This is a genomic window from Photobacterium makurazakiensis, from assembly GCF_050336715.1.
Lineage (GTDB): Bacteria > Pseudomonadota > Gammaproteobacteria > Enterobacterales > Vibrionaceae > Photobacterium > Photobacterium makurazakiensis.
In genome coordinates this window covers 1-57,671 of the sequence record NZ_JAKJSJ010000016.1, presented here as the reverse complement: position 1 = coordinate 57,671, position 57,671 = coordinate 1, and the positions used below count along the sequence as shown (strand labels likewise).

The window sequence follows — 57,671 nt, the reverse complement described above, 5'->3', positions numbered from 1 at the left end:
TACCGGTAGAAGTTGAAGAGGCATCGAAGCTGATCTCTAATGAAATCATTGTCTTCAGCATGGCTTCTGTAAGGCAGACATTCTCGATGACGAAGCAAGTGTTCTGCTCGCAGCGCTTATCAAATGAAATATGTTCATCACCGTGTGCGCCGATACCATAACTATCAATGACGATAAATGCCGGGGATTTTGCTAGAACGGCATCAAGTACGTCGCTATCGAGTACGGTCGATTGAGCCCCATAATTTTGATTACCGTAGCCGTTTTGTTCTAGGTTGCTGGTATACAGCACCAATGATTTACCGGCTAAATCGAGACCTTCGATTTGCTCTAACGTTGGCATGGCCTGTGAGCAGTCGATGATATGAACTGATGTACGGTACTTTGTTTCTGCTGGCACCCTAGTGTAGCAATCAATGTGGGTGCCAATATGCCCCATAGCATTCACTGAGTCTGATTGGCGTTTTGCCCATTGGTAAGCGGGGTGCGATTCGTTAATGTCGACGCTGATGTTTTGTCGGTTCATGTTGATTCTCCTCTGCATTTGATGGGGAGAATTTTATGCATTTTTGTTGTGGCTTATTACAAATATAAAGACATATAACATCAAAATAAGGACACAGTGCTCGCCTAACATTGGTTAGGCGAGCTGGTGAGGATTAGAGGTTACTAGTCACGCATGGTCAGGATGATCACGGCTGCAACAGCAAGAAACCCTGTCATCATAAGGAATACATCGTTATACGCCATGATTGCTGCATCGCGCTGCATGGTTGCCACTAAGCTAGCTTGAGCCTGCATCATGGCAGTATTGGCATCACTACCGGATTGGACAAAAAACTGGCTTTGTTGCAGTAGCTGTTGCCAAGCATTGGTACTAACACTTGGCAGTGACTCTTTAATGTGCGCTAAATGTTCACGGGTTTTGTTATCAAGCAACGTTGCAATTATCGCGATGCTAAAAGCACCACCGAGATTGCGCATCACGTTGGTGAGCGTCGAGGCATCAGGCGTGTCATGTTTACTGATGTTCTTCATCGCGACCAATGACAATGGCACCATAATGAACGGACTGCCGATAGCTCTTAACAGCATAGATAAGATCAGCTGTTGCCCACCAAAGTCAACTGACATATGGGTATTCACAAAGCAGCTTAGGCCAAACATAGCAAAGCCGAATGTCACAAGGTATTTGGGCTTGATGATGTTGGTGAGCTTGGGAACTAATGGGAAAATTAGCAACTGCGGGAAGCCCATCCACATTAAGACCTCACCAATTTCCATCGCGTTATATTGCTGGATTTGGGTCAAATATAGTGGCAAAACATAGATGGAACCCAGCAGTGCCATACCTAAGATCAAGTACGCTAAGCAGGACATCGCAAACTGAGTATTCTTCAATAGCCTTAAGTTAACCAGTGGTTTTTTGTGCTGAAGTTCGTTAATCACAAAATACACCAAGCTTACCCCAGAGATGATCGCAAGGATGACGATGAAGGATGAACTAAACCATTCTTCGCGGTTACCTTCTTCTAATACCACTTCCAAGCAGCCTAATCCGAGTGCCATGGTGATGATGCCAAACCAGTCAGCTTTAAGCAGGGCAGCCAAGTTGAGTGGTTCATCGTCGAGACCATAGCGGACCATCGCAATCAGCAAGATAGCAGGCGGGATATTGATATAAAAAATGTAGTGCCAAGATAAGTTTTCCGTCAACCAGCCGCCGAAGGTTGGGCCGATAGAAGGGGCAAAGGTCGCAGTAATCCCAAACAAGGCCATCCCTACGGCGCGCTTTTGTATTGGTAAGAGCTGGACAACCAAAGAGAAGGCTAGTGGGATCAGTGCCCCGCCACTAAATCCTTGCAAAGCCCGGAATACAATCATGGACGTCATGTTCCATGAAAAAGAGCACAGCAATGAGGAGAGGGTGAAGATTACCGTGGTCCAAGTTAGGTAGCGACGTTTACCTAAAGCTTTAGATAGCCAGCCACTGAGTGGGATCGCTATCATTTCAGCAACGAGGTATGAGGTTGATATCCACGAGCTCTCATCCAGAGTTGCTGAAAGTGCCCCTTGTATATCTTTGAGTGAGGAGTTGGTGATCTGAATATCTAAGATCGCCATAAATGCGCCAATTAGGCCGCCAAACAACGCAATCCAATGACGGCGAGGCACTACGGTCTCTTCCACTGGTGCAGATGCAGGTTGAGTTGCTGCTGTACTCATGGGCTCAGCCTCGGGTATCGACAGTAGCGACCACTGATAGCCCTGGGATCAGGCGGCCCTCAATTGCTTCTGGCACTGTGAGGGTGATTTTTACCGGTACTCGCTGGACAATTTTGGTGAAGTTGCCGGTCGCATTTTCAGGCGGTAGTAGGGCAAATTTTGCGCCTGTCGCTGGTGAGAAACTGTCTACAACCCCTTCAAGCGTTTGGCCTGGGAATGCATCCAGCTCGACATCGACTTTTTGCCCTTGGTGAATACCACCGAGTTGGGTTTCCTTGAAGTTGGCTTCTATCCATACATCCGACGTTGGCACCAAGCTCATTAATGGCATACCCGGTTGAATATATAAGCCAACGCGTAGGCTGCGTTTGCCGACGATACCATCGACGGGGGCGTATATGTTGGTGTAACTCACATTGAGATCAGCTTGTTCCAGTTGTGCTTCGGCTTCGGTCACTGACGCTTTAGCCTGAGTAATTTGGCTGGCGATAACAGCCAGTTGATCGGTCTCAGCTTGTTGGCTTGCAATGGCTTCATCGAGTTGGGCTTGGGTCACTTTCATATGAGAAATCATGCTATCCAGCTCATCTTGTGATGAATAGTTACGCTTGAGTAGGCTGCGAGTACGGGTAACTTGCTGTTGGGCACGCTCAAACTCTGCTTGTGCTGAGGCGATTTGGCTTTTGGATTGGCGAATTTTGGTTTGCTGTAATTGCTGTTGGGCTTTGAGATTATCAATAGCAGCTTGGCTGACGGCCAGCTTAGCTTTAGCCTGATCATCTGCAGCGATAAAATCACGGTCATCAATTTTCGCGAGTAGATCACCGGCTTTAACTTGCTGGTTATCCTCGACATATGACTCGATGATATAGCCTGCTACCTTAGGGCTGATATTGGTGATGTCGCCCTGTAAATAGGCATTATCGGTTGATTCAAAATATTGTCCGTAGCCGAACCAATAACCACCGCCCGCTAGGCCTAGCGAAAGCATGATTAAGGTAGCGATTAATGGCGCTTTCTTTTTATTACGGCGTGGTGCTGCTTCTGGGGAGGTGTGATTTGCTGTCATGACACTCTTCTACACTTGTAATGGACTTCATTCTATTTGTGTAACAAAGTGTAAATGAATTAGATTGGTTGATAAGATAGGAATAAATGAAAACACTGTTGCAGAAATCTTACTAATAGAGGGGTGTTAACAAGAGATGGATTTGAATGCGGTTACTGTATTTTCACAAGTTGTTGATTGTGGAAGCTTTACTCAGGCGGCTGAAATCCTTGGTATGACTAAATCGACTGTGAGCCGAAAAGTTGCTGAGCTTGAGCAGCATTTAGGTGTGCGCTTGATCACGCGTTCGACACGCAGTTTAGTGTTAACGCCTGAAGGCGAGTCTTTTTATCAATCATGCTGCCAAGTGCTAGAAATTATGGGGCAAGCTGAACTTGAGGTAACAGCGAATCAAGATTTGGTACGTGGACGACTGAGTGTTGTTATGCCTGTTGAGTTAGGGCAGCAAGTGCTGGGACAGTATCTTAATGACTTTCTGAAGTTATACCCTGATGTCACGATTCATTTAGAACTTACCAACCGAGAAGTCGATATTATTGGCGAAGGAATTGATTTGTATGCTCAGGTGGGGGAAATGGGTGACTCGACGTTAGTGTCGCGACATTTAGCGGCATCAAGCCGAGTGTTGGCGGCAAGCCCTGCTTACCTTGAACAATATGGTATGGTTACCAGCCCCGCCGATCTCAAGCCACCTCATCATCAAGTGAAGATCCATAACCAAGCCGTAAAACTACCCAACTGGCATCTGATGCAATCTGGTGACACGGTGAGCATTGATTTACCTTATCGACTTAGGGTTAATACCATCACGTCGTCAGTCGATGCCTGTCTCGACGGGTTGGGTATTGCGATTTTACCTGAATTTATTTGTCGCGAGCATTTTGCTAGTGGGCGTTTGACCAAGTTATTGCCTGACTGGGAGATGCCGTTGGTACCTGTTAATTTGGTATACCCGCAGCGGAAGCTCATTCCTAAGAGGCTAAGGTTATTGGTGGATTTTCTAGTTGAGAAGTTTGAAGGAAGGATGAAAAGAACACCCCAATAGCATGGTGAATGGATGCTAATGGGGATAAATACGATCTTTTTACATTACAGAGATGATTGAGATACGGAGTTGTTAGCCGCTAATTGCTGTTTGCTGCCGTCGTTAGCCTCTAACTCTGGTGCCATGTCGATATTGGCTAGATCCTCAGCTTCTGCATCAAGGATCTCATAACCTTTAAGCTCCATACAGCGACGCAATACTAAAGACTGGGTCTGGGTTGCTTTAACCGAGCCTACGGCAGCCCCTGTACCTGCGCCGAGTGCTAACCCAAAAATCATACTTTCGCCCACACCGACGCCATCACTGAATAATCCGCCAACGGCACCAGCAGCGGTACCGATAAGGGCCATATTCGTCGCGCTTGTCCGCACTGCCTCCCCCTTATCCACCTCTTTGGTTTTTTGCTGACATTCAGCGAGATCTTGCTCGTATTCGAGTTGTGTTTTGCCGTGGTTGCCAACAACAGGTGCTGTATTATAAGAGCAGGCGGTTAACAAAGAGGTACAAATGAGCAGGGCGATTTTATTCACAGGGCTAATAACCGTTTGCTGAGTTAAATATGGGCACTATAGTATTGTCAAAGTAGCTCTACTTAAATACAGTGTTTTCTATATTATGTATCGAAATATTCGATAACTATGATGAAAGGGTAACCATGCAGACATCATTACTCTCTAAGCTTGTCAAAAAAGATCTCAATCTGCTGGTGTATCTGACGGTATTGCTTGAGCAGCGCCATGTTAGCCGAGCAGCAGAAATCTTAGGGGTTAGTCAGGCTACCATGAGCTACTACCTACAGAAGTTACGGCTTGAGTTTAATGATCCGCTGTTAATTAAAAGCAAACAAGGGATGGTACTTTCCCCTTTAGGTGAGCAGCTGGTAGTGCCTCTTATCGAGCTTCTGCGTCAACTCGACAGTGATATTTATCAGCGTAATTTTAATCCGGCATTGGCGGAGGGGGTCATTCGATTTTGCACCCAAGATGCAACACTAAGCCATCTGTTACCGACGTTGATTAATGATGTTGTTAAAAGAGCACCGCATTTATGTTTGGATTTTTTAGATTGGCCGAAAGATATTTTTTCTGCATTGGAATCTGGAGAAATTGATTTAGCACTTGGAGGGCTAGGTGAAGTACCGCCAGGTGTGCACGGTAAATGCTATTTTAAATCACAGTTTTCAGCGATAGTTGCCAAGCAGCATCCGTTGGCGAAACGTGATCAGGTGTCCTTGAAAGATGTCATTGCTTATCCACATATTCGGATTTCACCAGGGGCGGTGGGAGAGAATATGCTCGATGAAATCATACGAAAAAAGGGACTCCAGCGGGAGGTTACTATGTGTACAAGTTCATTCAATATTGCGTTGGAATCGATTCGGCAGGGTCATCATGTCGCGTTTTTTAATCGGCTGGTGGTTGATACATGTGCTACGTCTCCTCAAGATTTTCATATTATTGAGCTCCAGGAATTGCCTGCGCCAGATATTTATCTGTATTGGAATGCACGGGTTCACCGCGAACCTGCACAGATATGGTTCCGCGAACAGTTAACCCGTTTAATTGAAGATGGCTTTAGGCGCTTGGGCGTAAAAATAAGCCCATAAGGTGAGGCGTATTTACAATGTAAATAGCTTTAGCTATTTGCGTGACTTTCAATAACCCTCTTACTCAATTTTAAGCAGAATCAAATTCTGCCATTTATTGCTAGCAGCATTCTTTGGCCCTCTCATTACATGGCTGTGTTGCCTACCTCTTGTATAAAACATTAAATTTTATTTGATGATAATCGTTAGTGATCTATGCAGTTTGTACGATAAGGTTTTGATGGTTTACCTTTAACTATCAATGTTATACGTTAAGGGTGGCTTGTAGTGAGTGTAGAATGCTTCGAGGTCTAATCGTGCATTGCATCGTGCTGAAAATATGGCTATTGCTAAGGCGAGGTTTTGATGATTTACTGCACAAATCTAAGTTATAGAGGTATAAAAATTAATGGACGACCCCTTTAGTCGACTGTGTATTTCCCCGCGCTTCCAATCAATGGAAGCTTCATCATGATAGAGCTTTTCCTACAACCAGAAACTTGGGCAATATTCGCAACCTTATTTGCGCTTGAGGTAATACTTGGTGTTGATAACGTCGTGTTTATTTCTGTTCTCTGTGAACGACTGCCTGTAGAGCAACGTAAACTCGCGCGAAATTTGGGTATTGGTTTAGCTGTGATAGCTCGAATCGCTTTGGTCTTTTCGATTTCATGGCTCATGTCTTTAACTCAACCGCTACTGACTATTGCTGGAGTGTCATTAACGGGACAGGAACTGATTATGATCGCGGGTGGTGCATTCTTATTGGCTAAAAGTTTTAAAGAGTTATGGGGCTGGTTGATGCATGCTGAAACCGGACACTCGACTCACGTAAGAACGGGCCTTGCCGTTGTGCTATTGCAGATAGTGGCCGTCGATGCGGTATTCTCGATGGACTCAGTGATCACTGCTGTGGGGTTAACGAGTGAGATCCCGATTATGATTGCCGCAATTATCTCATCGGCAATCGTCATGGTTTTCACGGCAGAGAAGATTAACAATCTGGTGATGAAGTACCCTGGCTTTAAAATACTGGCATTATTATTTTTGATGCTGTTAGGTGGACTGTTAATGGCAGAAGGCTTTGCTATCCACATAAATAAAGGTTACGTGTATTTTGCCATGGTGTTTGGCTTAATCTTAGAGCTTTGTCATATACAGTTGAAGAAGAAGCACCGAATAAAAATTGTTAGGATTCGTCCATTAGAATGCCGTTTAGCATAGCGCGGAATGAATTATAAAATAGGAGGCTTGTCCTCCTATTTTTGTATATGCAGTGTGTGTCTTTATTCTCGACAGTGAATGGAAAGACTAGAGAATGATGTGTGGCAGATAGCGTGACATATCTTGAGTGATCCGCGAGCTGTCTTCACGAATAGAGATCCCACCGGCTTTGTCATTGACCAACCAGCTGCCAATTAACGTGTAGTAGTCGTTGAATTTTGGCAATGGATGATAGGCTTGATAAATGACACCTTCATCGCCGTATGGACCGTCAACGCGTAACGTCTGTCGTCCTTTTTCGACAATCGTAATATTGGCACCTTCACGGGCAAAAATAGGTTTAATCACATAATCTTTCAGCTGGCTGAGCGCTCGGTCATCAGGGAAATAGCTTGGTAATAGGTTTGGGTGACCTTGGTGTTTTTTCCATAGCAGGGGAAGTAAAGCTTTGTTGCTCAGCACTGATTTCCACATGGGCTCAAGCCAGTTAACATTGGCAACATCAAGATGCTGGGCATACTCTTCCCTGAACATAAACTCCCATGGATAGAGCTTGAACATCCAGCGAATAGGGCGACTTTGTAAATCAGTAAACTCATTTTTGCTGTTTAAGCCGATATCCTCTACAAAAACAAAATTGGTTGAAAGCCCTGCCTCCTTGGCACAGTCTTCCATGTATTGCACGGTACCGCGATCCTCTTCAGTATCTTTGCAACAAGAAAAATGCAGGGTTTGCCCCGGCTGCTTTAATGAGAGTTCATGGAAGCGAGCCATTAATAGCTCTTGTAGTAAATTGAATTGGTCGGCATCTCGTCGAATTGAACCATTCTTAACGTTATCTTCTAACCATAGCCATTGCCAAAAGCCTGTTTCATAAAGCGAGGTTGGCGTGTCGGCATTGTTTTCAAAGAGCTTGGCATGGCCTGTACCGTCATAGGCAAAATCAAGACGAGAATAAAGCGAAGGTTCGCGGCTGCGCCATGAATCAAGCACACCTTGCCACATCGTCTCGGGGATCTGGAAACGCCGCAGCCAATATTCATCTGCCACAACGGTATCAACTACATCGAGACACATTTGGTGAATTTCTTCTGTTGGGTCTTCTAAATCACGCTCAATTTGTTCCAGTGTAAATTGGTAATAAGCGGTTTCATCCCAATAAGGCGCATCGTACATAGAGTGAAAACCGAAACCGAAGTCTTTGGCTTGCTCGCGCCAATGTGGCCTTTCTTGGCAGTCAATCCTTAACATGCCGAGTCCATTAGTAGGTGGTTAGTGCTGTTATTTTAGCGCGTTGTAAATAGAAGGGGATACTAGGATATGGAATAAATTGGAGGTAGCGCAGGGTCAAAATGATAGAAGAGTGCTTTTTCGCGGAGGTATTTTGGATGGTAAATATGAAGGAAAATATAACGAAGTATAGAGAGGGAAATGGAGTGTATTATTTGCTTACAGTTTGAGCTTTTTGGTAGCAAATAACCCCATTCTGAATTGATATAGATCACACATTCGTCATCAGGAAAATGTATATTTACCCCCGTTAAATTTCAGTTGCATGCTGTAATTCCCTGAAAGTTTAACCATCACTACAAATAATCGTTCGGCAAGTTACTTTGAACAGTTGATGTTCACCATTTTTGAGTAGCTACTTGGCTTACCAACCTTGCTTTGACTGGGTAACTTGCTGTTTTTTTCTATAACGCTACAGAAGTATAACTTCGCGATGTAGACTAAAGTGAGTGATTAAAAATAATATTCCACAGCCATTTCAACATAACTTTCCTGCTGTAAATATGCCATAGGCTCTGTGGTGGCCATTTCTGCTAACCAAAACCCTTCAACAGTAAATTTAAGATAGTTACTTAATCGACGTGATGCCGATAGCTTATAAAGCTGAGAGTTTTTCTCAAGATCGACTAAGCCTGACAATAGCATTTCGGTGTCATTGACAGAGTTGCTTTGCCAACGGACCCCTACAAATACATCATTGTTATAAATCGTTGGTGGTACCCAGTTGCCAGTTTTGGTCTGTCGGTTGTCAAAGGTATATTCAGTGATCAGTCCTATTTGTCCATTAGAATGTGCAAAACCATAAAATGCGTACTCAAACCCTGTGACTAACGTGGTGTAGGGACGCCCTTCCCCCCATTTATGAGTAGCTTCCAACTTTAATAACAAATCGTCTTTGCTGTGTTGGGCTTCAACACCCAGCTGGGTGATATTGGCATAGTGCTGAAGATACTGGGCTGGGGTCTCTTGCAAGAAAGGTTCACGGCTATTACCTTGAAAGATGCTAAAAGCAATGTCCAGCGTATCGTGCCAATAAGTAAGGCGAGCCGCGACATCGAGGGCTTGTTTTCCTGCTGCATATACTGCGTTGTTGCTTACGGGTTTACCCAGTGATAAGCGTTGTTCGGGTTCACGAAAGGCCCGTACTTGATGAAAGGGTAATAAGAAAAGGTGGACTTCACCCCAAGTTGGCCAATATTGATAGTGCACCATGGGTTGGCCCATTTTGTCTTCATAGCCCAGTGCTAAACGTCCATCATATTGATTTACGATATTAACGGGCTGGTAAACTTCGGTGACCCCCCAATACACTTCACCTATACCAAAGGTAACCGCTTGTTGTCCTCCTTGGTAACCAATGTTGGCTTCACGTATATTCGCAAACATTGTTTCAGCTTGAGTGTCCCAACGTAGATAAGGCGATATAGCCACGCTAACGCCATTGTTATGCCAATACTGGTAACGAGGGTACATAACGATGTCGGCATTGAAATGCTGGCAGCATTGAGCGGAGTAGGTGGGATCATCGGCAAACATGCTGAGATTAAGTGAGGTATAGCCGTCTATTGCTGAGTTCGCATGGCAAGCAAATGCGGTGGTTAAACTCAGCATTATTCCACTGTACTTTGTTATGTGAAATATTTTCTGGAGTATGCGGTGCCATTTCATGGTCTGACTGGATCCATAGATAGTGCTAGAACTTGCTCGTTTGAACGGTGTGAGATCTGTTTATTGGCGCTGATAAGCAAAACGAAGTTGGTTTGGCTCGAACTGTCGGGAGTTTAGTGGTAAGCCAAGCTCAAAGTTATGCCATGTTAAACGGGTTGTACGCTGATTTTGCAAGTTGACCATGGTTGCTACATGGGCTCGCCAATACTGTTGTTGGTATTGCTGGAAGTCTGTCAGTGTCAGCACTTTTAGAGGGCTATTCTTACGGTCGAAATATTCAATTTTTCGAGGTTGAAAGATCGTCTGATCAATCCATGCAATAATTTTTGTATAACCTGAATTGGCATATTGTGGATAGCAGGCAATGACCCAATATTGCTTCCCTCCTTCACTGCGCGTATCGATAAATACGTAGCGATATTTATCGAGCTCCCACGAACTCATATCTTCATAGGCAAATTCACTGCCCATAAACGGTCCTGAACGGTTATTTGAGGAAATACGCTTAACCCGTTTAATCGACGGCAAGTAGAGCCATTGGTCATCGGCTTCGATGGCATGGCTGTAGGTGAGTAGTGTGGTACCTGCTATATCACGCGGAGCCTGAAATGCCGTAATGATCCTATCACCATCCTCGCTTTGCTCTTGCCCTTTGATGGTTAATTCACGGTGTGCGCTGTCCCCATTTGCCGCAATGATATCCATAGTGACTTGTGATGCGTAGCTTTGGTAGCCGGTATCACGATTGACCATTTCTGTCGCAATAACCAAGCCTTTTTGTTCAGCCGATAAGCCTTCTTGGGTTATCACCGTACTTGAGAAAACAGGAAGAAGAGTGTTGGTTTTATTTGACGTAGCCGAGGAGGCATTAACATTGATCACCATGCTCGCTGTGATGACGATACTGGCTGTCAAAATTAGGCGGCAATAATGATCGACAGGAGATCGAACAATGGTAAGGGGACTACGTGTCATGAGGCATTCCTTGGCTTCGTGGGGCTAACCGCGTATTGGCACAGTGTATGAGGTTAGAAAAGCTGTTACACCTGTCCAATTGGTCAGGTGAAACAGATAAACGGGCAGGTTAAAACTAATAGGCAATTTCTTAGCATAGACAGACAACAAATATATAACGTTAGTGCTAGGAGATAATTATGGATATGGAGAGCACGATAGATGCCCCCACACGTAGGTTATTACACATTGATGATGCCTTAAACATCGCCAAACTGTACTGGCGATGCAACAGTAATATCCAAGGATGGACGGAATGAAAACAGAAACCAAACAACCTCATCGCGGCTGGAAGCCGCTGCTGATCATCGGCATGTGGCTGGTGATATTAGCAGTGGCGTTTGTCGGCATGGGTAAACTCACTTTTGTGAATGACTACAAAGTGTTTTTCAGTGATAGCAACCCTGATTTAATCGCCTTTGAGCGTATAGAAGACAAATACAGTAGTAACGACAGTGTGTTGGTTGTGATCACACCTCGGCAAGGTGATGTATTTCAGGCTGACGTATTGAAGGCAGTCGCGGCCTTAACTGATAAAGCTTGGCAAACACCGCATTCATACCGGGTGGATTCGTTAGTTAATTATCAGTATACCCGTGCAGATGGGGACGAATTGCTGGTGGAGGATTTCTTTCCTGCATCTGTAGTAACTTCAGAGCATGCACTTACCCAATCCCTTGAGGAAAAGAAAGCTTATGCCATGCAACAGCCTGAGCTTGTAAACCGTATCCTCGCGGTAGATGGTCAGGCAACGGCAATTAATGTATTAGTGAATTTGCCAGGCAATAGTCAAGCCGAAGAAGTCAGAGAAGTGGCGCAGTTTTGGCAAGATATAATTGCAGAAGCACAGCAAAGTTACCCTGAGATGACGTTTTACTTGACGGGCCAAGTCATGCAAAACGACGCATTTGGTGAGGCTTCGCAGCGTGATATGGGCAGTTTGGTACCTTTGGCCTTGCTACTCATTATTCTCGGTACTGGAATATTCTTGCGAAGTGTGTGGAGTACCTTGCTCGTTACCCTGACCATTATCGCATCGATTATTTTGGCTTTAGGTGGAGCGGGTTGGTTAGGTATCGCGATTACATCCCCATCAGCATCAGCCCCTTTAATAATTCTAACGATGGCGGTGGCTGACTGTATTCACTTTTTACAAGGTGTCAGAAAAGCGCAGTCAGAGGGTAAACTGAAACATGAAGCCATTGCGTATTCTCTTCGTGTACATCGGCTCCCCATTATTTTAACCAGCGTTACGACGGCAGTTGGTTTTCTTTCGATGAATTTCAGCGACTCTCCTCCGTTTAATGACTTAGGTAATATTACCGCGATGGGGGTGCTGTGGGCGATGTTGTTGACATTGAGCTTCTCACCAGCCGTATTGTCAATTTTGCCGCAACGTAAAACGGTAAAGGCTAGGCCGAGTCGCTTGCAGCGTCCGTTAGCAACCATTGCAAAGTTTTCAATGCATCATGCAAAACTCATGGCGGTAGGCGTAATTACCATCAGCGGTGCCGTTGCTGTTAATTTGGTCAATAATAATATTGATGACACCTTATTTGAGTATTTTGATGATTCTTATGCGGTGCGTCAGGCCAATGACTTTACTTACGCCAATCTAACAGGGGTTGCGAGCATCCAATATGCCATTCGTCCGCCTGTTGGTGAAACCGTCACATCACCAGCTTTCTTGCAGCATTTAGATACGTTTGTGCAAGCGGCTCGGCAGGTTGATGGGGTATATCACGTGCAAGCGCTCACTGACATCATGAAGCGCTTGAACAGTAGCCTGCATCAAGATGATCCCAATTATTATCAATTGCCGAGTGATCCTGAATTATCGGCGCAAACTTTGCTGCTATACGATATGTCGTTGCCCTATGGCCTGACGTTGAGCAACCAGGTGGCCCTAGACAAACAAGAGCTGCGCGTTGTTGTGACTGCACGAAAAATGTCATCTAATCAGTTAGTGGCATTAGAAAGTACATTACGCCAGCAGTTGTTGAATCAATTTGGTGCTGATCAGGTTAGCCCTGGGGTGAGCCCTGACATCATGTTTGCCCATATTGGTTATCGTAATAATGTCAGTATGCTCACAGCTTCAGTGGTGGCATTGGTTATTATCTCGCTGTTAATTGGTGTGGTGCTGCGTTCTGTGCGTTTAGGCTTGATTAGTATCTTGCCCAACATTTTACCGGCAGCCATTGCGTTTGGTGCCTGGGGTTTGATGGTCGGTGAAGTCGGTTTAAGTCTCTCGGTGGTTGCGAGCATGACGTTGGGGATTGTGGTAGATGACACTATTCATTTGTTGTATCGCTACTATGCAGAGAAGAAAGCGGGTCAAAATGAGCAAGAAGCCATTGTTGCAGCGGTGAAAGAAACAGGTGTGGCGATCATTGGTACAACCCTGGTATTAAGTGTTGGCTTTTTCGTGTTAGCAACCAGCAGTTTCAAAATGAATGCAGATATGGGACTGATGACGGCTATTACGATCGTAATAGCCTTGATAATTGATCTGTTGCTGTTACCTGCGTTATTGGCACTGACAATGCGTAATGCAAAAGGGGTGGAACAAGCCCACGCGGTAACAGCAAGTTAATCTATTTCATTAATAGGGAAAATGCGCACCTTGAAGGATGAAATGAGGTGCGCTTTTCTATGTTCGAAAACGCCTGAAGTGTCAATGCCATTCTAACTCTAATGCTCTAGCGACAGCATGTGTGCGATTACTGACGCCAAATTTGGTGTAGATATTGTGTAAATGATACTTCACTGTGCGTTCGCTGATCCCCATTACTTGACCCATCTCCCAATTACTTTTACCGATTTTTAGCCAATGAAGTAATTCTTTTTCTCGAGCTGTAATCGTAGCGTTAAGTCGGCTATTTGCTTCTACTGGAGGCTTGGAAATATTGTTGAGCGTTAGGTAGAGGTGAGGCGCGAGTAAAAAAAGGGCATTGACTTCATCATCAGAGGGTTGTCGGTCGCCGAAAGACAGCATCAACATAGAGAGCTCTGATTGGCGCTGCCTTCCTGCAATCACGAGGCGTTTACCATAAGAAGGGTGAGTGATCGGATCCAGCAGTGCGGATATGGGGTGGTTGTTTTGTAATAACGAAGCAAATAACGGATCGCTGGTTAGATTGTTGTTCTGAAAGCAGGCGTTGACCTTGTCCGAGGGGAAGTCGATACAGATAGGCTCGTTATTTTTGTGTTCTGAAATATGCCCCATAATGCTAAAAATAAAGGGTATCTCTTGTTTTAGCTCACTAAACCAAGACTCAATGTCATGGTGGCTCGTAATGGTATGCAACTGCTGTGACATTTCAAACAGTCGTTCTTTATTCATTCCTTGCATCTCGCTATATCCATATAACTGGGCAATTTAGACTGAATGTATTACAAAGCTGGAGGGGTGTTTATGTTAAATCGCTCAAACTGGATTCATGTCGCTGTTCTTTGCAAAGGTATGTAATTACGTAATGTGATAACAACAAGCTGTTCAGTAATGTGTTAGGCAACTTTAAGTCTATAATTTTAGTTAACTTAATGAAAAAAAAGGTCTCTCTAACTTGTTAGTGATGGTCGGTAAAGAGACCCTTTGTACCAAAGGTGGACGCTAGTTTCACTTTTTGGGGTACGAACATCCGTTAGGAATGCAGAGAAATTGTATGCATTTTCATTAGAGTAAAAAATCTAATTTAAAAGTACAGGAAGGCAATATAGAAAGGTCAATGTGAATACTTGAAATGAAAGAGTAAAAGTGAACAGGCTATGCTGGGTTCACTTTTACTATTGTGGGAGGAGAATGTTAGCGCTCTTTGTTGCAACCCCATTCACAAGGTAGTTCAATCAAAATGTCGTTCAATTTTTCGGGGTGAAGCATTTGCTCAGGAGTGATGTTAAGACGAATAGCCATGTTTTGGTTAAACAGCTCCCAGTGGTTAAGCAAACACTGCTCGTGATTTGCCTTATCGTGCTGCCAAGTATCAAGTAAAAAAGGCTTTAGGTTTACTGCACCACTGGCAAAGATCATCATCTGCCACTTCATTTCCCAGACATTTATGGATGATTCTGGAAAATCTTTATGGAAGGTATCTACGAGTTGGTTAACGAAAGTTTCAAGTTCACCTTTGCTATCGAAGAAATAGTCCATTAGCTCATCGCCTTGCCTAACCCCATCGGTGATCAGCTGGATGGGCTTTTGATGAACCAATTGTTGAGCCAGCAACATGGTAATAAACCGATATAGAATAATATTGCTCGGTAAATTAGCTGGGATACTTTCCAGAAGTTTGTACATGTACGATAAAAAGTAGACATGCAGGCAGTCGCTAATGCTGTGCCAAATTTTTTCTTTACTGCCAAAGTGATGGCGGATCAAACTATGGGAAACCCCAGCACGTTCGCTGATATTTCGTAGCGATACCCGTTCGTAACCGAGTTCACAAAACATCTCGGCGGCAGTTCCCATTATTAGCAGCTTAGTTTCTTCGGCGGCCTGTGCGCTGCGGCGGCCTTGTTTTCTTTCAGTCATCATTATCTTGGTTTAATCCCCTACCGCCTTTTGTACCAGAAAATCGTTTTGTCGTCATCTCTGTGCTCACAGAAAACCTTTATTGTCCAGTTGTAAAATATACTTGATCTTCGATTAAATCAACATATACTGCACAGGTGTGTAATAAATACCAAAGAGAGAAATGTCAGTGAAAGGACAGCAGCCCTCACTAACCCCGTTTGCTAAATTAGCCGCCATTGTGCTGTTGGGTAGCATTCTTGCTGGGTGTAATCAGGCAAATTCAGAGCCAGCTACTGAAGTTATTAAACCGGTAAAACTGTATGAAATACCGGTTGTTGCGACACAAGAAAGCAATGAGTTTCCCGGCCAGGCTGAAGCGTCTCAGCGAGCTCAATTATCATTTCAAGTGTCAGGCGAAATTGAAAAAATGTTGGTCAATGTTGGCCAGAAAGTCGGTAAAGGGCAGGTGTTGGCGAAACTCGATGATAAGGATTATCGTTTAGCGTTTGATGCGAAATTTGCTGAACTTGAGCTAGCAAAAAGCCAATTTGAACGAGCTCAACAGTTATATGCGAAAAAATTGATTAGTACCGATCAATTTGATCGCAATGAAACGAGCTATGAGGCTGCGATAGCAAATATTGAACAGGCAAAAACAGACTTAGAGCATACCTTGATCAAGGCACCTTTTGATGGGGTTGTGTCACTTCGCTTGGTCAACCAACATCAGTTTGTTGGGGCTAACCAACCCATTTTGAATATTCAAAATGTCGACAGCCTTGATATCTCATTTAACTTGCCTGTGACGTTTGTTGAACAAGTGAACATTGAAATGATTAAAGCGACGCAGTCTTGGGTCGTCATGGATAACTTTTCTGATACGCCGATAGCGGCTCAGCTTAAAGAGCTGTCAACTCAACCCGATCGTGATACCAACACCTATACCGCAAAAGTCACTATTCAGCGGCCTGATAATTTGAATGTGTTGTCGGGGATGGCAGGTCAGGTGCATTTTGCAAAACAGCATGTTGCGTCGGCGTTACCTTTACCTGAAGGGGCATGGGTCAATAAACACGATGACCGTGGCACGGTGTGGCAATTTAATCCAGCGACCTCAGTCATTGAAGCTCTCGACGTAGCGCTAGATGAAAAAGGCAATGTCATCAGTGGATTATCGCAAGGAACAATTATTGTGATTGCCGGTGCCAAAGATTTATACCCAGGCCAACAAGTGCGTGCTTGGGAACGAGAGGGTGGTATCTAACTATGATGAAGAAAATGTTTGTTATTGCCCTATCCGTAGCTTTACTGCAAGGGTGTCAGGAGCCGCCGACGGAATTTGAACAAAAACCATTAGCTGTTTCTACCCTTACCGTTTCTGACCCTATCGATAGTCAATATAGAATCTTTAATGGACAGGTTGAAGCTGCTGAGAATACGCCATTAGCCTTTCGGGTTGAAGGCGAGTTGAAAGGCGTTATGGTTCGTACTGGGCAAGTGGTCAAGAAGGGGCAGTTGCTTGCGGTGCTGGATGCTGACAAATTCGAACAGCAACAGCGTGATGCAAAAGTGCAGTATGGCCTTGCAGCAAAACAACTTGAGCGTGGTCGTGAGTTATACGGCAAGAAAATGATTTCGAAGGCTGAATTTGACGAACTAACCGCTAACCAGCGGTTAACGAAAGTCGCGTTTGATTCTGCCAATGCACGTTTGGGGTATACCCGCTTAATCGCGCCATTTGACGGAATTATTTCTGATGTACCAAAAGAGTCGTATGAGGCAGTAACACCGGGAGAAGCGGTGCTTAGCCTCTATCAGGATGACAAGGTCTACATCAACATTCCTGTATCAGATACCGTTATCGCGATGATAAATCCACAACAACAGGTACAGGGCTATCAGCCATTGGCGCAGTTTGGTTCAGATAGCGAAGCCTTTCCTGTTCGTTATCTAAAACATACCAGTGAGCTTGAACCTCAAACGCAAACCTATCGGGTATGGTTTGAAATGCCGCAACTGACATCAACTATTTTACCGGGTACCAGTGTATCGCTGAACGTCAATATGGCTGAAGCTGGTTTAAGTACGTTGCAAGGGTATCAATTACCAATGATTGCATTAGAAGCTGGCAGAGCACATGGCCAGTTTTATGTTTGGAAAGTTACCGATGATCAGGTTGCACGAGTGGAAGTTGCCATCGAGCAAGTTAATAACCAAGGTGCGATTGTGAGTAGCGGTGTCGATTTAGGTGATGTGTTGGTTACGTCGAACCTACGAAAACTACGTCAAAATATGATGGTTTCTCCTATTCATCGGTCTGCTGATAACGCAGGTATTGCGCAGTGAAACGGGCTGTATTCAGACACAAACAAGCACTATTACGCTGGATAGTCATGATCGTAATGACGGTTTCAGGAGTGCTTTTTTTTAGTGAGCTGGGGCAGTTTTTAGTGTGGCAATTAATTGGTGTAAAAGTGCCAGGTATTGAAATAAAAGTATCTCCTGATAGAGCGATGACTTCGAGTCAGGGGCTGGGGCTCATAGCGCAAGATAAAGCGTTAGATATTGAGTTTGATTTTGCAGGATTAGCGGTGGAGACAATACGGTGAGCATTGCCGAGTATTCAATTAAAAATAAAGTGATCAGCTGGCTATTTATTGCCATTCTGGCTGTCGGCGGTGTGACATCGTTTTTAGATTTGGGGCGCTTGGAAGATCCAGCGTTTACCCTTAAAGACGCCATGATTATTGCGACTTACCCTGGTGCGACGTCTACAGAAGTGGAAGAAGAGCTGACGTATCCACTGGAGAAGGCAGTAAGGCAATTACCGTATATTGATAAGGTAACGTCAACGTCATCGTCAGGCATGACCCAAATGATGGTCAGTATGGAGATGATCTATGGTCCCGATGAGTTACCTCAAATTTGGGATGAGATGCGTCGCAAGGTCGACGACTTACGCCCGACGCTTCCGGCTGGAGTGACCTCCGTCCAAGTCATCGATGATTTTGGTGATGTGTTTGGCGTCATGATTATGATGACGGGAGAAGGTTATTCCTATATCGAACTGAAGCAATATGCTGATTACTTAACCCGCGAGTTAGATCTGGTTGACGGTGTGGGCAAGGTGAGTGTTGCTGGCGATCAACAAGAACAGGTTTTTGTTGAGATCTCTATTGATCGAATGGCGGCATTGAACCTTGACATGAACACTGTGGCGGGTTTATTGAACCAGCAAAACAGTGTTATCGCCTCTGGTGAGATGATGATCAATGGGCAGATGCTGACGATTCGACCGAATGGCAACATGAGCAGCGTTGAAGAGTTAGAAAACCTGGTTATTCATGGTCGTGATACGGGTAACCTTATCCGCCTGAAGGATGTTGCGACTATCAGTCGTGGTATTCAAGAGAAACCAACGAATATCGTCACTTACAATGGTGAACCAGCCATCAACCTTGCGATTTCTTTTTCTGCTGGTGTAAACGTGGTCGAGGTAGGCCAGCGCGTCGAGGCACGCCTTGCCGAGCTTGAAAGTGTTAAGCCTGCAGGTATTTCGCTCGACTACTTTTATAATCAAGCGCAAGAAGTTGATAAGTCAGTTAAAGATTTTATTGTGAGTCTGGGGCAGGCGGTTGCGATTGTTATTGTCGTACTGCTGTTTGCCATGGGACTGCGTAGCGGCATCATCATCGGTACGGTACTGCTGCTAACTGTATTTGGCACCTTCATATTGATGAAGTGGAATAATATCGAGTTGCACCGTATTTCACTCGGTGCCCTCATTATTGCACTGGGTATGTTGGTGGATAATGCCATCGTCGTGGTTGAAGGTATTTTGGTTGGGCTGAAAAAAGGCCGTACCAAGGTTCAAGCCTCGGTGGATATTGTTAAGCAAACCCAGTGGCCGTTATTGGGGGCGACTGTTATTGCTATCACGGCTTTTGCACCCATTGGTTTATCCTCGGATGCCAGTGGTGAGTTCATGGGCTCGTTGTTCTGGGTGCTGTGCTACTCCTTGTTCTTAAGCTGGGTGACAGCCCTAACAATTACACCGTTTTTAGCTAATTTACTGTTAAAAGATGAGCCCGAGAGAACAGATAACCAAGTAGAGGAAGACCCTTATAAAGGCGTGTTATTCGTTGTATTTGGTAGCTTGCTGAAATTCGCATTGCGCTTCCGTTGGTTAACCATGACTGCGATGTTGGTATTACTGGTTGGTTCAATCGTCGCATTTGGTCAGGTGAAACAGTCGTTCTTCCCACCGTCGAACACACCGATGTTCTATGTTGATATGTGGATGCCAGAAGGTACCGATATTCGTGAGACGATTAAACAAACCGATAAGGTTGAAAGTTACATTCGCCGCCAAGATAACGTGGAATTCGTGACCACCTCTGTTGGTCAGGGCATGCAGCGATTTTCATTGACATACCAGCCAGAGAAAAGCTACGAGGCGTACGCTCAGCTTCAGGTGCGTACTAGCAGTCGTGACAACATGTTTGCTTTGTTGAATCAGCTGGATGATACGTTAGCCGTTGAGTTCGATCAGCCGACATTCCAATTTAAGCTGATGGAGTTTGGCCCATCACCAGCGTCGAAGATAGAAGCGCGGATCATGGGGCCGGACCCTCAAGTTTTACGCGATATTGCGCTGGAGGTGGAAGATGTCCTGCTGCAAGATCCGGAATCACGCAATGTACGCCATGACTGGCGTGAGCGTACCAAAGATCTGGTTCCGCAGTTCAACGAGTCGAAAGCACGACGTTTGGGGATCTCAAAAGAAGACTTGTCGAATACATTGCAGATGGCTTATGGCGGTAGCACTATTGGTGTGATGCGTGACGGAACACACTCGTTACCTGTTATTGCTCGTTTGCCTGAAGTTGAACGAGTTGATTACGACACCCTGAAGAACCTCAAATTGTGGAGCCCTGTACAGCAGGCTTATGTACCCATTGAGCAGGTCATTGATGGTGTAGATTTAGCGTGGACCGAGCCGCTAATTCAGCGCCGAGACCGTAAACGTACGCTAACGGTATTAGCCGACCATAACGTACTGGGTGATGATACTGCCGCGACCTTGTTCGCACGTGTCCAGCCCAAAGTTGATGCACTGCCACTTCCTGAGGGCTACAGCATTGAATGGGGTGGTGAGTATGAATCGTCGAAAGAAGCGCAAGAAGGTATGATGGGCTCAATGCCAATGGGCTACCTGCTAATGTTCATTATTACCATGTTGCTGTTTAACTCATTGAAAAAGCCTTTGGTGATTTGGGCAACCGTACCGTTGTCAATCATTGGTGTTTCTATCGGTTTATTAGTTACTCAAGTACCGTTTAGTTTTACTGCGTTATTGGGGTTATTGAGCTTAAGCGGGATGATTTTGAAGAACGGTATTGTGCTGCTGGATCAGATCAACATCGAGCTGGAATCGGGCAAGGTGCCATATGATGCCATTGTCGATAGTGCTATCAGTCGTGTGCGTCCGGTAAGTATGGCAGCATTGACCACGGTACTGGGTATGATCCCGTTGGTGTTCGATGCCTTCTTTGATTCACTGGCTATTACTATTATGGCTGGCCTTGGCTTTGCAACGGTACTGACTTTGATTGTTGTACCTGTGCTGTTCGCGTTGTTCTATAACGTGAAAGCGCCGCTGAAAGCATAATTAAAATCAGCATTAAAAAGCCCCGCTTTATCTCGATAAAGCGGGGCTTTTTGCATGTAGGGCAAAGAGGTAACTTGAGGTGATTAGTTCTCAATAACCACGTTGTTTAGTTGCTTTTTTTTCATTATTTTATCCGCAACAAGTAGCATCGCAACCGGAACTAATAAACCAACTGCTTGGTTCATTACACCCATGTTCGCAGCCACCCAGTCAATTTTCGAGAATACAAACTGCAGCATAAAGCCTGCACCAGCGGTCACGACAACGGTTAGATAGGCATGCAATTTTGTTACTTTAGCAACAAATAATGCCCATAGGGTTGGCATCACCATCGGGCCCACAAACAGGCTGGTGATACTAACAATCAATCTCTCTGCACCGCCAAGGTAGGGAATTGACATACTCAGGCCAATAACTAATAGACCCAGCATGATTGTCACTAAACGGCCAACATGAATAAGCTGATTATCAGAGGCATTTGGGTTAATACGTTTGCCATAAAACTCTGTGGTTAATGCGCCAGAGAATACGTTTAATTCAGATGACGCCATACTGGCTGTTGCCGCCAACATTGATGACACCACAAGCCCTAGCATACCGATTGGCAATACTGCTTGAGCTGACAAGATGTAAGCTTGCTCTGGGTTAGCATCTGGGTTGATAGTGCTGTAGATAATGGGTGGCAGCATCCACAGTACTGGGGTGATGATATACAGTGCACCAAATAGGAATGATGCTTTACGGGCATCTTTTGGGGACTCAACACAAAGGTGGCGTTGAACGAATGCCCATTCCCCGCCTACCTTAAACACATGCACTAAAATCCAGCCAAGGATAAAGACTTGCGTATAGCTACTGTTGAAGAACGACAGGTGGCCTTCTGGCAGGTTGGCGATAATGTTTTCTGCGCCACCACCTTGCGTGATGATCATCGGCAGAATTAAACAGACCGACAGCATTAGCACCACGAACTGGGTGAAATCTGTCAGTAATACGGCCCATAACCCACCTAGGAAGGTGTATAGAATAATAACGGTACCAACAATAAGGATCAGCCAGTTTACTCCGAAGAATCCATTTTCATCCGCAAAGAAATTGCCAGGTGACAGTGGGATCAACGAACTTACAATCACTGAAACAGAATACAGCGCGACCGAGACACCGATAATGCGGGTGACAATACCGAGCCATGTATACATCTGCAGTACACCTTGACCATAACGCTGACCGACAAATTCAGCGGCAGAGGTGGCACCAGATTCTTTCCATTTACCGGCAAAGAAGTAGCCAGCGATCAGTGCCGCGATCCCCATGCTGATACACACGGTAATGGCGACGACGCCAAGCCGGTAGGCAACGCCCCCCCATACCACGAAAGTACCGGCAGAGAACATGGTCATGTAGGCAGATATACCCGACATCCACCAAGGTGACTTACCGCCAGCGGAAAACATTTCTGAACTGTTAGTCACCCGTTTGGATGACCAGTAGCCAATTCCGACCATACCGGCCAGAAAGGCTATGAGTACTACAACGTCTAAGGTGCTCATCGTTTCATTCCTATCTTTTTATTAGAATACTTTAACTTCGAAAATTCGGGCACAAGGATCGCCATGAGTCGCCGTGACGGTGATCTTAATGGTGTCACATTCAACTGGCTCTGCAAATGCGATCTTGTTATGGCGCAGGTGGTTATCTGTGATTACTTGCTGGTGGACAACGCTAGCGTTCAGTCGGCATTCGATGTGATAGTCTCTGACTATTTCTAGTGGGAAGCCTTCGCGTTGCGCTGCTTTGTTCGGCTTGGAAATCGTGATCATGATTTCATTCGAGAGGTTGGAATCGAAGTTAACCACCATTTCCGAAGCGTTGATAGCTTTGTCAAAGTGTAGGGTTAGGCTGGCATCGCTTTGTGCTAAAGGCTCCGATATCCAGAGGTTTTTCTTGTCGCTAATATTACGTTGGTAGCCATTGTTCACTTTGCTGGCCTCGAAACCAACTTGTTCAGATGAAGCTGTCACTGTCGCTTGAAGAGCAAGGTTATTTGGATCGGTATCTTGGATACCAAATAGATAGCAATCATCTTTTAGCAGGCGGTGTTGTAGCTCTTTAATGTGAGTGTTCACTTCGCGTGGTGATAATGATTTTTCGATACTCAATGCAGCAGCTGTACCAATGGCCTGACCAATTACGCCGCAGGTTGCCATCACGCGGGTGGAGCCAAATGCCATGTGCGAAGCGCTGATGTTACGACCACCCACAAACAGGTTGTCGATATTACGAGAATACAGACTGCGAAATGGGATTGAGTACATGTCGTTGGTTTCGATCCACTTGGTTGGTGAATCCTTACTTTTGAGTCCGTCTTTAACGTGCATGTCCATCGGCCAGCCACCATAAGCGACGGTATCTTCAAATACGCGTGCACCAAACAGATCGTTAGCGTTCAATACGTAGTCACCCAGTACGCGACGGCTGTCTCGCTTACCTGGCAGCATTCCGACCCAGTCAAGCACATAGTTGTCTGCGCCGTGATCGCCACCATTTTTTATGTGATCCCAAATGCCGTAAACGGCTTTAAGGAGTTCATCGCGGATCACTTCGCCGTCTTTGGTGGTATCTAATTGTGTGCCGCCGAGTTCGATCCACCAGTAGCCAGCGGTGATGTCTCGATGGCTACGATCTTTCAGATCATCTTCAGTGTAAGTATTTGCCCAATGCGGTTTTTTAAACGGTACTGGATAGCCCATGTCTTTTGATTCGAACATAAGAGTATTACCCATCATCACGTTATCCGACTGTTCTGGCGCTAGTTCTTCGTCGTATTCATGGCGGGCTTCACGGCCAGTACGCATGTCGGCACCAGCTCGCAGCGAAAGAACAGCATCACCTGTGGTATCAACAAAGTTGTGAGCAAAGAATTCAAATCGACGTTCAGTGGTTGTTTGTTCAGCCTTGATTGAGACGATGCGGTGACCATCCATTTCAACATCTGTCATATGGGTGTTGAGGTAAAGATCGAGGTTTTCTTGAAACGTGGCCTTTTCCCAAAGCACAGTATCTAAAACAGAGAATGAGTGCTGTGGGTTGATTAAACGGTTGTCCAACAGGATCTCTTCAATGATCCCTGTTTCACGGGCATTTTGTTTACTGGCATGGTAATCCGCGCCACAGATGTGCATGCGAACTTCAGAACTGGCGTTTCCTCCCAGCACAGAGCGGTTTTGGATCAACGCAACCTTAGCACCGTGACGCGCGGCAGCGAGTGCGGCGCAGACGCCCGATATACCGCCACCTACGATAAGAAGATCATATTGACGGGGTTCAAATGTGTAACTCATGGCTCTTTCTCACTATCTGTTTAGCGTTTTACTACTTGCTTAAGCGTTTAAGCGGGATGTGTGAGAATCATAATCACGGAAGTATAAACTGGGAATATTTATCGTTTATAAATGTGAACTCGGTAGGGTTACGAAGGAGTCCTCTGTGCGCTAGCTCATGTTTCTGTATAATGCGAGATGCAATGTTGCACATGCGAAAAAAGGCAACAATAGCCTTTAGTGCAGCATGAAGTAACGAATGAATTGGAGAGTTTAATGGCAGCGACATTAAGTGATATCGCGAAGCTTGCAGGTGTATCAACAGTCACTGTGTCATATGTCTTGAATAATAAGAATCGAGTCAGTGATGCGACAAAGGCGAAAGTATTTGAGGCTGCCAAGTCTTTGAATTATGTGCCAAATAGAGCTGCGAAAATGTTGGCAAGTAAGTCGACTAAGCATATTTGCTTAGTGATTTCTGGCCCTGACTATGAATACCTGACTAATCCTTATATCTATAAATTAGTTAATGGGATTGGTGCGACACTGGAAAAGCACGGCTACGAACTGACCTTGCGTATGGCGACAGCGGATAACGAGCGAACCTTTATTCAAGGTGAGTTGAACTCAAATCTTTATGACGGAGTACTGGTGTGGGGGACGCGAATGGATGATGAGTCATTCCTCTCATTGTTCAGTCAGCGCAAACCCGTAGTTTCTATTGCCCGAGATCACGATTCAAGTGATGCGAATGCGGTACTGGTTGAACACTATCAATCAGCGTATCGAATGACTGAGTATTTAATTCAATCTGGTCACCGTAAAATCATGTTTCTTGGTCGACTTGAAGCAATAAAAGCGACGCGTGATCGATTTGAAGGCTATCGTCAGGCGCTGATTGATAACGGCATTGAGTTTCAAGAAGAATGGGCTTTTACTGCGGATTATTATCAGGAAGATGCTTATCGTATTGTCACTGAAATGACTGAGATTGATTTTGATGCCATTTTTGCGGGGTCAGATCTAATGGCGATCGGTGCGATGAAAGCGCTTTTGGAGAAAGGGCTATCTATTCCTGATGACATTGCAGTCGCTGGTTTTGATAACATCCCCAACAGCGATATGTTGCCAGTTAGCTTAACCACGGTTGATACACCTATTTATCAACTGGGTGAAAAGTCGGCTGATATGCTGATCAGTATCATCGAAGGGAAAGAGACTGTACGTAGAGTCGAACTGGGGACTGAGCTGGCGATTCGAAAATCAGCTTAAGTAGCAGTTATTCATTGTGATGTTTTGATAAGGCAGAGTAGGTACTCTGCCTTTTTAATTCGTTGCCTATTTAGCCAATGATAGATTCACCAAGAATAGACTGACGTTTATGCAATAATTCTTTTGACATAGATTGTGCGGTGATCCGCATCCCTTTTTGTTCTAACCCAATCAGTAGTTGCACACGTAAATCTTCGGCTCTTTGTTCCAGAGCACGACGTTCATTATGGCCTTCTGGTTTTCCTGCTGCCTTCTCATAGCAACCAATAACCGACTTAAAGAGGTGTGATTCGAAGCTGGTACGCTCTTCTTGTTTAATGACTTTTGTTTCATCAACTTCGCCATTTGCCTTGCGGCGGTTCCAGTCTTGAATTTGGTTTTCAGCAATTAAATCGAACACACTCATAACATTACTAATCTTGTGGCTTTTTGTTAATCGCATCATAGCGTTTATGATTGAATGCCAGCTGAAAAATCATGAGCACAAATGTATCAGAATGTGTCTTTGACTGTGGTGATGTCGTATTCATCATCATTATTCTTCAACATTAGCTCAAGATAAACGGCCTTAGCGCTTTATTTCATAAGCCGCAATAAATTGACTAACGGCACCTTCAATGGCGATTTTTTGAGTTTGCTGATCAGGTGCTGGCAAGTGCGCCAGTAGTTGCGGCCAGAATATAACTGATTTAAGGTTCGCGATAAATTGCTCGGAAGCAATAGCTGGGTGCGCGACATCGAGTCGGCCAGCTTTTATCCCTTGCTCAATCCATTTGGTGAGCCCATAACAGCCATCTAAAGGCTCGAACTTTTCCAGCATTAAGTTGGCCAGAGGTTTCGAGCGGATGCATTCGCTCATTACCACTCTTGCTAATGCGAGAAAACAGGGGCTACAGAGTAGCTCAATTTCTTTTTCAGCAAGTTGGTTAAGTTGTGTTTTAACGGGTTGCTGTGGGTCAAATGGAATGTCACTGAGGGTTTTCACATTTGACAACATACGCTCGACAATCACGCTAAACAGGCTTTCTTTTGTTGGGTAATATTTGTAAAGCGTACGCTTAGACACTTCCGCTTTTTTCGAAATGGCTTCCATACTGGCTTGATCGAGCCCTTTATCGGAAAAAATTTCTATTGCTGCACAAATAATATTTTCTTGTTTAATTTCAGCAATCTTTACCATGTTTATTATCCAATTTGCTCAGCTTGCAGAATTAAAAAGTAAACGCATGTGTTTACTTTTCGTGATTCAAGGTTATGATTAAAAGTATACACCATCGTTTACTTTTGAGGCTAGCAGCAAATGAACACAACTCTTAAAGCATCTTTAATCGCCGTGCTTGGTGCACTAGGCCTTAGTGCCTTTGGTAGCGGTGATACTGATGGGCGCTTGGTGCAAAGTGAAGACATTCGCCAAGAGCGTATTGCGCAATCGCCTCAATTTGTCGATGGTAAAGTGATCACCCGTATGCCGGCAGTGCAATCTGAAGAAGGCATGTTATCGGTTATGTGGAAGTTCTTCATGCAGCGTGATCAGTATAAGCCGCAGCAACCTTTGCAGTTTCAGGCGGTTGATACCGAATTACTATCGGTACCTAGCAAAGCTGTGCGGGTAACGTGGCTTGGCCACTCATCATTGTTTATCGAAGCGGATCAAACTCGTATGCTGATTGACCCAGTGTTTGAGTATGCATCACCTTCAGTTTTTGCACGCCTGTTTTCCCGTAACGTTGATGCTCCCGTTAGTCGCGAAGCGTTACCATTGCCTGATGCAATTTTGATTTCTCATGACCATTATGATCACCTTGAGGAATCGACAGCACGTTTTTATGCAGACAAAGATGTGATGTTTTATGTGCCACTAGGCGTCGGGCGCCATTTGGAAAAATGGGGCGTAAAGCCTCAAAAAATCAAGGAGTTTGACTGGTGGGAAAGTCAGATGATCAACTCGGTACGTATAACAGCAGCCCCTGCAAACCATAACTCCGGTCGTGGGCTGTTTGACAGTAATACTACTCTTTGGGCATCGTGGGCGATCCAAGCTGAAACGGGCAGTATCTTTTATAGTGGCGACTCTGCTTATGGTGATCACTTCAAAGAAATTGGCCAGAAATTAGGGCCATTTGATATGACTTTTATTGAAGTTGCCGCCAATGTGAAAGATGGTAAAGGTTACCCGGTGGAAGGCTGGGGTCATATGCAAGCTGCCCATACGATGCAGGCACATTTAGATGTCGGTGGTGATAAGCTGTTTCCTGTCCATTGGTCAACCTTTGAGTTGTTTCTACATAAGTGGGATGAGCCGGTCAACGATTTGATCGCAGAGGCGAAAACGCATGATGTTGAGTTGGTGACACCGTTGATTGGTCAGAGTTTAGATTTATCTTTGCCATATCAAACAACTTACTGGTGGCAGAGTAGTAGCCAGTGGCAGTCTGGCTTGGATTTTTCTCAGTTAGCCTATCGCTCTGAATAGTTACGTTTAAGGTGGAAAGTTAGTCGGGAAATGAATGTTTTACGTTCATCATTTTATTAGAATGTTAGCGAGCCATTCAAGGAAGCCTGTTTAATGAAAGAAATGATGAGTTTTACAACTGAACGACTATCTGCTGAGACACTTGATCGCGCTCTATCTGGAACACACAGTGAAATTATCGCTATGTTTACCGAGCAGGTGAGTCGATATTTACCACCATCGTGTCAGCAATTACATACCCCTGAAGCGGTTAATAACTGGCTGAATGCGATGGAGGAAACCGGTACGGTACTGAGGTTGGTCGGTCAACAGCATGTCGATCAACAGCAGCATGGTGTTGGTTTTATATTTGTTTTCCCTGAGCCTGATAATTGTTATCGGGTTGGCTATGTACTTGATGAAGCCTGTTGGGGAAAAGGGTTGGCGACAGAAGTTATGCGAGGGCTGGTTGCTTATTTGAGTAACCAAAAGCAAGCAGCCTCTTTCATTGCTGGAGTCGAACCACAGAACCAAGGCTCGGTGAATGTCTTGGTTAAACTGGGTTTTCATCTAGATTATTCTGAGCAGGGCGTGGATTACTACAAACTTCTCACTTAAGGCTGAAATGCAGCCAAGGCCATAGCATGTCACGGTAATGCATGAGCTCAGACTATTGGTAAATGTCCTGTTTTCACTAAGATCACCGTTTCTTGTTCTACAAACGGGAAGTGCTCGCTCATGTGCGGACTACGCAGCCAACTGTGAGCGGGATAGCAGCCAAACTCATCGCGAAACACCCCAGACAACACGAGGATCTCTTCACCGCCAAAATGTTGGTGAGGCTGAAAGCGCTCGCCCGCAGGCCATTTGACCAATGCGGTATGTTGATGGCCGAACTCATGCAGTGGCATGACTTGAAGTCCACCAATCCCCTGCAGCCACTGCGCTTGCTGGGTATCAATTCTAACTTGAGTAAGATCCTGTGGTTCGAATTGGTTCAGTTTGACGAAAATAGTGCAGCCTTCCTGACTGAAAGGGGCATGTTTACTGTCTGGCGGGTTACGGATGTAAGTGCCGGGCCCAAAGTCGCCGGTTTCGTCAGAGAACGTTCCGTCGAGTACCAAGATCTCCTCGCCCATAGGGTGGGGGTGGGTATTGAACGCCGAACCAGCTTCATACTTTACAATACTGCTGGTATGGCCCGACTCTTTGGCTTCTCGCTCTAGCGGTTTACGCCATACACCAGCTGCGGGACTCGCTACCCAGTCCATGGCGGCGGTATCGATGACAATACGTTGTGAGAAATCCATGTTGAGCATGGGTACAGTCCTTAATTATTGGTGAAAGAGATTGCCACTATTTTCAAGTTATTTGTTTCTAGTTGTTAGTTTCGACCAGCCATAACGCCACCGTCGACATCCCAGATAGCACCCGTTACCCAGCTGGATTCATCTGATAATAAGAAGCAGATGCTATTCGCTATGTCTGCCGGTGTACCGATGCGACCGATAGGGTGAAAATCATTGAACCCTTCTAAAGCTTCATCGATAAGATCTGGTTCGATAAAGGCACCATAAATTGGCGTTTTAACAACGGCTGGCGACACCGCATTGACGCGAATATTATGTTCAGCAAGCTCCATCGCCATGTGCTGGGTAAGGGCATGTAATCCAGCTTTTGCCATCGAATAGGCGGATGACGGTGTGGCTTTTATCGCTTGCTTCGCCCACATTGAACCGATATTAACAATATTACCACCACCGTGTTTTATCATATTTTGTGCAACGGTTTGGCTGAGTCTGAAAGTCGCTCTGTTTAGCTCCATATAAGTATCATAATCAGCGGCTGAATGGTCAACGAATGGCTTTGGATTAAAGTAACCCGCGGCATTCACTAGGTAGTTGATCGCTTTGCCGTTGCTGTTAATTAGCTCAATGAGCTTGTCGACATCCTGCGAGTGATAAAGATTGGCTTGAATGCCTGAAACCTTACCTAAAGTACTCAGCTCTGAAATGGCTTTGGTGAGTTTGTCTGGGTTATTGCCCACGATAATGACGTCGATATCATGATTGAGCAGCTGTTTAGCTGTTTCAAGCCCCATACCGCTGGTTCCACCGATAATGAGTGCGATGCCTGATTGAGTAAAGGTCATTTGTTTTCTCCTGTGTTTGTACGTTAAGCTAATATTAGGCTCACAACTAACCTGCTGAATAGTCAGTACAAATCGGTAGGGTAGGCACTTTTTGGTACATCTTTATGAAAACACAGGAAAACTTTTTTTCACGAAAATCAGCCCCTGAACGCTCGGCGCGTATGGTGGAAACTATTTATGGCTGTAAATGGTCGTTAACCGTCTATCAGCTATTGGCCAACGGGATCAATAGGCCAGGAGAGATGGTGCGTTCTGTTGAAGGGCTATCAACCAAGGTACTGAATGAATGTCTAAAGAAGAATGTAGAGTTTGGCATTCTAAACAAAATGATATTCAACGAATTACCACCTCGGGTGGAATATCAGGTAACACCATTTGGGCAGAAATTCTTGCGGATTTTGGATGAGCTAGAAAAATTACAATTAGAGATAGATGACTAGTTTGTAGTGCTGAGCCTTTGTAAATAAAAAACGCCGATGAAAATCGGCGTTTGGCTAACCAGTAAAGAGGATATTTTTATAGTTCAAATTCTGGTTCTTTTTTTTGTACTGGGTCATGTGTACCGATATACAGCAGTTTTTGAGTCCCCATTCCACGCATGAAAAACGACATACACATCGGACATTGTAATTTTTCTTGTCCTGGTGTTGTTAGGGCTTTTTCATGCCAGCGACGACGTACTCTGATTAATCCGCTTGAGCATTTACATTCCGGGCAGTTGATAGCTACTTTCATTTGTTAATCCTCCTTATCGCGCTTCACTGGCTATAACTTAACCAGTATTGGTGTCGGAAAAATTGATATGCATCAGAATTCGTCATTGATTTTTCCGATGTGCAACACAAACTTTAATAAGTGGGATGAATGTCTTTGAGTGGTGATAAATTGCGTAACCAGGACTTACAAAATGACACGATTTGAAAGAAAATGTAATTAAAAACAGTCAGATAATAGAATGGTGGGATTTGTTTTTTATGAGTGGTATTACCTATCAATGAAATAGAAAAGACGTATTATACCTATTAATTGTTTGAGTCTAATCTTTAGGCATCCCCAAAGGAGGTGTCTCATGACAAACAAAAAAATGACTCAAGCAAATGGTGCCCCAGTAACTGATAACGATAACAGCTTAACCGCGGGTGCCCGAGGCCCGATCTTATTGCAAGATACATGGTTGCTGGAAAAGCTAGCCCATTTTGATCGCGAACGCATTCCAGAGCGTGTAGTACATGCCAAAGGCTCGGCGGCATTTGGTACTTTTACCGTGACCCACGATATTACTCGTTATACGAAAGCCGATATTTTCTCTGATATTGGTAAGCAGACTGATGTGTTGTTACGTTTTTCTACCGTTGCGGGAGAGAAAGGAGCGGCCGATGCGGAGCGCGATGTGCGTGGCTTTGCACTGAAGTTTTATACCAATGAAGGCAACTGGGATTTAGTGGGTAATAATACGCCGGTATTCTTTGTTCGTGATCCTCTGAAGTTCCCTGACTTTATTCATACCCAGAAGCGTGACCCGCAAACAAATTTACGCAGTGCAGAAGCGGCATGGGATTTTTGGTCTCGTCACCCTGAATCACTGCACCAGATTATGATCTTGTTCAGTGATCGTGGCATTCCAACCGATTACCGTCACATGAATGGCTATGGAAGCCATACCTATAGCTTTATTAATAATGATAACGAACGTTATTATGTGAAATTCCACTTCAAAACCCAGCAAGGTCATCGCTATTACACCGATGAAGAAGCGGCACAAGTGACAGGAAAAACACGCGAATCGTCACAAGCTGATTTGTTTATTAATATTGATGAAGGTAATTTCCCGCGCTGGGATGTCAAAGTTCAGATCATGACGGAAGAGCAGGCAAGCCAATACGCCATTCATCCATTTGATATTACCAAGGTATGGCCGCATGGCGATTTCCCATTACATGACTTAGGTTTACTTGAGCTTAATCGTAACCCGGAAAATTATTTTGCTGAAGTAGAGCAGGCAGCGTTTACCCCAGCCAATGTGGTACCGGGAATTGGTTATTCACCAGACCGTTTATTGCAAGGGCGTTTGTTCTCATACGGTGATACTCAGCGCTACCGCTTGGGGATTAATCATGGTCAGTTGCCAGTTAATCGACCTAAATCGACAGTCAATAGCTCACACCGTGATGGATCGATGCGTGCTGATGGGAATGGTGCTGGACAAGCTAACTATGCGCCGAACCACCATGGTACCTATCAGCCTACGCATGATTATGAGCCGCCATTAGCTCTGGAGAAAGAAGCATTACACTTTAATTTCCGTGACTATGACAGCGACTACTATTCGCAGCCGGGTAATCTGTATCGCATCATGGATGCAGCACAACAACAGCGTTTAGTTGGTAATATTGTTGGATCACTGGGTGAGGTGAAATCTGAGCAGATCAAACGTGATCAGCTAGCGCACTTCATGAAAGTCGATGAACAGTTGGGACAAGCTGTTGCTAATGCCCTAGGTTTGACCACTGACTAAAATTGTTAGAATAAACAACGCCGCCTGTATAAATATAGGCGGCGTTTTTATTTGGGCGGCAATAATTCAAGTTTTACTCGTCGTCGAATGGTCCGCCGAGCGAGAAGGTATCAGTAGTGTCGGTAAAGTCGCGGGTATGGACAATCACCAGTTCATTGTCGATGAGCACCACATTGTAAGTTGGTGATTCGAAGCTGGCGTTGATCACATCGGTGGTATGCATATCCAGCGCAACTTGGTGGTTCATGCTTTTTAAGGTAGAAAAGCCGATGCCCTGCCAGATGCCATTTATCGGACGGTGGTAATGACCAAAGAACAAATGTTTTACCTTGTCATGGCGTTTAAGCATCTTGGCAATGGTTTGCTTATTGTCTTCGCTAAAGCCAATAACATCCATTGAAGGGATACCGACAGCAAAAGGGGCATGGTGCATCAGTAAAAATACCGGCTTATCGGCTTTATCTAGTGCACTATCAAGCCATTGAAGTCGCTTTTCACAAAATTCCCCAGCATGTGTACCCTGCTGAACCGAATCCATCACGATAAACACATTACCACCTTGCTCGAAGGTGTACTGCACAAAGCCATCTTCGTTTAGCGGCAGCTCGGGAAAGATTTCACGTAAGGTATCGCGGTCATCGTGGTTGCCGATCACCAGATGGTAGGGAAGTTGCAGCCTCTCAAGGCTTTCTTTTAGGCTTATATAAGCTTCTTTTTCCCCCCAGTGGGCAAGATCGCCCGTGATAATGACGCAATCGGCATCACTATGATATTGATTAACATCAGTAATGGCTGCATCGAAAGCATGCTTAGGTACGCGGCCATAAATCTTCTGATCATTGAGGCCAAAGTGAGTATCAGTAAGGTGGATCAGTTTCATGCTCGCTTTCCTTGTTGGGCAAACTGAAGAAACTCTGCAGCAATAGGCAGGAGTTGTTCTGGGGTTTGAATTTGATAGTTAGGCTTACGTTGCTGAAGTATGTCGGCCGACTGCCAGCCCCAATTGACAGCAACTGAAGGTATGCCAGCTGCTTTCGCGGCATCAATATCGCTGACACCATCCCCAACCATTACCATAAAACAATTATGTTGAGCTTTGATTGCAACTAGCTTGTCGGCTTTGCTGCCAGGTTTATCACCGCCAATAACACTGGTGAAACAATGGGCGATGCCATGGTGAGATAAAATTCTATTGAGTACCTCGGTATGGCTGGCTGATAACACGACGAGAGGCATCTCACGGGAAAGTTGCTCAAGTACTTCTTTAGCCTGCGGGAAAAGAGCTGGGATCTGTGTTGATGCTGTCATTCGTATAGCGACATCTTTGGCGTATTGATGGCCATCAATACCAAGCGTCTCCCCCAGCGCTTCAAATGTTACAGGGTCAAGCGTCGCAAATGGATTGGAAGCTAGTTGCGCTTGATAGCCTCTAGCTGTTGCGGCTTGCTGGCAAACCTGTTGGTAAAGAGAAAGTGTGTCGGCAATGACGCCATCAAAATCAAATATAAACATAGGGACTGTTTTCACTTGTACTTGTTGTTCGCGTTGGGTACCTGCCATACCCATGGATATGACAGGTAAGTCTTATTAGCTGCGTGGCAGTAGTTTTTGCACATCTTTGGCCATCTTTTCATTAACGGCCTGTGGCTTGTCAGCCATTCGTCCACTGAAAATTGACTCCATGTGATCAGAGATAACATCGGTGATTTTTAGGCCATTACGACCCGGGAAAGCGTGCCAAGTGTCCATCAGTGGCAGTTGGTTAACCACGGTCTTGTAATTGGGGTTTTGCTCTAAGAAGTCAGTCAAGCTCGCTGCGGCGATAGGGTTTGGTGACATATACCCAGTCATTGGGCTGACCAAAGCATTGCCTTCAGGACCGGTAATAAAGCGGATGAACTGCCATGCTGCCTGCTGCTTTTCTTGATCTTTGGTTAGCATGACCACGGCGTTACCACCAACAGGCAGTGTGCCGCCTGCTTTTACGTCAGGGAATGGACCGGTTTTTAATTCGAAATTATCGCCAGCCATGCGAGTGAACTTACTTAGACTACCTGTTGAGGTGAAGTAGATCCCCATATTGCCAGCGACAAAAGATTGCTCTTTGGCACTGCGACTATAGTTCTGGGCTTTGGCTTCTTGGGTCATGCGGGCAAACAAATCCATGGTCCATTGGCCGGCTTCATTGTTGAAGGCGACCTTACCGTTGTCATCTAATGGTTTCCCGCCTTGGCTCATCATTGGAGCCAACCACAGCCAGCTGCCAGTGATGTGCCAATCGTAGGCGAGCCCCGACTCTTTACCATCCAGTGCATTGACTTTCTGCGCCAGTTCGATAACACCATCCCAAGTGGTTGGTAGGCTATCGTTGCCTTGTGCTGCTCGAACTAAATCCATGTTGTAGTAGGCAACGGGCAGAGAGATAGCGAATGGGAATGCCCACGTTTTGCCATCGAAACGAGCCGGAGACATCATGGCATCACCATAGCCGTACTGCTGTCTGTCGTCTTCGGTGAGAAAGTCATCCAGTGAGATAGCGATGTCTCGTTCCATTAGTGGACGAATACGGTTTAGCCCCTGAAAGCTGATATCGGGCATACGCTTGGTGATCGCTTCACGCATGACACGCTGGCTCGCATCCTCGTAATTTTCGTAGCTGGTACGATAGGTGATTTTAATATCATCATTTTCCGCTTCAAAACGGCTCGCGAGCTCTTTCATCAACGGATCAAAAGTCGGTCCATAAGGGTATTGAACAACCAGCTCAGTTGCCGAGAACGCTGGGTTGAATAGGCCAGCAGCCAGTAAGCCTGCAGCTAGTGCTGTCTTTAGCAGTTTCATGATTTTTCCTTGTCGGTTTGCTAATTCGTAAGTGTTATTGGTAAAAACTATTTCATGCCTGACATGGTAATGCCTTCAATGAAGCGCTTTTGCGCTAGCAGGTATGCAATTATCAGCGGAGCGATGATCAAGGTGGCTGCAGCCATCAGCGGGCCATAATCATTGCCAGCTTCGTCGTTAGTGAAGGCCACTACACCAAGCGGTGGAGTAAAGTAGTCCTGACTGCTGACAACAATCAGCGGCCAGAAATAATCATTCCAGTGCGCGACAATCGAGAAGATGCCAAATGACACCAGAGCAGGAATAGCCGTCGGCAACATTACCCGCCAGACAATGGCGAATTCGGTATAGCCATCGATACGGGCAGCATGAACCAGATCATCCGGCACGGTTTTGAAGAACTGGCGCATAAGGTAGATGCCAAACACCGAAATAGAAAACGGGGCGATAAGTGCAGCGTAAGAATCCAAGAAGCCGAGTTTGAACATCAGGTAGTACCATGGAATCGAAACCGCATGTGGCGGGATCATCAAGCACAGTAACACCGCGCTGAACATGATGTCTTTACCTTTGAAGCGCAGTTTCGCGAGTGCATAGGCTGCCGGTACAGCAACAGCAACTTGGCACAGGAAAATTCCGACAGTGACAATCAAGCCATTGAGCATGTACTTGAGCAATGGTGCTTGAGTCAGTGCCTTGTGGTAGTTCTCGGCGAAGGCCCAGCGCTCTGGCAAAAAACGTAGCTCATTGACAAATATTTCATCTAAAGGCTTTGTCGAAGCAGACAGCATCCAAACGAAGGGCATCAGCACGATGATGGTCAAACTCGCCAAAACCAAATGGCGGAATAGGCTGTAAAGAGACATTTTCATGAGTAATGCACCTTCTTTTCCATGTAACGCGTTTTAATGATGGTGACCAGCAGGATAAAGAACATGAACACCACGGTGATAGCGGCTGCATAGCTGGTACGGAAGTACTCAAACCCTTCGTGGTACATGGTCAGTAGTAGCATTTCTGAGGACTTGCCTGGTCCGCCTTTGGTCAGTACGTGAACGGTATCGAAAACCTGAAATGCTTTTATGGCAGTGATAACGATAACGAACATTGCAACAGGACCGAGCATTGGCCAAGTAACCAGAGAAAAACGTGATAGAGGGTTGCTAACACCATCCATTTCAGCGGCTTCGTAGAGGTGTTTGGGGATCGCCATCAACCCTGACATAAACAGCACCATGTTGAAACCAAGCTGGTGCCAGACGCCGATCCCTGCGAGGACATACACCACGGCATCAGGATCATTGAGCCAATCACGCCCTTCAACGCCAACAAGGTTTAGCACCATATTCAGCAGGCCAAATTCAGGGTGGAGGATGTATTCCCAGACAATCGACATTGCTATCAGGCTTGCCATTACAGGAAGAAAGAAAACGGTGCGATAGAAACTTTTGCCTGATGGGCGAGATTCAATCAACATGGCAATAGCAAGTCCGCCAATCACTGAGCCTGGCAATACAACCGCGACATATAGCAGGGTATTTTTAAGTGAGATCCAGAACACTGGATCGTCAATTAGCTCTTGGTAATTCGCCAAACCGACAAAATCGAAGCTATCCATACCCAGTTGCCAGTCCGTAAATGACAGCAATAGCACTGCGGCCATCGGCCCGATCAGAAATAGCAGCATCAGAAACAATGCGGGTGCAGACAATAACCAAGCCGTAACGGGTTCACGCCACTTGGCTGGAACAGCGAAGCGAAAAGGGGGGACGACACGCCCCAAGCTAGGTGCTAGATCAGCCATAGTTTACCCCTGTATTCATAGCGAAAACGTTCGAGCAAAAAGGTGAAATTCGCTCGCCAGACTCACTAAATGCCAGCACTTTTTCTTGGGCTAGTTGGACGTGCAAATTTTGGCCGATACTCAGTTGGCGGGTACGTTCTGGGCAGCACTTAACGACGAGTTGGTTATTGTGTTGAGAAGTCGGTGTTAGCCAGTCAGCCGTTAAATAGACATAACCTTCACAACCGGTATTTTCTGTATGGGTGATGGTGACTGGTAAGCAGTGGTCGTCGGCATTATCGCAAAGAGTAAGGTGTTCAGGGCGGATCCCAATATTAACCTCAGTATTATTAATATTTTGCCATGTATCATCCAGCGTAAAGGCAAGAGTATGCTGGCCAATAGTGACACCTTGCTGGGTTAATATGGCGGGTAGAATATTGATTTTCGGGCTGCCGATAAACTCAGCTACCTTGAGGTGGCATGGGTTGTTATACATTTCATCAGGACTTGCGACCTGCAGAAGCTGCCCTTCTACCACTAAGGCAATACGGTCAGCCATGGTCATGGCCTCGATTTGATCGTGAGTAACGTAGATAAAAGTGCTACCGAGCTGGCGATGTAGCTGGGATAGTTCGGTTCGCATGTGAACCCGCAGTTTGGCATCAAGGTTTGATAGCGGTTCATCCATTAAGAATGCTTTGGGCTTTCGAACCATGGCACGGCCAAGTGCTACACGTTGACGCTGGCCACCAGATAACTGAGCTGGTTTTCTATCAAGCAGAGCTGTAATTTGCAGTTGTTCGGCGACGTGCTCAACCCGAGTGTTGATCTCTGCTAACCATTCTTTCACTGTGGCAGAAGCCTTTGTCGCTCCCGGCAAGCGGTAATAGAACGGTTTGGCCATTTTTAAGGGGACGAGCATGTTTTCCTGCACCGTCAGGTGAGGGTAGAGGGCATAGGATTGGAATACCATTGCCAGATCGCGTTGGCGTGGCTTGAGCTCACTGATGTCATCGTTAGCGATGGTGACTTGTCCTGTGGTTTGTTGCTCAAGCCCGGCAATGATACGGAGTAAGGTTGATTTACCGCAGCCTGATGCGCCAACCAAAGCGATGAACTCCCCTTCACGGATCGTTAGGTCAACGCCTTTGAGAATCGGCGTTTTATCGTATGATTTAGTGATGTTGTGTAACTGAATATCAGCCATGATAGTTCTCTGCCAATGTAGATGCGTAAAGGGGTACGGCGTCCTTCCGCTTGTTCAAACAATGAATTTCCCTTTTTGGACAATCGATTGTCCATTTATTGTGTTATACGTTAAGTTTGAAACGTGACAGTAATTGTCAGCTTCCATGATCAATAGATGACATTTATATTAAATATAATGACTTGGACTAGTTATGATGATGAATCTCAGGATAATGACAGGGTGTTTAAGCTATAGTGACAAGTCTGAACTGTGAATGCAGGACAATCGTTTTCCTCGTAAATTTTCCTTGTAAATGAAAAGGGCGATATAGACRCAAAATGAAGTTATTCGTAGGCGATGATGAATAGTAAAGTAACGTTAAAAGATGTGGCCAAAAGTGCCAATGTCGACCCTTCAACGGTGTCACGGCACCTGAACGGGAAAAAGACGTTTGATATCGAGACCGTAGAACGGATTGAATTGGCGGTAAAAGAGCTGGGTTATCGCCCCAACCGAATAGGTAAAATTCTCCGTCAAGGGCGCTCGAAACTTATTGGGGTTGTGGTACCTGATATTACTCATCAGAACTACGCCTTGGCTATCGAGAGTATTCAGCATGCTTGCCGAAAGGAAGGGCTTGGGATGCTGCTATTCACCACAGGTTATGACTATGAGGAAGAAAAGAGCGCCTTAAGGCAGCTTATTGATTTGAATGTCGATGGGGTGATCCTGAACTTGGCCTCTCATTCCGTACATCGTCATCAAGCATGGTGGCCAGAACAACTGCCAAAGGTGTTGCTATTTAATGACGGTGAGCTGGAAGGGTTACCGTCAATTGCCTTAAATAACCGTCAGGCCATGCTGTCGCTGACAGAGCACTTGATCGAAAGGGGGCACCAGAACATCGCTATGATCGGCTCAGATTTTACCCGAGTACATCGATATAAAATGCGAGCAGAAGGCTACCGTGAAGCGATGCAGAAGGCAGGGTTAGCGGAACAGATTCAAATTGAAGAAACGCAATTGGGGCTGGAGGATCTTTCTTCGGTACTATGCCGTATTTTAAGTGTTAAGCACCGCCCGACAGCCATTATCAGTTCTCATGCCCAATTACTGATCAAATTGCATGGTGAGTTAAACCAAATGGAGTATCGGATCCCGCAAGATATTTCATTAGCAGGCTTTAACCTGTATGAAATGGGTAAACTTCTCTCACCAACGATTTGCACCGTTGATCAATCGATCAGCCAAATTGGCGAACAGACCCTTGCGCTGTTAAAACAGCAAATTGATGGAGAGGCCAGTTCAGAACGGTACTATGTGAGTAGTGACTTTTCTTACGGGCAGTCTATTAAGGTATTACAGCCGAGCTAATAACATTAATAGATTTACTCCATCTATATCTTACGCATGTATTGAACATTCAACGGGTACGCTGAAGTAATAATCCGTGAATATGGGTATTGCTTTGTACGGGCGTTTCATAAGGGGTAGCTGTTGATGTATGAGGGCTAGTTGTTTGAGTGTAGGAGCTAGCTTGTATTAACTGGCTCAGTATTACTGCTCTGAGCAGGATGAAAGAGATGATGAAGAGCGGAATGGTATTAGACATAGGCATACCTCGCTAGATGTGTTGAGTACAATAAAATACTTCAGGATAAATTTTACCAATCCTTATGTTGCATATCAAATTCATAATGTGGGGATGAATCAAACTTTTATCATTTAAGCGAAATTGTATGCTGACTGAAACGGAAATGGCCTGAGCGGAAAGCTCAGGCCATTATCTGGTTAACAACTAAAGATTAAAACGTGATGTGATAAACGTTCGAAGTACCATTATTTTCAGCGTGCTTGAGCTTTAATTCTGAATAGTCAGAAAAGCCTGCCAACTTCTGCTTATTGTTTTTTGCTTCGAAGACATACTCTTTGCCTTTTTCACCCACTAAGCGCCAGTTATCGCTCACATTGATATTTTGCTCTGGCTGCGATAGATATGTTTGCAATACATCACGGCTGTTTGGCGAGTCGATATCGATAAAATCACGTCCTCGTTTCATTTCTCGGGCAAAGAACGGTGCGTAGCTGCTGGCGATAATGACAAAGGTATCGTCCGCTGCTACTGGTTTTCCTTGGTAGGTAATATTTTCGATACGTCCGTTACCATCTGCAATCTTGTTACCAAACTGGTTGTAGGTTGATGGCTTGGTGATATTAATGTCGTAATCAATACCGTCAATCACATAGTAAAGAAAAGTCAGCGAATTTGGTTTAACAATCTCGTTGCCTTCATCCGTTGGCTCAGCATACATCGCCGCTGACATTTCCAGCCATTCTTTGACTTCCTCACCCGTTACTTCAAGTGCCGCTAGGGTCGAAGAGTAAACCAATGATGCGATATCACGCTTGTTAATATCCCCTTTTTCTATATCAAGGAAATAAGCAGGATCATTGCGGTGAATAGCAGGAGCAGTGGCAGAAAGCACTTTGTCTGTTGATTTGATATATGGCGCTAGGTAGCGCTTTTGCGATTCGCTCACCACTTGATAAACGGTATCGTTACCCAGTAGGTTGAAGTCATTGCTTAGCGATGTATTGACTTGGCCGATGGTTTTACCAAAATCTTCAATTACTTCGTTGTGCTGTTTAGCGATACACGCTTCAAGCGGTGCTTTTTGCTCGGCAGTTTCTTCTATTTCATTGGCAGAAACAACAAAGGCTTTGCCATTGGTCATTTCCCACTGGTCGTTATTTTTTGTCATTGTGACATCAACAACACCAATGTGATCGCCCCACTTACCAGGTTGTGCAGCAGGCTTGCCTTGAATTAACCCTTGTTCAATATCAACGTCTTTTAAATCAGCATAACGTTCATTGGGGTAGGTGTTATGAGAGTGGCCAAAAAGGATCGCATCAACGTTATCGACACCAGCCAAGTGCCATACCACATCCTCCATACCTTCAGTGTAATCATCATCGTTAAGCCCAGAGTGAGCTAAAGCAACCACAATATCGGCACCGGCTTTTTTGGCTTCGTCAGCCCATTTTTCAGCATCGGCCAGTTGATCGGTAATGGTAATTTTACCTTCAAGGTGCTGCCTATTGAGTTGCATAGTTTGCGGCGGTACAAGGCCAATATAACCGATATTCAAAGTGTGCTCTGTGCCTTGCTCTGAAATCACTTTACGCGGCACAATTAAATAAGGGTCGAAGTAAGGTTTTTCGCCATCTTCACGGTAAACGTTAGAAGCAAAATACGGGAAGTTACCGCTGCTGTAACTCAGCTGAAGATAATCCAGACCGAAGTCAAAATCGTGGTTACCTGGAACGGCAACATCAAAATCAAGGGCATTCATCGCACAGATAATTGGTGACTTACGCGCATAAGACTCAGGGCTTACTCGTGCAAGGTAGTCTCCTAGTGGGTTACCAACCAGTAAGTCACCAGTATCGGCAAGGAAGCTATTTTTTACCTCGTTGCGATAGTGTTCTATCTCAGCGACCAGTCCTACCAAGCCATAGTTCTGGCTATTCTGATTGTTGTAGTAATCAAACTGGCTAATGTACGAATGGAGATCAGAGGTACCGATAAAGCGAAGTTTAACCTCTTCGCTATGGGCTATCGTACTAAAAGATAGCCCTAGAGTGAGTGCTGAGATAAACGCTGTTTTCATCTTTAGGCCTTTTATGTGCTTGTAAGTAAATCGATAAGTTTTCGAGTTTTTAACGGTATGACGGCATTGTTGGGGTAGACGGCATACAATTCGGTTTTCCATGTAAAATCATTCAGCAGGCTGACGAGTTCACCAGACTGAATATAAGGTTCGGTAATGAAATCAAGAGTGGTGGTTATCCCCATACCTTTTAGCGCATATCGAGTAAGTAATGACTCACTCTCTAGTTGCAAGAATGGTGCGATTTCTATTTTTATTTCATTACCATCATCTATAAACATCCACTTGTCTTTGGTTAGGCAGTGGGTGTAATTCATGCATTTGTGGCCAATTAAATCAGTCGGCTTTTCTGGGGTGCCATGTACGTCTAAATAATCAGGAGAAGCAACAACATAGGTATTAATGTTTTTGATTTTCTTACACAGATACGAGCTGTCTTCAAGCTCTCCAATCTTCAGTACTAAATCGACTTGCTCCTGAATAAGGTCGCCAATTTGGTTATCAAAAATAATATCGAGTTCAAGCTCAGGATAGGTTGATAACAATTGGGCAAAGGTATCGGTAATAGCATCATCAAACTCTAGAACTGCGGGCATTTTGACTCGCAATTTCCCCCTGACAATGTCTTTGCGTTCATCGATGAAGTCGTAGCATTTATCAACACTGTCAAAAATTTCGGTACATCTTTCGTAAAGAAAGCGTCCTTCTTCCGTGAGGCTAATCTGCCGTGTGGTTCGCTGGATCAGTGAGCAGCGCAGTTCATATTCGAGTTGTTTTACATGCTTGCTGATCACCGACTTGGATAAACATAATTTATCTGCAGCGGCTGAAAATGAGTTATTCATAACCACGGTATAGAAGGTTGCCAATAAATTTAGGTTCATGGTTTTCACCGATTAACTCCTTGGTGCGTAGTTTAAAACGAAAACGTTTGCTATTTGGTGATCTTAGTATGGTTACTGTTTCCATTATGGAAACTAACTGTTGCTGTATAACGTAATAACCCCTTCAAATCGATGTTAAATGACATTTTGATGGTGTATTTGTGAAATATCACATTATTTTGCACGAAGTGGAAACTATGAGTTCTTGATAAGTTGATTAACGGGGAGTTGCTTTTCGAGGATGATGATTATGTCAACAAAACGTTCTCACAACAGAGGCTCCTATGGAACAGAATATCCACCCTGAACACGACGTTGCCGATCTTTCTCTTGCGCCACAAGGTACTCGCCGTATTGCATGGGCACGCAATCACATGCCGATCATGCGCAGTATTATCGAACGCTTTGAAAAAGAAAAACCATTCACAGGTTTGACGATTGGTATTTGCTTACATGTTGAAGCGAAAACAGGCGTATGGCTAGAAGCCTTAACCAAAGGTGGTGCGAAGGTGGTGATCACGGGCTCGCCAGGTTCAACGCAAGATGAAACCGCAGCAGCCTTGGTCGAAGACTATGGGGTGAGTGTTTACTCTCGTCGTGATGAAAGCTTTGATGATCACATCGATTACTGTCGTAAAGTGTTATCGCATAAGCCGGATATCATTGCTGATAACGGTGCTGATTTGCATGAGCTTATTTTTACAGAAGCCGAATTCTCTCAGTTTAAGCACTCGTTACTCGGAGCGACAGAAGAAACCACTACTGGTGCCAACCGTCTGCGTGAAGACTTTAATGCCGACCAGTTCAGCACACTGATCATTAATGATACCCAAGCCAAGCGCATTATTGAAAACCGCTTTGGCGTAGGCTCATCGGTGGTTGATGGCATCATGCGTGCCACCAACGTTATGCTGCATGGTAAAAAAGTCGTGGTGATTGGTTATGGTTACTGTGGCTCAGGTACTGCGCAGCGACTTCGCGGAATGGGGGCGCATGTTACGGTTGTTGAATCAAACCCGCTAACACTACTTGAAGCGCATATGGAAGGCTTCTATACCGCCAAGCTTGAAGACGCATTGCCAGACGCTGACATGATTGTGACCATTACCGGCCGTGATAATGTACTGCGTAAAGAGCATTTTGAATTGATGCGTGATAACACCATCATTGCCAATGCGGGTCATTTTCAGCGCGAAATCAATTTGCCAGATCTGGCAGCAATGAGCGAAAGCCAAGATAAGATCCGTCCGCATGTAACGGCTTACCAGCTAACTGATAAGCAGTTGTTTGTTTTATCTGATGCAAATTTAGTTAACTTATCAGCTGGTGACGGCAACCCAATCGAGATTATGGATCTTGGCTTGGCGCTGCAATCATTGAGTTTGGAACGTATCGCGTTAAATCGAGACTCTCTACAGAATATTCCTCAACCAGTGCCATTCGATATTGAAATGCAAGTTGCAGAGCTTGCAGTGAAGCACTGGATTCAACACTAATTTTATCATCGCCCCGAGCACGCTGTGTTCGGGGCATTTTTATATGTCGAGTAGATAAGTTTTTGCTTATCCACCCTGAACAAGGCCGCCAAAATGGACGCTCTGACTAGTTTACTAGGAATGGTAGCACTGCTTGCTATCGCTGTTTTATTTTCAAAAAATCGCCAAGCAATTAATAAACGTACTGTACTGGGAGCCTTCGCTATCCAGTTTATTATTGGGGCTTTTGTCCTGTTCATTCCTATTGGCAAAGACTTACTCGAAGTCGTTTCCAGCGGGGTCAGCTCGGTGTTGGGGTTCTCCCATGCGGGTATTGAATTTTTGTTTGGCGGTTTAGTCAGCGATAAGATGTTTGAAGTGTTTGGTGGTGGCGGCTTTATTTTTGCCTTGCGAGTGCTGCCAGTTATCGTCTTCTTCTCGGCATTGGTATCGGTCTTGTATTACCTCGGTATCATGCAGATATTTATTCGTGTGTTGGGTGGTGCATTACAAAAGCTCCTTGGAACCAGCAAGAACGAGTCAATGTCTGCAACGGCCAATATTTTTGTCGGTCAAACCGAAGCGCCATTGGTTATCGCACCCTACATTAACCGCCTTAGCCGCTCAGAGCTGTTTGCGGTAATGTGTGGTGGTTTAGCCTCGATTGCTGGCACAGTACTTGGTGGTTTTGCAGCAATGGGGGTTGATATGCAATACCTCATTGCGGCGTCGTTCATGGCAGCCCCAGGTGGCTTGTTGTTTGCCAAAATTTTGGTGCCGGAAACGGAAGATCGCAGTAGCGAATTAGTCGAAGAAGACGTCTCGGTTGAAAAGCCGGCAAACGTTATTGATGCCGCTGCCGCTGGTGCATCAAGCGGTCTAATGTTGGCTTTAAATGTTGGTGCCATGCTGCTAGCGTTTATTGGCTTGATTGCCTTGGTAAACGGCATGTTAGGTGGCGTTGGTAGCTATGTGGGTTTACCTGAACTCTCATTAGAGTACTTATTGGGTTACGTGTTCTACCCTGTGGCAGTGATCATTGGTATTCCATTTGATGAGGCCATGGTGTCGGCCTCGTTTATTGGCCAGAAACTGGTATTGAATGAATTCGTCGCTTATGTGAATTTTACAGAATACCTAAAAGTGACTGAATTATCGGCTCGCAGTACTGCCATTATTACTTTTGCTCTATGTGGTTTCGCTAACTTCGCCGCAGCAGCAATGTTACTTGGCGGGTTGGGTACAATGGCACCGAAACGCCGTCATGAAATTTCGACACTGTGCATGTCAGCCATTTTTGCTGCGACCATGTCTAACTTGATGAGTGCAACTATTGCGGGCTTCTTCTTCTCGTTTTAAATAGTTTATTATCTGCATCATTAAACAGCCCTGCTTATTAGCAGGGCTGTTTGTTTTTAAGTGACTCAACAGTGAACAAGCTAGTCAATCAACTGATTGTTCTCATCAAAAAACGGGTAAGGGCCTTCACTATCTTTAATGTAACTGAGATGGCTGACAATCGTGTCTTCCCCTAGAGTAAATAGCCTAATTGCAGGTGGTTCCATTGAAAATGATGATGGTGCCTCTGGGTCTAAATCGAGTGTGACTGAGTGGCTGTGTGACGGCCCAACCCATACCGGTATATCTGCCCATGTTGCACTGATAGGGCGATGGAGGTGGCCAGCAACAATCCCTTTTACCTGTGGGTGCTGCTTGAGAACCGCTTTGAGTTCATCCGCATTTTTAAGGTTTTGCACATCCATGTGACTAAGTCCAACCGCCATTGGTGGGTGATGCAAAAATAATAGCGTGGGGGAATCGACATGCTTACTTAGCTGTTGCTCAAGCCATACTAATGATTCGTTTTCAAGGAAACCATAGGGCTTACCAGCAACGGATGTATCTAGCCCAATCAGCTGATAATCACCTGCTGATTGAATAAAGTGGCAGTATTCAGGGTGATCAAACGATGCTTTGCCGCTAAACGCTTCTCGCATATTGGTACGACAATCATGATTACCCGGGATCACGCTATATGGCAGGGTTAAGTCGGCCAATAATTCACAAATTAACGCGTATTCATCTGGGGTACCAAAGTCACCTAAATCGCCGGTGATAATGACTTGGTCAGGCCTTGGAACCAGTGTATTTAAATGGTTAATGGCATTTTTAAGCGAAGCGACCGTATCAACTTTACGGTAAGCCAGTTTGCCTGATTCTTTGATATGTAGGTCGGTTAATTGAGCGATTAACATACTGTTGCTCCAACTTGAATTAATCGCTCTGGTTGAATAAGCAGATTAACGGATTGACCAATGCGGTATGTAGCACGTTTGAAGCAGTCAACGGTAATATGATTGTCGTCGCTGCAACCCGATATTTCTAATCGCACCCGATCACCTAAGAAGGTACATGATTCAATTTGTCCTGATAGGCGTGATGATGACTCTGGCACGACTTCTATATCCTCAGGTCTTACTAAGCAAGTCATTGACTGGTTTTGGTATTTCTCTATGTGTAATGTTTCTGGCAACGCGGTCGATAGGGCTTGGTTGATCTCGAGTGAGTGCCCTTTCACGATGCCAGTTAGGCGATTGATTTTACCAATGAAGTCCGCCACAAAGTGGCTTTGTGGATTCAGGTAAATGTCCTCTGCGCTGCCAATTTGTGCGATCTCACCATGGTCAAGTACAGCGATGCGATCGCCCATTGCCATGGCTTCTTCTTGATCGTGCGTCACATATACAGCGGTAATACCAAGCCGTTTGAGTAGTTGGTTAATGTCGGTTCTTAAGCGCTGTTTCAATCGAGCATCGAGGGCTGAAAGCGGCTCATCAAGCAGTAATACATCGGGTTCCGTGACAATGGCCCGCGCAAGTGCGACACGTTGGCGTTGGCCGCCAGATAGTTGTTCTACACTTCGGTCGGCATAAGGCTGTAAATCGAACATGGTTAGCATTTCTGATACTTTCTTGGTGCGTGTATCAGCATCGATGCCACGGACTTTCAAGCCATATGCAATATTTTCACTGACGTTCATATTGGGGAACAACGCATACGATTGAAAGACCATGCCAACACGGCGCTTTTCGATAGGCAATGCAGTGACATCGCGTTCACCAAAATGAATAGAGCCGCCTTCATCCGCAAATTCTAAGCCTGCGATTAAACGCAATGTTGTGGTTTTACCGCAGCCCGATGGCCCTAGCAGTACCAATACTTCACCTTTTTCGATGGTTAAATCAAGCGGTTTAAGGCCAACGGTACCATCAGCGAATGTTTTTTTAATATTGTTCAGGGAAATGGCTAAGCTTTTATTTTTCATTATGATACTGCCGCTGTAGAAGTCAGGTTTTTAGAGTCAGTTTGAGTTACTAAATCAGATTTTTTGACTGATTTTTTACGTTGTTTTTTCGGTCGATTTAACCATTGAGCCATGATCAACAATGGCAAGATCAGCGCTAAGAAGATCAAGGTATAAGCAGAACTGATTTCAAGCCGCATAGATGCATAGGAATCGGCTAATCCAACGGGTAATGTTTTGGTCAGTGGTGTATGCAGCATCCATGTTAGGTTAAATTCACCAATCGACAGGGTTAGTGTCATGAGCATGCCGCTGATGATCCCCGTTTTGCAATTAGGAATGATCACGGTGAAGAAGCGACGCCAAAATCCAGCGCCTAAGCTGGCACTGGCTTCTTCCAGCACCTTGAAGTTCATACTGTGCAGTACTGCAATCACTGACTTCACCATAAACGGTAAAGTAAAGATCACATGACCGACGAGGATAAATAGCCAACTTGTTCGGAAATGGCTGTATTGGCTATATACCGAGATAAGCCCAAGTGAAATGGCAAGTCCTGGGATGGCAATTGGTAAGGTAAGGCACTCTTCAAATATTGCAGCCGCACGGCTACGGCTGGTGGCTAAGAAATAAGCGCATGGTACGCCTGCAATCAAGTTAATGGCAACAGTGGTTAATGCGATAAGCAAGGTGAGCCAAATCGTATCGGAATATAAGAACCAGACCTCTTCAACCCAACGTAGGGTTAAGCCACTTTTTAGGCCGACAAAGTAATTGTTTGTTAACCCCGCAAGCACCGACATGATGACTGGTGCGATCAAAAAAGTACATATCAGCAAGGTAAAGCCGAGCTGTAGGTAAAACCAGATATCTTTTTTCATGATTATGCTCCCATGCCAATTGACGCTGAGCCATAACGCCTAGCGAAGGCAAGACAGCCCCAAGTCACTATGCCCAAGATAAGGCTAAGTGCCGCAGCCATAGCAAAGTTGGCACTGAGGGTAAATTCGGTATAGATGGTCATCGGTAACACGTTAATATTGGTTGCAAGTGTGAAAGCGGTACCAAAGGCACCCATTGAGGTGGCAAAACAAATTGAACCCGATGAGATTAACCCTGGCTTTAATGCTGGAATCGTGACATCTCGGGTGATTTGCCAGCGGTTTGCACCGAGTGAGCGAGCAGCTTCTACTAAGCTATGATCTAATTTTTCTGCCGCAGCCATCACGGTTAATACAACGCGAGGGATCGAAAAATACAGATACCCTAAAAATAGTCCTGCAATGGAGTAAGCGAACATCCAGCGTTCACCGGTTAAAGCCAAACTAATTTGTGCAAATAACCCTTGGCGGCCTGCCAGCATAATGACAAAAAAACCGATCACCACGCCGGGAAAAGCGAGGGGAAAGCTGAGCATGGCGATGAGTGTTCGTTTGCCTGCAAATTCATAGCGTGTAAGAAATAAACCACAAATGGTCGCAATCACTAAGCTTGCTGCTGTAACCGCAAAAGAAAGCAGGACAGTTGATAATAAACTTTGTAGGTAAATCGGCTTGGTGACTATGTACCAATAACTAATGGCACCACCATCCATTGTAGATAGCTTGATCAGTTGTAAAACTGGCAGTAGAAAAAAGGCCAACGTGATCACCAACGCAGGTGTGATGAGCAATAAATGGGTTTGATTTATTTTCATAATGATTGGGCAGCATTTGTGCAATGCTGCCCTTCCTATCGGGTTAGTTTACTTCGCGAATGTAGCGCTCAGCGAAGGCGGGTTGTGCTTCTGCCATTGCGGAAAAATCAATGGTTGCTGCGCGAGCGTAATCCGTTTCAGGTAAGAATTTGGCTTGGGTTTTTTCATCCATTGCTGAGGCGATAACTGGACGAAGGTAGGCTTCGGCCCAAACTTTTTGGCCTTTATCTGATAAAACAAAATCGAGTATTTGTTTTGCATTTTTATCATTCGGCCCATTTTTTACCTGGCTCATTACATAAGGCACCATTAATGTACCTTCCTGTGGGATCACAAACTCCACATTGGCGTAATCGTTGTATTTTGCGCGATAAGCGTTGAAGTCGTAATCAAGTAAGATTGGAATTTCACCTGAAATAACACGTGCATAAGAGGTTTGTTTAGGCACGATAGGACGGTTTTTAGAGAGCTTGTTGAAGTACTCAATAGCTGGGTTGGTATTATCAAGATCACCACCTAGTGCACTGTTGATAGCCATAGCACTAACATAGCCAACAAATGCGCTGGTTGGATCAAGGTAGCCAACCATTCCTCGGTAATCTGGTTTTAGAAGATCATCCCATGATTGTGGAACAGGTGCGCCGTCTAGCGCGTCTTTATTAACGAAGAAGCCAAGTGTTCCGGAGTGAATGGCAAACCACTTACCGTCAGGATCTTTTAGTCCATTTGGGATCTGCTCCCAATTAGCTGGTTTATAACCAGTCACCACATCGAGCTCTGCAGCTCTGATGCCAAATGACACACCGTAATAGGCAACGTCCGCGACAGGGTTTTGTTTTTCAGCAACCAACTGAGACAGTGTTTGTCCGGAGTTCTTGTTATCCATCGGAATAGATATACCTAACTCTTTTTTGATCAGGCGTAATTGTCCACCCCAGTTGGCCCATTCAGGGGGACAGTTATAACAAACTGCATTGCTAGATGCGCTAGCGGGTGTACTCATTGCGCCGAAAAGGACGCAGGCGGCAAAGCCAAGTTTGGTTAGGTGCTTCATCGACATGTTGTGATCCTTCAAATCTCTATTAATTAACTCATTAATTAAATCGCGGTTTTGGTTCATTATTATTCAGGCTGTTGAGACTGAACGGTGCCCATAAGCGTTAACTTATAGGGCAGCTTTATTTGGTGTGGTAACACAGTGCTGCGTTGATTATTAAATAGGATATCGACAGCACACTTTCCCATCTGTTGGTGTGGCACCCTGACTGACGCTAGCGGTGGTGTCATCATTTTCCCTATGTCCATGCCATCAAATCCAACCACTGAAACATCTTCTGGAACCAATAGCCCTTGGTTATTCAGTGCCTTAATCGTTTTTAAGGCCAGCAAGTCGTTGCTGCAGAACCAAGCGGTTGGTGGTAGTAATTTTTGTGATTGAGTGTCGTGATGAAGTTCGAATGGTTCAAGTTGGCTCTGATCGACTTCTAGTAAGTGAGTGAGTGGGCATTTAAGGGTGTTCAGGGCATCATTAAATCCTGCAAAACGAGCCTGTGCGCGATCTGAGCTGCTGAAGAGTCCTGTGACCATGCCGAACCGACGGTGGCCTATGTGAAATAGCGCGTTGGCTACATCGACCCCTGCTTGATAGTTGTCGATAAAGACACTTGGCTCATTACGTGACGGCATGCTGTGTAATAAGCAGTATGGGAACTCAAATTCTTTGAGTAGATCGAGTGCTGAATTATTTTGAGCTTCAGAGGTTGTCAGAATAACGCCTGCAACACGATGACGAATAAAAGTCGCAATACACTGATATTCAAGCGTAGTGTCGTACTGAGTATCAAGGATCAGAGTCGAGTAGCCAAAATGACGAGCGCGAAGTTGAATCGCTGCAACAATATCAGCAAATACTGGGTTCTTTAGGCTCGGGATCATAATGCCAATCGTCGGGTTCGATTTCAGCCCACTTCTAGGCAAATGCTTATTAGCTTCATAGCCACTGATTTTTAGCACTTTGGCAATACGTGCAGCAGTATCAGGCGCAATTGAATCGCTTTGGTTGATATAGCGAGAAACGGTTGCGGGCGACACCTTTGCGAGTGATGCAACGTCCTTGATATTCATAACGGCCCCCTGATAATTGAATAGGCGCAGCATAGGTGGCGGTTATGAAAGTTTTATTACGGGAAGTTCGGTATGAATTAATATGTCGTTACTTTTTGTAATTTTAGCGGCTCGATCGTGAATTTTGGCGACTGAAACACTTTTGTTTCACTGCTGGTTTGCGTTTGTGAAATTATTATGACGATGTGATTAGGTTGAGAAATATGGCCTTTGAGCTTGGTCGTTGTTGCCATGGTCAATTAATTCTCGTTGTTGATCTTGCTCAGTAAGCTCATCGATTCTTTTTAGTTGCTAACCGCAGTGCCGAGTACCGCGCTCAAAGCACCTCAGGCTTCGGAAATAGGTTCGTGATTTCATAGCCAACGCTAAAATTGTCTTAGTGATTGCTAAAAGTCTAACGCCATAACACACCCGTACTTAAATAAGTACGGGTTGGGATTGTAAACCTTAAAAGCTAGTCGCTAAGCTAAAGGGGGGATAATTTGCTGGATAGTAAACTGCCAGACTCTTATTCATTTGAATTGTCTTTGGTCTTATTCAAGCTTTCTTTTAACTCTTTAATTGTGCCCAAGTCTCCCTTATTTTCAAGCTTGTCAATATACAACACGCCATTAAGGTGGTCTGTTTCATGTTGTAGTATTTGAGCTGTATAGCCATCGACAATGTCTTCCACCCAGTCTCCCTTTAAATTTTGATAACGGAAGTTGATTTTTTCATATCTAGGGACGGCTTTACTGTAAAAATGAGGAACAGAGAAGCACCCTTCAGCCATAGGGGTTGTTTCTTTACTTATTGGGGTATAGCTTGGATTTAAAGCGACTTCCCATGAGTTTGGGTACTGTGGTTTTCCATCAATAATATGTGGTACGCGGTATATGAAAACAGCTTTATTGACCCCCAATTGGGGGGCAGCTAACCCAACAGCATTTTTCCCTGTATTCGCTTTCTGTATCAATAAATTAATCAACTCTTGAGTTTCATTATCTTCAAAGGCCACCTGCACAGCTGTTTTTCTTAGAGCTTCTCCAGCATAGACATTATCATTAATCGATAGCCCTTGTTCTTGAATGATAGCTCCTGTTGAGCAACCGCTAATTAACAATACTGACAAGCTTGTTGTTTTCTTGAGTTGGTAAAAACACTGAATAATTTTTGCTCTTACATCTTCCCCAAAGCAATAGTTCTTCATACATCCCTCATTTATAAGTCTATGCTTTATTTTCAACCTCTAACGAGGTAATAAATTTCAAATTACATACTGATCTTTTATTAAATCGTGATACAGCTCTGAATCCATCAATACGTCTATCGGTGGAAGGCTCATTAATTCAGTAGCCCTGAGATAATAGCTCTGGGTTTATAACAAGGTTACGTACACCTTGAGCGTGATCTTCGTTGAAGTCATTATTTGCTAACCATTTTGCTACCGATGCTATGTCAACTTTAGCTACTCGCGGACGCACGTTCCAAGTTACCTGAAGAGGAGAGCCTTTTTCATTGTAGTTAGGGCCAGTCGTTGAACCTGAATATTGGATGGGTTTCCCAGTATTGCTAGGAATATTGAGCGCTTGATAAAAGCTTTCTTTTTGGCCGTATTTAGCTAATTCAACGAAGTCTAGAGCATCTCTATCGTTGACTAAAACATAGACTTGAGTTTCTACGCGTAATTGTGGGTTGCTAATAGATTCGTCTAAACACGCACCTAATGTTGGTCCTGGCTTAACTTGTGCTGTTGAGTGTACATAATGTACTTCAATGGTGTCGCCTGACTGCAATTTACCGTATTTTTCTGAACCTACTGCTTGGTTAAATGGTTTGAGTTCAACTGTGCTGAGCTTTCCATTATAAATATATCCAGTATTGTTACCTTTACCATCGCCATTGCCTGCATATTTGTTGAATTCTCCGCCTTTATGTTCTGCATTTTTATGGATGTGGATGTTACATAGATTCATGTTTGTGTATACCGGTGCTATACCGGAGACACGCTGATTGTTGCCTGTTAGATTTTCTATATCACGTGGTGACTGAGGACCAAACCCCTTGCCTTGGGTGTTTTCAGCTAGAGCAGCTCGTTGCTCAGTAATAACATTATCTACAACGGGTTCATTAACCTTAGCTTGTACAACAAGTGGTGCCAGCACTATGCTAGAGCATAAAATTACACACTTTTTCATAAATTATATTTAACCTTCTTGTAGATAACTTTCGATAATGCTCGTTAAAGTTAAGATACATTGAATGGAATTTTAATTTTATAGTTGGTCAATAGAGAAAAACGTTTTCTTGTCAACACAATTTTGACTTATTTCAATAGATGTATTGTAAATGCCAAATTCATTGTTTAATAAGTTAATTATCTGTTCCTTCATCAAGTCAGAGTTTTTATTGTCTATATCAATTCTAGCTCCAAGAAACCATCCTCCTTCATCTAATTGGCAAAGGTGAAGGTCATGTACAACAAGCACTCCTTTTAATTTTAATATTGAAAGGTGGGTTTTATTTATGGATAAGTTTGAACTTGTATTCATTTAGACCTCTACTATAAAAGTTACTATATTTGGATATCGCCGAATCATGCTAAATTTAATGATTACATTTATAAATATAACAAGGCTCAAAAATTTAAAATTACTTTTCAATAGCCTTCCTAGGAAGGCTATTAGTTACGCTTATGAGTTAATCGAATTCACTAGATTTAACATTTAACAGCCGTAACGCATTTAATGTCACGAAAACGGTAGCTCCAGTATCTGCGATAATGGCCATCCATAAATCAGTAAAGCCAAACAGTGTAGATATCAGGAAAACTAATTTTAACCCTACCGAAATAGCGATGTTTTCTCGCATTATTAAAGACGACTTTCTTGATAAGGTCAGTAACGTAGGGAGCTCCGATAATCGGTTGTGGCTTAATGCAGCATCTGCAGTGTCTAACGCAACATCACTTCCACTGCCCATAGCGATACCAATTGTGGCAGCCTTCATTGCTGGAGCATCATTGATACCATCACCCACCATTGCAATATTGCTATGGTGGGCTATATCTTTTATAACTTTTACTTTATCTTCTGGGTATAATTTTGCTTTAAAATTAATACCAATTTTATTGGCAATAATTTGTGCAGTGCGTTCATTATCACCAGTGAGCATTATCGATTGTACGCCAAGGTTTTTCAAATTGGTGATAGCTTTTTTGGCGTCGTCACGTAGGTTATCACGCCAACCGATGAGACCCACAGGCATCTCTTCACGAATAATGACAACGAGTGTTTTCCCCTCATTTTCAAGCGCGCGTACCTCATTACTTTGCTCTTTATTGAGCACTATTGTATTAGGGAGCCTATCAGATGATATTAATTCAATTGACTTTCCATCAACACTACCTTTAATCCCTCGTCCAATTAATGCAGTGCGATTATTCGCTTCTCTGATTGTAAGATTTCGAACCTTCGCCTCATTAACGACAGCTTGAGCTAATGGGTGTAATGAACCATTTTCGATTGATGCAACTTGAGATAACAACTCATTTTCATCCTTACCCCAACAGACAAAATTAGTCATTCGTGGTCTACCAACGGTTAATGTTCCCGTTTTATCAAAAGCAATACATGTAATTTCAGCTAGTTGTTCTAGCGCGGCACCACCTTTAATCAGCGCCCCACGTTTCGCAGCAGCTGCTAAACCTGATGTGATAGTAGCAGGGATCGAAATTACCAAAGCGCATGGGCAGGATATCAACAATACTGTTAAGCCCTTATATAGCCACTGGTCCCAATCTTGACCAAATAATAATGGGGGGACAGCCATTATAAGTAATGAAAGAAGTATCATTATTGGTGTATAAATACGGCTGAACTTATCTATATAACGTTCAATTGGTGCTTTTTTGGATTCTGCATCCTCGATTAAGTAGATGATTCGGTCAATCGCATTATTGCCTTGCTCTGATACGACTTTGAACAGGGCGACTTTATCGTAAACTAGCATTCCAGCCATAACCTTGTGTCCGGAATATCTCTCGACAGGCAGCGACTCTCCCGTCAGAGAGCTTTCATCAAAGCTCACTGCATCATCTAATAACTCCGCATCGGTTGGTAGGCGCCCTCCCGGTGCTACTTCAATGATGTCACCGACTTTTAAACGATTGACGGGAATTTTGATTTTATTCCCATCTTTTACAATACAAGCGGTATTAGGTACTAAATCAATTAACGATTTCACTCCTTTACGAGCGTGATTTGTGGCAAATGCCTCAAGCCTTTCGCCAATCAAGAATAACAACAAAATCATGGCAGATTCTGCGGTTTCTCCTATGTAAAGAGCGCCTAGCGAAGCAACAGTCATTAAGGTATGAATAGAAAAAACATTACCCGAACGAGCTAAGTAAAATGCTTTTCGGGCTATGGGTAATAATCCAACAGAGGTAGCTAAAAAGTAAATATAGTTTGCAAGCTGTGAGTCTTGATAAGAGTAGAAGAATGCAGAGAGCATTAGTAATGAGATTAAAATAATCCAAGTGTTAGTTCCTTGGCTTTTTTCTTTATCACCGACTTTACTTAGAGGAAACCCGGATTCTTTTGAGCTATTTTCTATAATTTTAATCGTTTCGGTCAAAGAAAATTTAGCTGTCAATTTTTTTGTACTAAAAGTAATTCTGACATCTTTCACATCATCAATATTTCTAATGATATTATCAAGTTTACTGATACAGCTCGGGCAATCCATGTTTCCAATTGACCACGTCTTTTCTTTAATTAATGTGTCATTTTCAGTCATAGCTAAACCTTATTTATCATGTTTTTCTTATATATTCATTGTTGTTTATTTTATAAAAACTTCATTCGTTTTATTCTTCCAAATGTCAATCTTTCTTTTTTTATAGGATGGTAACCTTGCATTAATAAAGAAATGTACTTATCTGATGTTTTAGTTAATACACCATTTTGCTTATCAAAATATAATGATCTTTGGTTGAGGTTACTGCTTGTCCATAATGTTTCGTTTTCATTGCAAATTATATTCAAATGTGTGGATTGTTCTGTGCTTTTCCATAGTAAAATGTGATCCTTAAAATGTAGTGAAAAGTTATTTATATTCCAGAAGTAGTATTTAGTTATGATTTTTTCAGCAACTCTTGGTGAACTACCAAAGGGTAGCTCTGTTGTTAATACCTTAACATCAACACCTAATTCTATTTTTTCTTGGATTATTTGATATAAACTTTCATCAAAATTTAAGTAGGGGGTAAATATGTATAGCTTTTTATTAGATGATTTGGCAATATCATAAATTTTACTATTAACATTTGAACTAGAGTAGTATTTTAGGTTTACAGTATCTCCTTCAATCAGGAAATCGTAGCGTTTAATTGGCTTTCTGAGGTATGCTGAGGTGAAGTTAACACCTGAGTATAACCACTTGCCATCAATTAATATTCCTTTTTGATGAAAAACTGAGAAAAAACCACAATCAATTAACTTTAAAAATGAGTAATCATTGTTAGATAACCATTTGTTTCTTTTTTTATCAGCAAAAACAACAACATGAACGCTAGTATTAACGCTCTTTAGAAGCTCAAAAAGATAAGTTGTTTCTTCACAATCTTTTATTAAGGATGTGAATATGACAATTCTCTTTCTGGCGTTAATTATTCTTACGGTTAGAATGTCTAGATAA

General features: G+C 44.2%; 51 protein-coding genes (1 of these 51 running past the window's edge). 16 read left to right on the top strand and 35 right to left on the bottom strand.

Annotated elements, in window-relative coordinates; translation table 11 throughout:
• The 3 genes from L4D09_RS08065 to L4D09_RS08055 all read right to left on the bottom strand — a co-directional run.
• A protein-coding gene (locus L4D09_RS08065; protein WP_428456976.1) for a hypothetical protein crosses the window boundary here: on the bottom strand, window positions 1-526 show its 5' portion. It extends 38 nt beyond the left edge of the window; only the first 526 of its 564 coding nucleotides appear in the window; the start codon lies at window positions 524-526; the stop codon falls past the left edge of the window.
• A 143-nt stretch (window positions 527-669) separates the two neighbouring features.
• Window positions 670-2,226: a DHA2 family efflux MFS transporter permease subunit gene (locus L4D09_RS08060; protein ID WP_428456975.1), complete on the bottom strand. Its 1,557-nt coding sequence runs from the start codon at window positions 2,224-2,226 to the stop codon at window positions 670-672.
• Between the two features lie 4 nt (window positions 2,227-2,230).
• Window positions 2,231-3,295: an HlyD family secretion protein gene (locus L4D09_RS08055; RefSeq protein WP_428456974.1), complete on the bottom strand. Its 1,065-nt coding sequence runs from the start codon at window positions 3,293-3,295 to the stop codon at window positions 2,231-2,233.
• Window positions 3,296-3,431: 136 nt separating this feature from the next.
• Between L4D09_RS08055 and L4D09_RS08050 the strand changes: the two genes are divergently transcribed.
• Window positions 3,432-4,340 (top strand): LysR family transcriptional regulator, encoded by a 909-nt coding sequence (locus L4D09_RS08050; RefSeq protein ID WP_428456973.1) that lies wholly within the window; start codon window positions 3,432-3,434, stop codon window positions 4,338-4,340.
• A gap of 44 nt (window positions 4,341-4,384) precedes the next feature.
• Here L4D09_RS08050 and L4D09_RS08045 read toward each other — a convergent pair whose 3' ends face one another.
• The gene (locus L4D09_RS08045) at window positions 4,385-4,870 is read right to left on the bottom strand and encodes a glycine zipper family protein (RefSeq protein WP_428456972.1); all 486 of its coding nucleotides are present in this window, start codon (window positions 4,868-4,870) and stop codon (window positions 4,385-4,387) included.
• 125 nt (window positions 4,871-4,995) lie between these two features.
• Here L4D09_RS08045 and L4D09_RS08040 point away from each other — a divergent pair, with 125 nt between their 5' ends.
• Together L4D09_RS08040 and L4D09_RS08035 are read left to right on the top strand one after the other, a co-directional pair.
• A complete protein-coding gene (locus tag L4D09_RS08040) occupies window positions 4,996-5,946 on the top strand; it encodes a LysR family transcriptional regulator (protein WP_428456971.1) in 951 nt (316 codons plus the stop codon).
• A 450-nt stretch (window positions 5,947-6,396) separates the two neighbouring features.
• A complete protein-coding gene (locus L4D09_RS08035) occupies window positions 6,397-7,149 on the top strand; it encodes a TerC family protein (protein WP_428456970.1) in 753 nt (250 codons plus the stop codon).
• Between the two features lie 87 nt (window positions 7,150-7,236).
• Here the strand turns inward: L4D09_RS08035 and L4D09_RS08030 are convergent, their stop codons facing one another.
• The 3 genes from L4D09_RS08030 to L4D09_RS08020 all read right to left on the bottom strand — a co-directional run bounded on the left by L4D09_RS08030 (window position 7,237) and on the right by L4D09_RS08020 (window position 10,992).
• On the bottom strand, window positions 7,237-8,400 hold the full coding sequence (locus tag L4D09_RS08030; RefSeq protein ID WP_428456969.1) for a glutathionylspermidine synthase family protein: 1,164 nt from the start codon (window positions 8,398-8,400) through the stop codon (window positions 7,237-7,239).
• Between the two features lie 492 nt (window positions 8,401-8,892).
• On the bottom strand, window positions 8,893-10,050 hold the full coding sequence (locus tag L4D09_RS08025) for a malate transporter (RefSeq protein ID WP_428456968.1): 1,158 nt from the start codon (window positions 10,048-10,050) through the stop codon (window positions 8,893-8,895).
• A 117-nt stretch (window positions 10,051-10,167) separates the two neighbouring features.
• On the bottom strand, window positions 10,168-10,992 hold the full coding sequence (locus L4D09_RS08020; RefSeq protein WP_428457041.1) for an outer membrane lipoprotein-sorting protein: 825 nt from the start codon (window positions 10,990-10,992) through the stop codon (window positions 10,168-10,170).
• A gap of 385 nt (window positions 10,993-11,377) precedes the next feature.
• Here L4D09_RS08020 and L4D09_RS08015 point away from each other — a divergent pair, with 385 nt between their 5' ends.
• Complete coding sequence (locus L4D09_RS08015; RefSeq protein ID WP_428456967.1) at window positions 11,378-13,717, top strand: efflux RND transporter permease subunit; 2,340 nt, start codon at window positions 11,378-11,380, stop codon at window positions 13,715-13,717.
• Window positions 13,718-13,798: 81 nt separating this feature from the next.
• On the opposite strand, the gene L4D09_RS08010 is transcribed toward L4D09_RS08015, so the two are convergent.
• Both L4D09_RS08010 and L4D09_RS08005 read right to left on the bottom strand, forming a co-directional pair.
• Window positions 13,799-14,467, bottom strand: coding sequence for a helix-turn-helix transcriptional regulator (locus L4D09_RS08010; RefSeq protein ID WP_428456966.1), 669 nt, complete (start codon window positions 14,465-14,467; stop codon window positions 13,799-13,801).
• A gap of 462 nt (window positions 14,468-14,929) precedes the next feature.
• Complete coding sequence (locus L4D09_RS08005) at window positions 14,930-15,661, bottom strand: TetR/AcrR family transcriptional regulator (protein ID WP_428457040.1); 732 nt, start codon at window positions 15,659-15,661, stop codon at window positions 14,930-14,932.
• A 157-nt stretch (window positions 15,662-15,818) separates the two neighbouring features.
• On the opposite strand from L4D09_RS08005, the gene L4D09_RS08000 reads away from it, so the two are divergent.
• Genes L4D09_RS08000 through L4D09_RS07985 form a run of 4 tightly spaced genes read left to right on the top strand, consistent with a single transcriptional unit; the run spans window position 15,819 to window position 21,308 of the window.
• Window positions 15,819-16,901 (top strand): efflux RND transporter periplasmic adaptor subunit, encoded by a 1,083-nt coding sequence (locus L4D09_RS08000; RefSeq protein WP_428456965.1) that lies wholly within the window; start codon window positions 15,819-15,821, stop codon window positions 16,899-16,901.
• A gap of 2 nt (window positions 16,902-16,903) precedes the next feature.
• On the top strand, window positions 16,904-17,983 hold the full coding sequence (locus L4D09_RS07995) for an efflux RND transporter periplasmic adaptor subunit (RefSeq protein WP_428456964.1): 1,080 nt from the start codon (window positions 16,904-16,906) through the stop codon (window positions 17,981-17,983).
• A gap of 47 nt (window positions 17,984-18,030) precedes the next feature.
• The gene (locus L4D09_RS07990) at window positions 18,031-18,246 is read left to right on the top strand and encodes a hypothetical protein (protein WP_428456963.1); all 216 of its coding nucleotides are present in this window, start codon (window positions 18,031-18,033) and stop codon (window positions 18,244-18,246) included.
• Window positions 18,243-21,308: an efflux RND transporter permease subunit gene (locus tag L4D09_RS07985; RefSeq protein WP_428456962.1), complete on the top strand. Its 3,066-nt coding sequence runs from the start codon at window positions 18,243-18,245 to the stop codon at window positions 21,306-21,308. Before L4D09_RS07990 ends, L4D09_RS07985 begins: the two co-directional genes overlap by 4 nt.
• Window positions 21,309-21,391: 83 nt before the next feature.
• Here L4D09_RS07985 and L4D09_RS07980 read toward each other — a convergent pair whose 3' ends face one another.
• Together L4D09_RS07980 and L4D09_RS07975 are read right to left on the bottom strand one after the other, a co-directional pair.
• Entirely contained in the window at window positions 21,392-22,858 is a 1,467-nt protein-coding gene (locus L4D09_RS07980; protein ID WP_428456961.1) for a sodium:solute symporter family transporter, read from the bottom strand.
• A 21-nt stretch (window positions 22,859-22,879) separates the two neighbouring features.
• Entirely contained in the window at window positions 22,880-24,649 is a 1,770-nt protein-coding gene (locus L4D09_RS07975; protein ID WP_428456960.1) for an FAD-dependent oxidoreductase, read from the bottom strand.
• A 255-nt stretch (window positions 24,650-24,904) separates the two neighbouring features.
• On the opposite strand from L4D09_RS07975, the gene L4D09_RS07970 reads away from it, so the two are divergent.
• Complete coding sequence (locus L4D09_RS07970) at window positions 24,905-25,900, top strand: LacI family DNA-binding transcriptional regulator (RefSeq protein ID WP_428456959.1); 996 nt, start codon at window positions 24,905-24,907, stop codon at window positions 25,898-25,900.
• A 70-nt stretch (window positions 25,901-25,970) separates the two neighbouring features.
• Here the strand turns inward: L4D09_RS07970 and L4D09_RS07965 are convergent, their stop codons facing one another.
• On the bottom strand, window positions 25,971-26,306 hold the full coding sequence (locus L4D09_RS07965) for a hypothetical protein (protein WP_428456958.1): 336 nt from the start codon (window positions 26,304-26,306) through the stop codon (window positions 25,971-25,973).
• A gap of 162 nt (window positions 26,307-26,468) precedes the next feature.
• Entirely contained in the window at window positions 26,469-27,080 is a 612-nt protein-coding gene (locus L4D09_RS07960; protein ID WP_428456957.1) for a TetR/AcrR family transcriptional regulator, read from the bottom strand.
• Between the two features lie 120 nt (window positions 27,081-27,200).
• Here L4D09_RS07960 and L4D09_RS07955 point away from each other — a divergent pair, with 120 nt between their 5' ends.
• Together L4D09_RS07955 and L4D09_RS07950 are read left to right on the top strand one after the other, a co-directional pair.
• Entirely contained in the window at window positions 27,201-28,373 is a 1,173-nt protein-coding gene (locus L4D09_RS07955) for an MBL fold metallo-hydrolase (protein ID WP_428456956.1), read from the top strand.
• A gap of 93 nt (window positions 28,374-28,466) precedes the next feature.
• On the top strand, window positions 28,467-28,970 hold the full coding sequence (locus L4D09_RS07950; RefSeq protein ID WP_428456955.1) for a GNAT family N-acetyltransferase: 504 nt from the start codon (window positions 28,467-28,469) through the stop codon (window positions 28,968-28,970).
• Between the two features lie 47 nt (window positions 28,971-29,017).
• Here L4D09_RS07950 and L4D09_RS07945 read toward each other — a convergent pair whose 3' ends face one another.
• Together L4D09_RS07945 and L4D09_RS07940 are read right to left on the bottom strand one after the other, a co-directional pair.
• A complete protein-coding gene (locus L4D09_RS07945; RefSeq protein WP_428456954.1) occupies window positions 29,018-29,671 on the bottom strand; it encodes a cupin domain-containing protein in 654 nt (217 codons plus the stop codon).
• Window positions 29,672-29,736: 65 nt separating this feature from the next.
• Window positions 29,737-30,504 (bottom strand): SDR family NAD(P)-dependent oxidoreductase, encoded by a 768-nt coding sequence (locus L4D09_RS07940; protein WP_428456953.1) that lies wholly within the window; start codon window positions 30,502-30,504, stop codon window positions 29,737-29,739.
• Between the two features lie 104 nt (window positions 30,505-30,608).
• Here L4D09_RS07940 and L4D09_RS07935 point away from each other — a divergent pair, with 104 nt between their 5' ends.
• Window positions 30,609-30,944 (top strand): winged helix-turn-helix transcriptional regulator, encoded by a 336-nt coding sequence (locus L4D09_RS07935; protein ID WP_428456952.1) that lies wholly within the window; start codon window positions 30,609-30,611, stop codon window positions 30,942-30,944.
• Window positions 30,945-31,020: 76 nt separating this feature from the next.
• On the opposite strand, the gene L4D09_RS07930 is transcribed toward L4D09_RS07935, so the two are convergent.
• Window positions 31,021-31,239, bottom strand: a complete 219-nt coding sequence (locus tag L4D09_RS07930) for a hypothetical protein (RefSeq protein ID WP_428456951.1) — start codon at window positions 31,237-31,239, stop codon at window positions 31,021-31,023.
• Between the two features lie 334 nt (window positions 31,240-31,573).
• On the opposite strand from L4D09_RS07930, the gene L4D09_RS07925 reads away from it, so the two are divergent.
• Window positions 31,574-33,019 (top strand): catalase, encoded by a 1,446-nt coding sequence (locus L4D09_RS07925; RefSeq protein WP_428456950.1) that lies wholly within the window; start codon window positions 31,574-31,576, stop codon window positions 33,017-33,019.
• A gap of 73 nt (window positions 33,020-33,092) precedes the next feature.
• Here L4D09_RS07925 and L4D09_RS07920 read toward each other — a convergent pair whose 3' ends face one another.
• Genes L4D09_RS07920 through L4D09_RS07895 form a run of 6 tightly spaced genes read right to left on the bottom strand, consistent with a single transcriptional unit; the run spans window position 33,093 to window position 38,853 of the window.
• Window positions 33,093-33,899: a phosphodiesterase gene (locus L4D09_RS07920; protein WP_428456949.1), complete on the bottom strand. Its 807-nt coding sequence runs from the start codon at window positions 33,897-33,899 to the stop codon at window positions 33,093-33,095.
• The gene (locus L4D09_RS07915) at window positions 33,896-34,579 is read right to left on the bottom strand and encodes an HAD family hydrolase (protein WP_428456948.1); all 684 of its coding nucleotides are present in this window, start codon (window positions 34,577-34,579) and stop codon (window positions 33,896-33,898) included. Before L4D09_RS07915 ends, L4D09_RS07920 begins: the two co-directional genes overlap by 4 nt.
• Before the next feature lie 27 nt (window positions 34,580-34,606).
• Window positions 34,607-35,860: an ABC transporter substrate-binding protein gene (locus L4D09_RS07910; RefSeq protein ID WP_428456947.1), complete on the bottom strand. Its 1,254-nt coding sequence runs from the start codon at window positions 35,858-35,860 to the stop codon at window positions 34,607-34,609.
• 47 nt (window positions 35,861-35,907) lie between these two features.
• Entirely contained in the window at window positions 35,908-36,732 is an 825-nt protein-coding gene (locus tag L4D09_RS07905) for a carbohydrate ABC transporter permease (RefSeq protein ID WP_428456946.1), read from the bottom strand.
• Window positions 36,729-37,664 (bottom strand): carbohydrate ABC transporter permease, encoded by a 936-nt coding sequence (locus L4D09_RS07900; protein WP_428456945.1) that lies wholly within the window; start codon window positions 37,662-37,664, stop codon window positions 36,729-36,731. The genes L4D09_RS07905 and L4D09_RS07900 overlap by 4 nt, the downstream gene beginning before the upstream one ends.
• Window positions 37,657-38,853 carry an ABC transporter ATP-binding protein gene (locus L4D09_RS07895; RefSeq protein WP_428456944.1) on the bottom strand — a complete coding sequence of 399 codons (1,197 nt, stop codon included), beginning with the start codon at window positions 38,851-38,853 and terminating at the stop codon, window positions 37,657-37,659. The genes L4D09_RS07900 and L4D09_RS07895 overlap by 8 nt, the downstream gene beginning before the upstream one ends.
• A gap of 342 nt (window positions 38,854-39,195) precedes the next feature.
• On the opposite strand from L4D09_RS07895, the gene L4D09_RS07890 reads away from it, so the two are divergent.
• Window positions 39,196-40,209 (top strand): LacI family DNA-binding transcriptional regulator, encoded by a 1,014-nt coding sequence (locus L4D09_RS07890; RefSeq protein WP_428456943.1) that lies wholly within the window; start codon window positions 39,196-39,198, stop codon window positions 40,207-40,209.
• A 431-nt stretch (window positions 40,210-40,640) separates the two neighbouring features.
• Here the strand turns inward: L4D09_RS07890 and L4D09_RS07885 are convergent, their stop codons facing one another.
• Both L4D09_RS07885 and L4D09_RS07880 read right to left on the bottom strand, forming a co-directional pair.
• Window positions 40,641-42,509, bottom strand: a complete 1,869-nt coding sequence (locus L4D09_RS07885) for a bifunctional 2',3'-cyclic-nucleotide 2'-phosphodiesterase/3'-nucleotidase (protein WP_428456942.1) — start codon at window positions 42,507-42,509, stop codon at window positions 40,641-40,643.
• 11 nt (window positions 42,510-42,520) lie between these two features.
• Complete coding sequence (locus L4D09_RS07880) at window positions 42,521-43,393, bottom strand: LysR family transcriptional regulator (RefSeq protein ID WP_428457039.1); 873 nt, start codon at window positions 43,391-43,393, stop codon at window positions 42,521-42,523.
• Window positions 43,394-43,677: 284 nt separating this feature from the next.
• Here L4D09_RS07880 and L4D09_RS07875 point away from each other — a divergent pair, with 284 nt between their 5' ends.
• Window positions 43,678-44,889, top strand: a complete 1,212-nt coding sequence (locus tag L4D09_RS07875) for an adenosylhomocysteinase (protein ID WP_428456941.1) — start codon at window positions 43,678-43,680, stop codon at window positions 44,887-44,889.
• A gap of 93 nt (window positions 44,890-44,982) precedes the next feature.
• The gene (locus L4D09_RS07870) at window positions 44,983-46,227 is read left to right on the top strand and encodes a NupC/NupG family nucleoside CNT transporter (RefSeq protein WP_428456940.1); all 1,245 of its coding nucleotides are present in this window, start codon (window positions 44,983-44,985) and stop codon (window positions 46,225-46,227) included.
• Window positions 46,228-46,307: 80 nt separating this feature from the next.
• On the opposite strand, the gene L4D09_RS07865 is transcribed toward L4D09_RS07870, so the two are convergent.
• From L4D09_RS07865 to L4D09_RS07815, 11 genes are all read right to left on the bottom strand, one after another.
• Window positions 46,308-47,123, bottom strand: coding sequence for a phosphodiesterase (locus L4D09_RS07865; RefSeq protein WP_428456939.1), 816 nt, complete (start codon window positions 47,121-47,123; stop codon window positions 46,308-46,310).
• Window positions 47,117-48,199, bottom strand: a complete 1,083-nt coding sequence (locus L4D09_RS07860; RefSeq protein WP_428457038.1) for an ABC transporter ATP-binding protein — start codon at window positions 48,197-48,199, stop codon at window positions 47,117-47,119. The genes L4D09_RS07865 and L4D09_RS07860 overlap by 7 nt, the downstream gene beginning before the upstream one ends.
• Window positions 48,193-49,053 (bottom strand): ABC transporter permease, encoded by an 861-nt coding sequence (locus tag L4D09_RS07855; RefSeq protein ID WP_428456938.1) that lies wholly within the window; start codon window positions 49,051-49,053, stop codon window positions 48,193-48,195. The genes L4D09_RS07860 and L4D09_RS07855 overlap by 7 nt, the downstream gene beginning before the upstream one ends.
• Window positions 49,054-49,055: 2 nt before the next feature.
• Window positions 49,056-49,868 carry an ABC transporter permease gene (locus tag L4D09_RS07850; protein ID WP_428456937.1) on the bottom strand — a complete coding sequence of 271 codons (813 nt, stop codon included), beginning with the start codon at window positions 49,866-49,868 and terminating at the stop codon, window positions 49,056-49,058.
• 43 nt (window positions 49,869-49,911) lie between these two features.
• The gene (locus L4D09_RS07845; RefSeq protein ID WP_428456936.1) at window positions 49,912-50,928 is read right to left on the bottom strand and encodes an ABC transporter substrate-binding protein; all 1,017 of its coding nucleotides are present in this window, start codon (window positions 50,926-50,928) and stop codon (window positions 49,912-49,914) included.
• Between the two features lie 62 nt (window positions 50,929-50,990).
• A complete protein-coding gene (locus L4D09_RS07840) occupies window positions 50,991-51,992 on the bottom strand; it encodes a substrate-binding domain-containing protein (protein ID WP_428456935.1) in 1,002 nt (333 codons plus the stop codon).
• 508 nt (window positions 51,993-52,500) lie between these two features.
• On the bottom strand, window positions 52,501-53,181 hold the full coding sequence (locus tag L4D09_RS07835; protein WP_428456934.1) for a peptide deformylase: 681 nt from the start codon (window positions 53,179-53,181) through the stop codon (window positions 52,501-52,503).
• Between the two features lie 139 nt (window positions 53,182-53,320).
• Complete coding sequence (locus L4D09_RS07830) at window positions 53,321-54,169, bottom strand: delta-class carbonic anhydrase (RefSeq protein WP_428456933.1); 849 nt, start codon at window positions 54,167-54,169, stop codon at window positions 53,321-53,323.
• Between the two features lie 78 nt (window positions 54,170-54,247).
• Complete coding sequence (locus tag L4D09_RS07825; RefSeq protein WP_428456932.1) at window positions 54,248-54,523, bottom strand: cation diffusion facilitator family transporter; 276 nt, start codon at window positions 54,521-54,523, stop codon at window positions 54,248-54,250.
• A 148-nt stretch (window positions 54,524-54,671) separates the two neighbouring features.
• Window positions 54,672-56,771 carry a heavy metal translocating P-type ATPase gene (locus L4D09_RS07820; protein WP_428456931.1) on the bottom strand — a complete coding sequence of 700 codons (2,100 nt, stop codon included), beginning with the start codon at window positions 56,769-56,771 and terminating at the stop codon, window positions 54,672-54,674.
• Between the two features lie 50 nt (window positions 56,772-56,821).
• A partial coding sequence (locus tag L4D09_RS07815) for a phospholipase D-like domain-containing protein (RefSeq protein WP_428456930.1) occupies window positions 56,822-57,671 on the bottom strand: 850 nt, incomplete at its 5' end.

Coding starts and splice junctions, on each gene's coding strand:
- L4D09_RS07875 (WP_428456941.1), top strand. CDS start 43,678: ATGGAACAGAATATCCACCCTGAACACGACGTTGCCGATCTTTCTCTT.
- L4D09_RS07835 (WP_428456934.1), bottom strand. CDS start 53,181: ATGAAGAACTATTGCTTTGGGGAAGATGTAAGAGCAAAAATTATTCAG.
- L4D09_RS08015 (WP_428456967.1), top strand. CDS start 11,378: ATGAAAACAGAAACCAAACAACCTCATCGCGGCTGGAAGCCGCTGCTG.
- L4D09_RS08030 (WP_428456969.1), bottom strand. CDS start 8,400: ATGTTAAGGATTGACTGCCAAGAAAGGCCACATTGGCGCGAGCAAGCC.
- L4D09_RS08060 (WP_428456975.1), bottom strand. CDS start 2,226: ATGAGTACAGCAGCAACTCAACCTGCATCTGCACCAGTGGAAGAGACC.
- L4D09_RS07865 (WP_428456939.1), bottom strand. CDS start 47,123: ATGTTAATCGCTCAATTAACCGACCTACATATCAAAGAATCAGGCAAA.
- L4D09_RS07955 (WP_428456956.1), top strand. CDS start 27,201: ATGAACACAACTCTTAAAGCATCTTTAATCGCCGTGCTTGGTGCACTA.
- L4D09_RS07990 (WP_428456963.1), top strand. CDS start 18,031: ATGATCGTAATGACGGTTTCAGGAGTGCTTTTTTTTAGTGAGCTGGGG.
- L4D09_RS07935 (WP_428456952.1), top strand. CDS start 30,609: ATGAAAACACAGGAAAACTTTTTTTCACGAAAATCAGCCCCTGAACGC.
- L4D09_RS07970 (WP_428456959.1), top strand. CDS start 24,905: ATGGCAGCGACATTAAGTGATATCGCGAAGCTTGCAGGTGTATCAACA.
- L4D09_RS07850 (WP_428456937.1), bottom strand. CDS start 49,868: ATGAAAATAAATCAAACCCATTTATTGCTCATCACACCTGCGTTGGTG.
- L4D09_RS07925 (WP_428456950.1), top strand. CDS start 31,574: ATGACAAACAAAAAAATGACTCAAGCAAATGGTGCCCCAGTAACTGAT.
- L4D09_RS08035 (WP_428456970.1), top strand. CDS start 6,397: ATGATAGAGCTTTTCCTACAACCAGAAACTTGGGCAATATTCGCAACC.
- L4D09_RS07950 (WP_428456955.1), top strand. CDS start 28,467: ATGAAAGAAATGATGAGTTTTACAACTGAACGACTATCTGCTGAGACA.
- L4D09_RS07885 (WP_428456942.1), bottom strand. CDS start 42,509: ATGAAAACAGCGTTTATCTCAGCACTCACTCTAGGGCTATCTTTTAGT.
- L4D09_RS07830 (WP_428456933.1), bottom strand. CDS start 54,169: ATGAAAAAGTGTGTAATTTTATGCTCTAGCATAGTGCTGGCACCACTT.
- L4D09_RS07895 (WP_428456944.1), bottom strand. CDS start 38,853: ATGGCTGATATTCAGTTACACAACATCACTAAATCATACGATAAAACG.
- L4D09_RS07960 (WP_428456957.1), bottom strand. CDS start 27,080: ATGGTAAAGATTGCTGAAATTAAACAAGAAAATATTATTTGTGCAGCA.
- L4D09_RS07855 (WP_428456938.1), bottom strand. CDS start 49,053: ATGAAAAAAGATATCTGGTTTTACCTACAGCTCGGCTTTACCTTGCTG.
- L4D09_RS07975 (WP_428456960.1), bottom strand. CDS start 24,649: ATGAGTTACACATTTGAACCCCGTCAATATGATCTTCTTATCGTAGGT.
- L4D09_RS08050 (WP_428456973.1), top strand. CDS start 3,432: ATGGATTTGAATGCGGTTACTGTATTTTCACAAGTTGTTGATTGTGGA.
- L4D09_RS07910 (WP_428456947.1), bottom strand. CDS start 35,860: ATGAAACTGCTAAAGACAGCACTAGCTGCAGGCTTACTGGCTGCTGGC.
- L4D09_RS08010 (WP_428456966.1), bottom strand. CDS start 14,467: ATGAATAAAGAACGACTGTTTGAAATGTCACAGCAGTTGCATACCATT.
- L4D09_RS07880 (WP_428457039.1), bottom strand. CDS start 43,393: ATGAACCTAAATTTATTGGCAACCTTCTATACCGTGGTTATGAATAAC.
- L4D09_RS07820 (WP_428456931.1), bottom strand. CDS start 56,771: ATGACTGAAAATGACACATTAATTAAAGAAAAGACGTGGTCAATTGGA.
- L4D09_RS07905 (WP_428456946.1), bottom strand. CDS start 36,732: ATGAAAATGTCTCTTTACAGCCTATTCCGCCATTTGGTTTTGGCGAGT.
- L4D09_RS07920 (WP_428456949.1), bottom strand. CDS start 33,899: ATGAAACTGATCCACCTTACTGATACTCACTTTGGCCTCAATGATCAG.
- L4D09_RS07980 (WP_428456961.1), bottom strand. CDS start 22,858: ATGAGCACCTTAGACGTTGTAGTACTCATAGCCTTTCTGGCCGGTATG.
- L4D09_RS07945 (WP_428456954.1), bottom strand. CDS start 29,671: ATGCTCAACATGGATTTCTCACAACGTATTGTCATCGATACCGCCGCC.
- L4D09_RS07870 (WP_428456940.1), top strand. CDS start 44,983: ATGGACGCTCTGACTAGTTTACTAGGAATGGTAGCACTGCTTGCTATC.
- L4D09_RS07900 (WP_428456945.1), bottom strand. CDS start 37,664: ATGGCTGATCTAGCACCTAGCTTGGGGCGTGTCGTCCCCCCTTTTCGC.
- L4D09_RS07965 (WP_428456958.1), bottom strand. CDS start 26,306: ATGAGTGTGTTCGATTTAATTGCTGAAAACCAAATTCAAGACTGGAAC.
- L4D09_RS07940 (WP_428456953.1), bottom strand. CDS start 30,504: ATGACCTTTACTCAATCAGGCATCGCACTCATTATCGGTGGAACCAGC.
- L4D09_RS08025 (WP_428456968.1), bottom strand. CDS start 10,050: ATGCTGAGTTTAACCACCGCATTTGCTTGCCATGCGAACTCAGCAATA.
- L4D09_RS08040 (WP_428456971.1), top strand. CDS start 4,996: ATGCAGACATCATTACTCTCTAAGCTTGTCAAAAAAGATCTCAATCTG.
- L4D09_RS07840 (WP_428456935.1), bottom strand. CDS start 51,992: ATGAATATCAAGGACGTTGCATCACTCGCAAAGGTGTCGCCCGCAACC.
- L4D09_RS08055 (WP_428456974.1), bottom strand. CDS start 3,295: ATGACAGCAAATCACACCTCCCCAGAAGCAGCACCACGCCGTAATAAA.
- L4D09_RS08020 (WP_428457041.1), bottom strand. CDS start 10,992: ATGGTGATCAATGTTAATGCCTCCTCGGCTACGTCAAATAAAACCAAC.
- L4D09_RS08000 (WP_428456965.1), top strand. CDS start 15,819: ATGTCAGTGAAAGGACAGCAGCCCTCACTAACCCCGTTTGCTAAATTA.
- L4D09_RS07915 (WP_428456948.1), bottom strand. CDS start 34,579: ATGGCAGGTACCCAACGCGAACAACAAGTACAAGTGAAAACAGTCCCT.
- L4D09_RS07845 (WP_428456936.1), bottom strand. CDS start 50,928: ATGTCGATGAAGCACCTAACCAAACTTGGCTTTGCCGCCTGCGTCCTT.
- L4D09_RS07890 (WP_428456943.1), top strand. CDS start 39,196: ATGAATAGTAAAGTAACGTTAAAAGATGTGGCCAAAAGTGCCAATGTC.
- L4D09_RS07825 (WP_428456932.1), bottom strand. CDS start 54,523: ATGAATACAAGTTCAAACTTATCCATAAATAAAACCCACCTTTCAATA.
- L4D09_RS07930 (WP_428456951.1), bottom strand. CDS start 31,239: ATGAAAGTAGCTATCAACTGCCCGGAATGTAAATGCTCAAGCGGATTA.
- L4D09_RS07995 (WP_428456964.1), top strand. CDS start 16,904: ATGATGAAGAAAATGTTTGTTATTGCCCTATCCGTAGCTTTACTGCAA.